This window comes from Hydrogenophaga sp. NFH-34, assembly GCF_021401345.1.
GTDB classification, from domain to species: domain Bacteria; phylum Pseudomonadota; class Gammaproteobacteria; order Burkholderiales; family Burkholderiaceae_C; genus Hydrogenophaga; species Hydrogenophaga electricum.
Window position 1 is genome coordinate 1 of record NZ_JACBGE010000033.1, and the last position, 46200, is coordinate 46200.

The window sequence follows — 46200 nt, forward strand, 5'->3', positions numbered from 1 at the left end:
CACCATCGACCCCGGCGACGGCACCCATTGGCGCGTCGGCTTCGCCCTGCTGCGCCACGTCGTGGACGTCTGAATACCTCCCGTCCTCCTCGTCAAGAGGGTGCTGAGGCGACGCTTACGAACTGGTCGAGTCGGCGTAGGCTGATACGCCAAGACCTGGCTGTGCGATGGGGTTTGACATCCAGTATCCACCAGCAGATTTAACAAGAATAATGAAATGAAAGTCATCGTCCCCGTCAAACGTGTGGTCGACTACAACGTCAAGGTGCGCGTCAAGAGCGACGGCACGGGCGTGGACATTGCCAACGTCAAGATGAGCATGAACCCGTTCGACGAGATTGCCGTCGAAGAGGCCGTGCGCCTGAAGGAGAAGGGCGCTGCGACCGAGGTGATCGCCGTCTCCTGCGGCGTGGCCCAGTGCCAGGAAACCCTGCGCACGGCCATGGCCATCGGCGCCGACCGTGCCATCCTGGTCGAGACCGACGTCGAGCTGCAGCCCCTGGCCGTGGCCAAGCTGCTCAAGGCGCTGGTGGACAAGGAAGAGCCCGGCCTGGTGATCCTGGGCAAGCAGGCCATTGACGACGACGCCAACCAGACCGGCCAGATGCTCGCGGCCCTGGCCGATCTGCCGCAGGCCGCCCTGCATATCAGTCAATGAGTTCCAGACGCGCAAGACTGGGGCAGACCGCGCATGAGAACTGTCGTTCTTGGGAACTGAGGTTGAGAGTTCACACGCGCTTCCAGAAGCTACGCCCAAGTCTCACGGAGCTTGCACGCATTCCGAAAAATTCAAACCTCAGTGACACGTTTTCGGGAAAGTTCAGAACTCAGTGAGAATCGAGTTCAGAACTCCTCTCTGAGCACGGCGCTAACTGCTTGATTTTTCGCCACTTCGTGTTCAGGACTCAGCGACTCACGACAGCTTCAAGATCTCGTTGGCCTTGCGCAGTTCGCGCACCTCGCGTTCCAGTTCCTTGACGCGTTGTGCCTCGGCTGTGCTGGGGCCTTCGCGCAGGCCTGTGTCGCGTTCATGCTGACGTACCCAGTTCAACAGCGTCTGCGGCGTGCTGCCGATCTTGCCGGCGATTGACACCACCGCCGCCCATTGCGATTCGTACTCGCCTCGATGCTCGAACACCATGCGCACCGCGCGCTCGCGCACCTCGGGCGAAAACTTCACTGACTTCCTCATGGCTCCATCCTCTCAAAGATTGGAGCCTCCTCAAAATCCGGGGCGGTTCACACATGGATGATTCTTTTTTTTGGGCCGGGCTTCAGCCGGCCAGCAGGTCTGTCAGGGCGGCGATGTCGGGCGCACACGCTGTGCGCGCAGACGCTTCCAGGGCGCGGTAGTGGCGGACGACGTCGAGGCCGGAGGGGGTCAGGCCGGTGCCGCCGCCGCGGGCGCCGCCTTTGGCCGTATAGACCGCCGGCGCTTTCAACGCGGCGTTCATCTCGCTCACCAACTGCCAGGCCCGGGCATAGGACATGCCCAACTGGCGCGCTGCCGCGGCGATGCTGCCCGACTCGGCGATGCATTCCAGCAACCGGACCTTGCCCGGCCCGATGGCGACGCCGTCGTCGCGGTAGACGCGGACACGAAACTCGACACGGGCTTTCATGGGGCAGGACGGTGGGGCTGGAGGAGCGGATGCAGAGGCTGCCTGGGCAGACGGTGTCCCGGCATTATCGGCAAGCGGTGATGACGGTGCCCGCGGTGGGCGTGAGGGGCATGGATCTTTACTGGTGGGGGTATTTGTTGCCGATGTGGCAGGGACCGGCGGTACCCGCCACAATGGTCCGATGAACATCAACCCTTGGGACCGCAATTTTGCCGGTGACGTCTACAAGTACGGCACCCAACCGAACGCCTTTCTCGCGACCGATGCGCGCGACTGGCCCCCGTCGCTCGACGTGCTGGTGCCGGGCGACGGCGAAGGGCGCAACGGCGTGTGGCTGGCTGTCCAGGGGCACCGGGTGACGGCGATGGACGGTTCGGCCGTGGGGCTGGCAAAGGCCCGGGCGCTGGCCGAAATCCGCGCTGTGGCCTTGCAGACGGTGCTGGCGGACCTGGCCGACTGGGCGCCGCCGCCGGCCGCGTTCGACGCCCTGGTGCTCACCTTCGTGCACCTGCCGCCGGCCATCCGGGCCGGGGCGCACCGCCGGCTGGCTGCGGCCCTGCGCCCGGGCGGTCGGCTGGTGCTGGAGGCCTTTCATCCGCAGCAACTGGGGCACCGCAGCGGGGGCCCGCAGGACGGGGCCATGCTGTACACGCCCGCGCTGCTGCGCAGCGACTTTCACGGTCTGGTGGACGAGGTGTGGGCCTGGGACGGTGAGGTGTCGCTCGACGAAGGGCCGGGGCATCAAGGGCTGGCGCACGTTACGCGCTGGGTGGGGCGTGCGCGCGGCGCGTGAACGCACACGCCATTGCACAATCGCGGCATGTCCGCCGCCGCCACATTCCTTCCCGCCGACGATCCCCTGCGCGAACAGCTGCACAACGAGGTGCATGCCCGCCCACCGGCGCGCATCCGCCTGCCCGTGCTCGTGACCTATGTGGCCGTGGCCAATGCCGGGGTCACGCGCGAACAGGAGTGTGAGCACCTGCGCCGTCTGCCGGGCCAGGCGGCGCTCGCCGTGTCGGCGCTGGAGGGCAGCTTCCTGCGGCTGCGCCTGCCGGGCTACACGCTCAAGTGGGAGCGGCACACCGAATTCACGCGCTACTCGATCGTGCAGCCCTTGCCCGAGGGCGCGGGGCTGGGCGGGCCGACGCCCGATCTGGTCACCCCCCTGGTGACACCGCCGGACTGGCTGGCCGGCATTCCGGGGCGCACCTTCGCCGCGGTGCAACTGGTGATGGTCGAAGGCCCCATCGACCCACCGGCCGATGCGCTGGCGCTGGCCCGCACCTGGCTGGGCGAGCACACGGTGGTGGCCTCGCTCATGGGCAACCAGCGGCATTCGCTGGTGGTCACCGACTTCTGGCTGCGCCCCTGTGGGTTCGAGCGCATGCTGGTCATCGCGCCACCGGGCACGTCGGAAACCCGGGCCGGCCGCATCTCGTCGCGCCTGCTGGAACTGGAGACCTACCGCGTGATGGCGCTGCGGGGGCTGCCGGTGGCCAAACAGCTGGGGCCGCTGCTGGCGGATGCGGAGCAGCGGCTGGCCAGCATCACCGCCCAGCTCGAAAGCAAGGGCACGTCCGACCAGCAACTGCTGGACACCCTGGTGGCGCTGGCGGCCGGTGTCGAACGCGCCACGGCCGAACACTCGTACCGTTTTTCGGCGACCCGTGCCTACGACACCCTGGTGGGCCAGCGCATCGCCGAACTGCGCGAGCAACCCATCCCCGGCACGCAGACCCTGGGCGAATTCATGCAACGCCGCCTGTCACCGGCCATGGCCACCGTGGCCGCGACGGGCCAGCGCCTGGCGTCGCTGTCGGAGCGCGTGACGCGCACCAGCGCGCTGTTGCGCACGCGGGTGGACATCGCCACCGAAGAACAGAACCAGCAACTGCTGGCCAAGCTCACCAAGGGGCAGGAGCTGCAACTGCGCCTGCAGAGCACGGTGGAAGGCCTGTCGATCGCGGCGATCTCCTACTACGTGGTCAGCCTGATCCTGTATGTGGGCAAGGCCGGCAAGGAAGCGGGCCTGCCCGTCAAGCCCGAACTGCTGGCCGGCGCGATGATCCCGCTGGTGCTGTGGGCGGTGTGGCGCACGACCAAGAAGATTCACGAGAAGCTGCACGCGGGGCATTGAGCGTATGCCCCCACGCTCCGCCGCTGCGCGGGTCGCTGCCCCAAACTCCGTCATGCCCGCGCAGGCGGGCATCCAGCAAGGTCATGGCGGCCCGGCGGCTGGCCCGGCTGCCCCCACGCTCTACCGCTGACGTGGGTGCCAAACCCCGTCATGCCCGCGCAGGCGGGCATCCCGCTGTCCGTCCCGCGGGGTCAGTCCGCGGTCGGGTCCAGCGCCTTGAGCTTGCGGTACAGCGAGCGTTCGCTGATGCCCAGCCGCGCGGCAAGTTCGGCGCGGCTGCCGGTGTGTTGCGCCACCAGGGTGCGCAGGGCTTCGCGTTCGAGTCCACGCAGGCTCTGGGGGGCGGCGGGCTCGGCCGCTGCCACGGGGGCGGGGATGAGGGCGACCGGTGCGGTGCTGCGCCGGCCGGTGGCGATGGCGGCCTGCACGTCGGTGGCGCGGATCTGTTCGCCGTCGGCCAGCAGGGCGGCGCGCTCCAGCAGGTTGCGCAGCTCGCGCACGTTGCCCGGGAAGGGCTGCTCGGCCAGCACGGCCAGGGCTTCGGGTGACAGCCGCAGGCGGCGGGGGGCGGCCACGCGCTCCAGCAGCGCGGGGGCCAGCAGCGCCAGGTCGCCTTCGCGCTCGCGCAGCGGCGGCAGCGCGATGGGAAAGGTCGAAAGCCGGTAATACAGGTCTTCGCGGAACGCGCCTTCGGCCAGCAGGCGGTGCAGGTCGCGGTGGGTGGCGGAGATCACGCGGATGTCGGCGTGGCGCAGCTCGGTGCTGCCCACGCGGCGGTAGGTGCCGGTCTCCAGCAGGCGCAGCAGTTTGACCTGCATCGCCAGCGGGATGTCGCCCACTTCGTCGAGAAACAGCGTGCCGCCGCTGGCCGCTTCCACCAGGCCGGCGCGGCTGGTGCTGGCGCCGGTGAAGGCGCCGCGCTCGTGGCCGAAGAGTTCGGACTCGAACAGGTTCTCCGGCAGGCTGGAGCAGTCCACCGCCACCAGCGGCTTGCCCGCGCGCGGGCTGGCTTCGTGGATGGCGCGCGCCACCAGTTCCTTGCCGGTGCCGGATTCCCCGAGCAGCAGCACCGTGGCGCGCGAGGGCGCGACCCGCGCCACCAGCCCGAGCATGCGCTGGAAGGCCGGCGAGCGGCCGATCAGGCCTTGCGCGCCGGGCTGGCTCTGGGCCACGCGCAGCGGTTCCATGCGCTCGACGTAGAAAGCCGGTTCGCCGTCGGCCCCGGGCAGGGGCGAGAGCTCGATGTTCACGTAGGTCTCGCCCTGGGGCGTGTGGTGCAGGTGCAGCACGCGCTCGCGCTGGCCCGACTGGCGCGAGCGCGCCAGCGGGCAGGATTCGCCGGCCTGGTCGCAGGGCACGGCGAAGTGGTGCGACACCTCGTAGCAGGTGCGCCCGACCACGCTGCGGTCGGGGCTGAACTGGCGCCGGTAGGCGGCGTTGGCCGCCAGGATGCGGTACTGCGCGTCGAACAGGATGTGGGGCTCGGCCAGGCCTTCGAGGAAGGCGGTGAGTTCGGGCAGGGGTTTCACGGGGACTCCGGCGCGCCAGGTGGGGGGGCGATGTCTGCCATTTTCTGCCAAATCTGGCAGATCGGGGCGGGGTTTCACGGCGGCCCGGCCCCGATCAACGCGGGCAAGTGCTTGTGCCCGTGGGACTTTTGGCGGGTCTGTGCCGGTGGCATGGTTCTTGGAAACGGAGAGGCTGGCAGGTTCCCGGGCCGGGGCCGCGTTTTTTTCCAGGAGACCCCCGTGTTGCGCATGCTTCATGACCCTCGCAGCGGCGAAACCAGCTACCTGCTGGCGGACATGGAATCCGCCGAAGCGGTGCTGATCGATCCGCGCGGCGGCGATCTGCCCGTGCTGACCGCCTTGCTCGACGACGCGCGCCTGCGGCTGCGCTGGGTGCTGCGCACGCACCAGCACGACGACCAGCGGCCGGGCGAATGGGCCGCGCTGTCCCGGCTGGGCGCACCGCTGGTTCAGGGCGAACCCCGCGACGGCGCGCACGTGGCGCGCGACGACGAGCGCCTGGTGTTCGGTCACGAATGCGTGCGGGTGCTGGCCACGCCGGGCCACACCGCCCATTGCCTGAGCTTTCAGTGGCGTGACCGGGTGTTCTGCGGCGGCCTGCTGGTGGTGGGGGCCTGCCCGTACCAGCCGGTGCCGGCCGACGTGGGCGCCCTGTGGGACAGCGCCACCCGGCGCGTGTTCACGTTGCCCGACGAAACCCTGCTCTACGCCGGGTACGACGCGCGCGGGCAGACGGTCAGCACGGTCATGGCGCAGCGCCGCTGGCACCCGCTGCTCGGGGGCTGCACGCGCGACGACTTCCTGGCCCGCGTGGCCACCCCTTCGCTGGAGACCGCATGACCACGCCGACGCAGATCACCGTCATCGGTGCGGGCTTCGGGGCGTTGTCGACGGTGCGGGCCTTGCGGGCGCGCGAGCGCGAGGCGCAGATCACGCTGATCGCGCCGCGAGCCGAACTGCATTACCTGCCCGGCATCATCTGGATCCCCTCCGGCCTGCGCACGCGCGAGCAGCTCACCGTGCCGCTGGCCCCTTTCTTCGCCCGCATGCGGGTGACCCATGTGGTGGCCGACGTGACCGGCCTGGGGGCGGACGGCCGCGTGGTGCACACCACGGCGGGCGACGTGGCCAACGACGCGCTGGTCATCGCCAGCGGCGGGCGTTTCCTCAAGAAGCTGCCCGGCATCGAACACGCCATCACGCCCTGCGAAGGCATTGCTGCGGCCGAGCAGATTCGCGACCGGCTGCGCGCCCTCGAAGGCGGCACCATCGCGGTCGGTTTTGCGGGCAACCCGAACGAACCCAGTGCGGTGCGTGGCGGGCCGATGTTCGAGTTCCTGTTCGGGATCGACCAGCAGTTGCGGCGCGAAGGCCGGCGTGAGCGTTTCGAGCTGGTGTTCTTCAACCCCTCGAAAGAGCCGGGCAACCGGCTGGGCCCGAAGGCGGTGCAGCACCTGCTGGCCGAGATGGCTCGCCGCGGCATCCGCGCCCACCTGGGCCACAAGCTGCAGCGCTTCGAGGCCGACAAGGTGGTCACCGAAGGCGGCGAATTCCCGGCCGACCTGATCCTGTTCATGCCCGGCATGACGGGCAACGCCTGGTTCGACCAGACCGCATTGACCCGTTCACCCGGCGGCCTGCTGCAGGCCGATGCGCAGTGCCGCGTGGTCGGCAGTGAACAGGTGTACGTGGTCGGTGATTCGGGCAGTTTTCCCGGGCCCGACTGGATGCCCAAGCAGGCGCACATGGCCGACCTGCAGGCCGAGGCGGCGGCGCAGAACCTGCTGAACGGCTTGCAGGGCCTGCCGCAGGCCGCGACGTTCCCGGTCGAGCTGGTCTGCATCATCGACGCCATCGATCACGGCACGCTGGTGTACCGCACCCCCCGGCGGCAGCTGCTCCTGCCTTCATCGCGCCTGTTCCACTGGGCCAAGCGCTGGTTCGAACAACAGTACCTGAGACGCTACCGATGACACCTTCTCTCGCGCTCACCCCTTACGAGGCGCTCGGCGGCGCCGACGCCCTGCACCGACTGGTGGACCGCTTCTACGACCTGATGGATGCGCTGCCCGAGGCCTATGCCGCGCGCCGCCTCCATCCGGACAGCCTGGCGGGCGCCAACCAGAGCCTGTTCGAGTACCTCTCGGGCTGGTTCGGCGGGCCGAACCTCTACATCGAAAAGCACGGCCACCCCCGCTTGCGCATGCGGCACCTGCCCTATGCCATCGGCCCGGCCGAACAGGCCGCCTGGATGCTGTGCATGCGCACCGCGCTGGCCGAGGAGGTGGCCGATGCCCCGTTGCGCGCGGGCCTGCTGCAGGCGCTGACGCAGATGGCCGAACACATGGTCAATACCGGTGATCGCGGGGGCTGCGGCCACGGCCAGGCTGCCCACGCCGGGGGCGCGTGTGATGCCTGAGATGGTGGCGCCGGATCACCTGCCCCTGGTGCGCGACGAGCTCGACGTGCTTGCCAGCCTGGTGCCGCTGGACGGTCAGCGTCTGATCGAACTGGGTTGCGGCGCGGCGCGCCTGGCCCGGAAACTGGTGCAGCGCCATGCCGGCAGCGAGGTGATGGCGCTGGAGGTCGACCGCACGCAGCACGCGCAGAACATCGCCCAGCCGCAGGAGCGGCTGGTGTTTCTGGCGGCCGGCGCGCAGGCCGTGCCGGCGCCGGACGCTGCCTTCGACGGCGCGCTGATGCTCAAGTCGCTGCACCACGTGCCCGTGCCCGAAATGGACCAGGCCCTGGCCGAAGTGGCCCGCGTGCTGCGGCCCGGCGGCTGGCTGTACGTGTCGGAGCCGATCTATGGCGGGGCGCTGAACACCCTCGTCCGTCTCTACAACGACGAAGGGATGGTGCGCCGGGCGGCGCAGGCCGCACTGGACCGGGCGCTGGCTTCGGGCACACACTGGGTGGCCCAGACCGAGCGCCGCTTTGCCCAGCCCGTGCATTACGCCGACTGGGACGACTTCGCGCGGCGCATGCTGTACCCCAGTTTTGCCGATCACGGCATCACCGAAGCGCTGGCCGATCGGGTGCGGGCTGCGTTCGCACCGCATGGTGGCCCGCAGGGCGCATCGTTCGTGCGGCCGATGCACGTGCGGCTGCTGCGCCGCCGGGGCTGATGCCCCGGGACGGCGGGTTTCAGGCGCTCAGCGCCGCCACCGCCTGGTGGTGGGTGAGGAACACGCCGCCGCTCAGGTGCGCCAGGAAGTCGCTGCGTTCGAGCCGGTCCATCACCGGGCCCTTGACCTCGCTCAGGTGCAGCAGCACGCCCGCATCGCTCAGGCGCTGCTGGATGGTGCGCAGGCTTTCCAGCGCGCTGGCGTCGATGTCGTTGACCGCATTGCACAGCAGGATCAGGTGGCGCAGGTCCGGGTGGCTGGCCACCTCGGCCGCGATGCGGTCTTCCAGGAAGCGCGCGTTGGCGAAGAACAGGCTGCCGTCGACCCGCAGGCTCAGGATGCGCGGGTGCGTGGTCACGGCGTGGCGACGCACGTTGCGGTAATGCTCGGTGCCCGGCACGTTGCCCACCTCGGCGATGTGCGGGCGGCTGCTGTGCCAGATGTGCAGCGCCAGCGAAGCCACCACGCCCGCCGTCAGGCCGCTGACCAGATCGACCAGCAAGGTGGTGCCGAAGGTGAGCGCCTGCGCAGCGAAGTCGGCGCGCGAAAAGCGCCAGGTGCGCCCGAAGCTGGCGAAGTCCATCAGGCTGCCCAGCGCCAGCAGGATGGTGGCGGCCAGCACCGCCAGCGGCAGGTGGCGCAGCCAGGGCGTGAGGAACAGCGCGGCCAGCCCCAGCAGCACGGCGGTCAGCAGCGCGGCCACCGGGGTGCGGGCGCCGCTTTCGGCCACCACCACGGTGCGCGAAAAGCTGGCGCCCACGGCAAAGGCGCCGCTCAGGCCCGAAGCCAGGTTGGCGCCGCCCATGGCGCGCATCTCGGCGTCGGTGTCCACGCGCTCGCGCCGCTTGGCGGCCATGCCCTGGGCCATGGAAATCTGCTCGACGAAGGTCAGCACCGCGATCAGCAGGGCCGGCAGCAGCAGCAGGCGCAGCATCTCGGGCGTGGTGTCGGTGAAGGCCATCAGGGTCAGGGCGGGCAGGCCTTGCGGGATCTCGCCGACCACCGCCAGCCCGCGCGCTTCCCAGCCGGTGTTCGCGGTGATGGCGATGGCGCCGATCATGATCAGCAGTGGCGCCGCCTTGCTCACGAGGTCGGCCGCGCCGGCCGGTGTGCCCAGGCGCCGCAGGCCGGGTTGGAGCCAGCGCCTGGCGGCCCACAGCGTGGCGACGGCGCCCAGGCCCACGGCCAGCGTCAGGCTGTGCACCTGGGTGTGGTGCTGCCACAGGCTGCGCAGGAAGGCGCCCAGGTTCTGGCTGGCCAGCGGCATGCCCAGCACGTGGGGCAACTGGCTCATGGCGATCAGCAGGCCCGCCGCCGTGACGAAACCCGAGAGCACCGGGTGGCTGAGGAAACCCGCCACGAAGCCCATGCGCAGCGCACCCATGACCAGCAGCATCGCGCCGACCATGACCGCCAGCAGCGCACTGGCGGCGATGAAGGCCGGGCTGCCGGTGGCGGCCACCGCCCCCACGGCGGCCAGCGACATGACGGAACGCAGCGCCGCCGGGCCGGCGGCCACGACGGGGCTGGTGCCCATGAGGGCGTACACCACCAGCGGCAGCATGCTGGCGTACAGGCCCGTGACCGCCGGCATACCCGCCAGCAGGGCGTAGGCCAGTGCCTGCGGGATCAGCAGCAGGGTGACGACGGCGGCCGAGGTCAGGTCGGCCGTGAAGGTCGCCTGCGTGCAATCCCGGCCCCAGCGCAGCACCGGGAACCAGTCGGCCCAGCGGGCCGCAAGCCGGGCGGTGGCCGGGGCGTCAGTCGGGGGCATTGGCAGCTTCGGTGTGAATCACGCCGCCGCCCAGGCAGACCTCGCCGTCGTACAGCACCGCGCTCTGGCCCGGCGTCACCGCCCATTGCGGTTCGGCAAAACGCAGCGTGAAACCGGTGTCGTCGAGCGCGAGCGCGCAGGGGGCGTCGCTCTGGCGGTAGCGGGTCTTGGCCGCAATCCGGGTGGCGGTGGGGGCTGTGCCCGCGGCCCAGCTCACATCCTCGGCGCGCAGGCTGGGCGCCAGCAGCCAGGGGTGGTCGTGGCCCTGCACCACCCACAGGGTGTTCTTGGCGAGGTCCTTGCGCGCCACGAACCAGGGTTCGTGCTCGGCGCCGCCTTTCTGGGCGCCCTGGGCCTTGACACCGCCGATGCCCAGGCCCTGGCGTTGGCCCAGGGTGTAGAAGGACAGGCCCACGTGCTCGCCGATGGTGCGGCCGCTCGGGTCCTTGATCGGCCCCGGTTCCTGGCTGATGTAGCGGTTGAGGAAATCGCGGAACGGGCGTTCGCCGATGAAGCAGATGCCGGTGCTGTCCTTCTTCTTCGCGTTCGGCAGGCCGATCTCGGCGGCGATGCGGCGCACCTCGGTCTTGGGCAGCTCGCCCACCGGGAACATCGTTTTGGCCAGTTGCGCCTGGTTCAGGCGGTGCAGAAAGTAGCTCTGGTCTTTCAGTGGGTCCAGGCCCTTGAGCAGCTCGTAGCGCACGCGGGCGTCATCTGTCATGTGCTGCCCGACGGGCTCGCCCGTGTCTGCTGCGACGCAGCGGACACGGGCGTAATGCCCGGTGGCGATCTTCTCGGCGCCCAGGCGCATGGCGTGGTCCAGGAAGGCCTTGAACTTGATCTCGGCGTTGCACAGGATGTCGGGGTTGGGCGTGCGCCCGGCCTGGTATTCGCGCAGGAACTCGGCGAAAACCCGGTCCTTGTATTCGGCCGCGAAGTTGACGTGTTCGATGTCGATCCCGATCACGTCGGCCACGCTGGCCGCGTCCAGCCAGTCCTGCCGGCTGGAGCAGTATTCGCTGTCGTCGTCATCTTCCCAGTTCTTCATGAAGATGCCGATGACCTCGTGGCCCTGCTGTTTCAGCAGGTACGCGCTCACGGCGGAGTCCACCCCGCCGCTCAGGCCCACCACCACACGTTGCTTGCTCGTCATGGTGTGCGATTATCCCGCCCATCCGATGGCACGATCAGGCGAAGGGACACCAGCGACACCATGGAACTGCGGCAACTGCGTTACTTCGTGCGCATCGTCGAACTCGGCGCCATGAGCCGGGCGGCGCACGATCTGGACATGGTCCAGTCGGCCCTGAGCCAGCAGATCACGCGGCTGGAAGGGGAGCTGGCCACGCGCCTGCTGCACCGCACGCCGCAGGGCGTTTCCCCGACGGCGGCCGGCGCGGCCTTCTTCCGCGAGGCCAAACTGACGCTGCGCCATGCCGAGCAGGCGGTGCGGGCCGCCCAGGCCGCGCGCCTGTCGGGCAGTGTCACCGTGGGGCTGGCGCCCACCACGTCGGCCGTGCTGGGGCTGCCGCTCATCCAGGCCATGCGCGAGCGCTACCCCGACGTGCGCCTGCACATGGTCGAGGCCATGTCGGGCCACATCAGCGCCCTGCTCAATGCCCGCGAGCTGGACATGGCCGTGCTGTTCGACTCGCGGCTGCAGCAGGCGCGGCAGGCCGGTGGCAGCCGGCGCTGGGAAATCCAGCCGCTGCTGGAGGAAGACCTGTTTCTGATGCGCAGCGCGGCCACCCCCCGGCTGCCGGCCGAAATGACCATGGCCGATCTGGCCGACGAACCGTTGATTCTGCCCACCGGCCCGCACGGCCTGCGAAGCACGCTGGACGCGGCGTTTGCCGGTATGGGTCTGGCGCCCCGTGTGGTGCTGGAGGTCGATTCCCTGGCCATGGTGATGGCCGCGGTGGACGCCGGCCTGGCGTCTTCGGTGCAGCCCTGGGCCGCGCTCGGCCGCTACCCCGACGCCGGGCAGCGCTTTCAGTGGGCGCGCCTGACCGACGTGCCCGCGCGCCGGGTGAACCTGCTGTGCAGCCTGTCGGACGACGAACTTTCGCCAGCCGCGCTGGCGGCGCGTGTGGTGCTGGCCGATTGCGTGCGCACCCTGGTGACCAGCGGGCGCTGGTCGGGCGTCACGCCGCTGGACGGCGCCGGGGTCACCGGCCCGCGCCGGGCGGGGCATCGGAAATCGTGATACCCCCATGACCTGACCCCGCTGCACGGCGCGGGGCCGTCTTCCTACATTCGCTCATCCGCCGGGCCTGCGCGCCCGGCGCCCCACGAGTGAAGAGCGAAAAGCGAGGAGACGCATGTCGATGGACCCCGATGTCCTGGTCATCGGTGGCGGCAACGCGGCGCTGTGCGCGGCCCTGATGGCGCGCGAAGCCGGTGCCACCGTGCTGCTGCTGGAGGCCGCGCCGCGCGCCTGGCGCGGCGGCAATTCCGCCCACACCCGCAACCTGCGCTGCATGCATGACGCGCCGCAGGACGTGCTGGTCGAGGCCTACCCCGAAGAAGAGTTCTGGCAAGACCTGCTCAAGGTCACCGGCGGCTTGACCGACGAGGCGCTGGCGCGGCTGGTGATCCGCCATTCGTCGTCGTGCCGGCCCTGGATGCGCCGCCATGGCGTGCATTTCCAGCCACCGCTGTCGGGTGCGCTGCACGTGGCGCGCACCAACGCCTTTTTCATGGGCGGTGGTAAGGCGCTGGTCAACGCCTACTTCCGCAGCGCCGAGGCGCTGGGCGTGCAGGTGCGTTACGAAACGCCGGTCGAGCGGCTGGAGATCGCAGACGGCCGCTTTGTCGCTGCGCACCTCAAAGGCGGTGAACGCATCGCCGCGAAAACCTGCGTGCTCGCGGCCGGCGGCTTTGAATCGAACCGCGACTGGCTGCGCGAGGCCTGGGGCCAGAACGAACGCGGCGAATGGCCGTCGGACAACTTCCTCATCCGCGGCACCGCCTTCAACCAGGGCGTGTTGCTGCGCCACCTGCTGGAAGACCACGGCGCCGAGCGGATCGGCGACCCGACGCAGGCGCACATGGTGGCCATCGACGCGCGTGCGCCGCTCTACGACGGCGGCATCTGCACGCGCATCGACTGCGTGTCGCTGGGCGTGGTGGTCAACCGCGACGGTGAGCGCTTCTACGACGAAGGCGAAGATTTCTGGCCCAAGCGCTACGCGATCTGGGGGCGCCTGGTGGCGCAGCAGCCCGGGCAGATCGGCTATTCGATCATCGACGCCAAGGCCATCGGCCGCTTCATGCCGCCCGTGTTCCCGGGCGTCAAGGCCGACACCCTGCCCGAACTGGCGCACAAACTCGGCCTGCCCGTGGACAGCTTCATGCGCACGCTGGACAGCTACAACGCCGCCTGCCGGGTGGGCACCTTCGACCACACCGCGCTCGACGATTGCCACACCGAAGGCCTGGCACCCGCCAAGACGCACTGGGCGCGCCCCATCGACACCGCGCCGTTCTACGGCTACGCGCTCAAGCCCGGCGTCACCTTCACCTACCTGGGCCTCAAGACCGGCGATACCGCCGCCGTGCGCTTCGGCGGCGCGGCCAGCCCCAACCTGTTCGTGGCCGGCGAAATGATGGCCGGCAACGTGCTGGGCAAGGGCTACACCGCCGGCGTCGGCATGAGCATCGGCACGGCCTTTGGCCGCATCGCCGGCGCCAACGCCGCCCGCGCGGCCCGGCAGCAGCCGGCCCAGCCCCTGGCGACGCTGATCGCCACCGAACAAGGAGCCCTGCATGCCGCCGCTTGACGCCCTGGTGCGCGACGCCCACGCCCTGGCCATGGGCGACGCCGTGCCCGTTTCCGACGCCGAAGCCGAGGTGGCGCGCCAGTTGCAGATCTGCAATGCCTGCCGTTACTGCGAAGGCTTTTGCGCCGTGTTTCCCGCGATGACGCGCCGGCTCGAATTCCCCAAAGCCGACGTGCATTTCCTGGCCAACCTGTGCCACAACTGCGGCGCCTGCCTGCACGCCTGCCAGTACGCGCCGCCGCACGAATTCGCGGTCAACATCCCGCAGGCCATGGCCCGCGTGCGCGGCCAGACCTACCACGACTACGCCTGGCCGCCCGCGCTGGGCAAGCTCTACCAGCGCAACGGGCTCACGCTCTCGCTCGCGCTGGCGGGCGGGCTGGCGCTGTTCCTGGTGCTGGCGGTGGCCCTGAAGGGCGGGCTGTGGCAGGTGCCCGGCGCCGACTTCTACGCCATCTTTCCGCACAACCTGCTGGTGGGCCTGTTTGCGCCGGTGTTTCTGTTCGCCGTGCTGGCCCTGGCGCTGGGCGTGCGCCGCTTCTGGCGCGACGTGACGCCCGCCACCAGCGGCGCGCCCGTGAGCCCGCCGGCCGCAGCCGAAGCCACGCACGACGTGCTGCGCCTGAAGTACCTCGATGGCGGGCACGGCGAGGGTTGCCACAACGACGACGACGCCTACACGCTGGCGCGCCGCCGCTGCCACCACCTGACGTTCTACGGCTTTCTGCTGTGCTTCGCCGCCACCAGCGTGGCCACGCTGTACCACTACCTGCTGGGGCAACCCGCGCCCTACGACCTGCCCAGCCTGCCCAAGCTGCTGGGCGCCGTGGGGGGCGTGAGCCTGGCGCTGGGCACCGCAGGCCTGTGGCGCCTGAACCTGCGCCGCCACCCGCTGCAGGGCGACGCTGCCCAAAAGCCCATGGACCGTGGCTTCATCGCGCTGCTGTTCCTCACCGCCACCAGCGGCCTGGCGCTGTGGCTGGCCCGTGGCACGCCGGCCATGGCGCTGGTGCTGTGCCTGCACCTGGGCGCGGTGATGGCGCTGTTCGCCACGCTGCCCTACGGCAAGTTCGCCCACGGCATTTTCCGCACCGCGGCGCTGCTGCGCCACGCGGTGGAAAAGCGCCAGCCCTCGCCCATCGGGCTGGGCGCCGACTGACGCGTCCCGCTTCCCTTTCCGTTCCACCCACCCATCCACCCCTGCGAGGAGACCACGATGAAAAAACGCACCTTGATATCCACGGCCGTGCTGGCCGGCGCCGCCCTGTTGCTGGGCGCCCCGGCCCAGGCCCAGGACTTTCCGCCCAAGAAGCCGGTGACCCTGGTGGTCGGCTTCGCGGCCGGTGGCGCCGCCGACGCCGCCGCACGCATGATCGCCAAAAAGCTGGGCGAGAACATCGGCCAGTCCGTGGTGGTGGACAACAAGGGCGGCGCGGGTGGCAACATCGCGCACCAGCTTGTGGCCAAGGCCACACCCGACGGCAGCGTGCTGCTGTTCGGCTCGGTCGGCCCGTTGACCATCGCGCCGCACCTGATGAAGGTCGGCTACGACCCGTTCAAGGATCTGGCGCCGATCTCGGGCGGGGTCTACTTCCCCAACGTGCTGGTGGTGCACCCGGGCACCGGCGCCAAGACCCTGGCCGAATTCGTGCAGTTGTCGAAGAAAAAGCCGGGCAGCGTCGACTTCGCCTCCACCGGCGCGGGTTCGGCCTCGCACCTGGCGGGCGAGCTGTTCAACCAGCGTGCCGGCATCGACATGGTTCACGTGCCCTACAAGGGCGGTGCACCGGCCATGCAGGATCTGCTGGGCGGGCGCATCGCGTCGTACTTCGCCGCGCCGCCCACGGCGCTGCCGCAGATCGAAGCCGGCAAGCTGATCCCGCTGGCCACCACCGGCCTCACGCGGCCGGCCTACATGCCCAATATCCCGACGGTGGCCGAAGCGGGCTACCCCGGCTTCGAGGCCCTGAACTGGTATGCCTTCGTGGCACCGGGCAAGACGCCCGAACCCCTGCTGGAGCGCTGGAACCAGGAAATCGTGAAAGCGCTCAACGACCCCGAGGTCAAGGACGCCCTGGTCAAGCACGGCCTGACACCGCAGCCGACCACCCGCGCCGAATTTGCCGCCTTCATGAAGAAGGAGTCCGCGCAGTGGGCCGCGATCATCAAGGAGCGCAAGCTCAGCGCCAACTGAGTGGCGCCCACGCCGCCGGGGCCGCTGCGCCGCTGAACAGCGCGTCGGCCCCGAACCCGGTCAACCGATTCACCAGACCCCTGCGGGCGCCCGCAGGCGCTCGACCGTTTGTCCGCCGACCAGGTGCGTGTCGAAGATCTCGGTCACGTCTTCCAGCGTCACGTTGCGGTAGAGCACCGATTCCGGGTAGACCAGCACGTTGGCGCCCTGGTCGCAGGGGCCGATGCAGCCCGAATAAGTGATGGCCAGACCGTCGTAGGCCTGGCGCTTCTGCTGCTCGGCCCAGAAGGCCTGCAGCACCGCGGTGTTGCCCTTGGCAGCGCACGATCCGCGTGGGTGCTGAGGCGGGCGGTTCTGCGTGCAGACGAAGACGTGGCGGGTGGGGCGGGACATGGGTTTTCCTCGGATTCATGGAGGCGCCAACAGGCAGCCGGAGAGGGCGCAGCCATCGCGAAATGCCGCGGAGCCGGCTTGGCCGGGCCGCTGGCGTTGCCCCTTGAGGGGGATGCGGCGACACGCAGTGAGCAAGCGACGGGGTGGTCAACCAAATTTAAACAGGATGCCGTGGCCGCCGCGCGGATATTCCCAGGCCACGTTGGTGTGCTCGGTGCAGATCACCCGGCAGCTGCCGCACTCCAGGCAGCCGTCGGTGATCAGGGTCACCGTGCCGTTGCCCTCGGCCTTGTAGCAGGCGGCCGGGCAGATGTAGGTGCAGGCCTGCGACTGGCATTCGTTGGCGCAGATCTCGGGCTGCTTGATCTGGATGTGGGGCCGACCGTGGTCGACCTTGTAGCGGTTCTGGAAGAGTTTTTCTTCCACGTTGACAACGGTGCTCATCGCGAAGCCCTCCAGATTTTGAATGCGTCGCCGACCAGGCCGGTCAGGCTGCGCTTGCTGCGGAAACTGCCCAGGATTTCCTTTTCCTTGGAATGCTTGTCCACGCCGTCGACGGTGAAGAAGGTCTTGGCGGCGCGGTTGACCAGTTCGGGGTAGGCGGTGAAGAACTGCGGGCTGCTGTGCAGCACCTCGGGCAGCTTGCGGTACTTCTTCAGGTCCTTCATGACGAAGGACTCGTCCATCTTGTCCTTGTAGGCCTTGAGCGTCTTCAGGCTGGGCTCCTGGCCCGCGGCCTTCATGGCGATGACGGTTTCACCGGCCAGCCGGCCGCTGGTCATGGCCAGGTTGCTGCCTTCGCGGTGCACCGCGTTGACGAAGCCGCCCGAGTCGCCCACGATCAGCCAGCCCGCGCCGTGGATGCGCGGCACGGCGTTGAAGCCGCCTTCGGGGATCAGGTGGGCGCAGTACTCCTTCATCTCGCCGCCTTCGATCAGGGGCGCGATGCTGGGGTGCTTCTTGAGCTTTTCCAGCAGCTCGTAGGGCTTGGTGCGCAGCGGGTTGGCCTTGAAGTCGCTGAGCATGCAGCCCACGCCGATGGTCAGCGACTCCTTGTTGGTGTAGAGGAAGCCGGTGCCCACCATGCCCTCGGTCACCTTGCCCATCAGCTCGATGACCACGCCCTCGTCTTCCTTGATGTTGAAGCGCTGCTGGATCACCTCTTCGGGCAGGAACAGGATTTCCTTGACCGCCAGGGCCACGTTGCCTGCGTCCAGCTCGCCGTGGAAGCCGGCCTTGCGCGCCAGCGTGCTGTTGACGCCGTCGGCCAGCACCACCACGTCGGCATACACCTCACCGCCCAGGCGGTCGCAGCGCACGCCGATGACCTGTTCACCGTCCAGCAGCAGCTCTTCCACGGTGGTCTCGCAGATCAGCAGGGCGCCGGCCTCGCGCACTTTGGAAGAGAACCACTTGTCGAACTGCGCCCGGATGATGGTGTAGCGGTTGTAGGGCGGCTTGTTGTAGTCGTCGCTGCGGTAGTGGGTGCCGACGAAGCTCTCGTCGTCCATCATCCACATGCGCTGCTCGATGATGTGGCGCTCCAGTGGCGCGTCCTCGCGGAAGTCCGGGATGATCTGTTCCAGCGCGTTGCTGTAGAGGATGGCGCCCTGCACGTTCTTGCTGCCAGGGTATTCGCCGCGCTCGATCTGCAGGACCTTCAGGCCGGCCTTGGCCATGGTGTAGGCCGCGGCGTTGCCCGACGGCCCCGCCCCGACCACGATCGCATCGAACTTTTCGTTAGACATCACAGATCTCCTTGAGGTCGGGTTACGCGACTTTTCTAATGCGCTTGTCGAGGTGGGAACGGAAGGCCGCGGTCAGCACCGGCAGCACCTGCATCGCGTTGCCGACGATGCCGTGGTGGGCGAAGTCGAAGATGGGCGCGTTCGGGTCGGTGTTGATGGCCACGATCACGTCCGACGCTTCCATGCCCACCCGGTGCTGGATGGCGCCGCTCACGCCGGCGGCGATGTAGAGCTTGGGCCGCACGGTCTTGCCGGTCTGGCCGACCTGGCGTTCGGCTTCGAGCCAGCCGGCCTGCGTCACGGCGCGGGTGGCACCCACCTCGGCACCCAGCACGCGGGCCAGGTCCCACACCAGCTTGCAGTTGTCGGCGTTCTTCAGGCCCTTGCCGGCGGTGACGATGATGTCGGCGTAGGCCAGGTTGATGTTGTTGCTGGTGGCGTCGGGAATGAAGCCCAGCAGCTTGGTGACGATGTCGGTCTCCACCATGCCCAGCTCCATCGTGATGATGTCGCCGCTGCGGCTTTCGTCGCGCGCCGGCATGGCGGCGGTGCGCGGGCGCATGGTGGCCATCTGCGGCCGGTAGGCCAGGGTCATGATGGTGCACAGCAGGCTGCCGCCGAAGGTCGGGCGGGTGGCGGCCAGCGCGCGGCCGTCGATGTTCAGCTCGGTGCAGTCGGCCGTCAGGCCGGTGCCCAGGGTGGTGGCCACCGAGCCGGCCAGGTCGCGGCCCATGGTGGTGGCGCCCAGCAGCAGGATCTCGGGCTGGTGCTTGTTGACCAGGTCGGTCAGGCCCTTGGTGAAGGGCTCGTTGCGGTAGCCCTGCAGCACCGGGTCGCGCATGAGGTAGCAGTGGTCGGCGCCGTAGACGTAGGCTTCCTTGGCGTAGTCCTCCAGCTTGTCGGCCGGGCCGCCCAGCAGCACGCCGCTGACCTCCACGCCCAGCTTGTCGGCCAGCTTGCGGGCTTCGCCCATCAGCTCCCAGCTCACGCTGTGCACCTGGCCGCGGTCGTGTTCGATGAACACCCACACGCCCTTGTAGACCTTCAGGTGTTCGGGCAGTTCGGTGCTGCGGCCACTGCGGCCGGCGGTCTTGGCGGCGCCTGCGGCGGCAGCGGCAGCCATGGCGGGTTTGGCGGCGTCACTCATGGTGGTGGGCTCCTCAGGCGGACAGGCGCTCGACGGTCTCGTGTTCGAGCGTCGGGTGGGTGGTGAAAATCTTCTGCAGCAGGTTCAGGCAGACGTCGTTGACGTTGGTGCCGTCGCCGACTTCCTGCATCTCGGCGCGCACGCTGCGCGCCTTGGGCGCGAACACCTTGCTGACGATGGTCGGGCTGCCTTTGAGGCCGATCTTGGTGATGTCCTCGATGCCGGCGTCGTCCTTGTTCCACTTGCGCACCTGGCAGCGACCGGCGCGCAGCATGTCGTCCATGGTGGCAAAGCGCATCTCGTTCGTGCCTTCGAGCATGGTGATCAGGCTGGGCAGCGTGGTCTGCAGGCGCTGCACGCCGCCTTCGGCGCGGCGTTCCACCGTCAGGGTCTGGCCGTCCAGGTCCACCTCGTTGATCTTGCTCACGTAGGTCAGCAGGTTCCAGCCCAGGCGCTTGGCGATGCCGGGGCCAACCTGGGCGGTGTCACCGTCGATGGTCTGCTTGCCGGTGAAGACCAGGTCCACCGCCTGCTCCGCGTGGATCTTGCGGATGGCCGAGGTCAGCGCATAGCTGGTGGCCAGGGTGTCGGCGCCGGCGAAGGCGCGGTCGGTCACCAGGATGGCGTCGGTGGCACCGAAGCTGATGCACTTGCGCAAGGCGTCCTCGGCCTGCGGCGGGCCCATGCAGAGCATGGTCACGCGGCCGCCGAACTGGTCCTTCAGGCGCAGGGCCTCTTCCAGCGCGAACAGGTCATAGGGGTTGACGATGGCCGGCACGCCCTGGCGCATGATGGTGTTGGTCACCGGGTGGACGCGGATCTGCGCCGAGTCCGGGACCTGCTTGATGCAGACGACGATGTGCATGGAGAACTCCTTTCAGGCCACGGCGCGTTGCGGCAGGGACGCCTTGAGGTTGTCGATCGAAACGTGCTGGCGGCCGCCCACGTCCTGGAACACCTTGAACACCTTTTCCTGGGCCGGCGTGGAGCGCACGAAGTCGCCGTAGGCCTGGGCCAGCAGGTTGCGGTAGGTGGTGAAGACCTGCAGCTCGTCGTCGGCCGACAGGTTCGGCGCCTGCTGGCGCAGGTACTGGAAGAAGCGTTTGAGGATGTGCAGGCGGCTGACGTTGACCACGGTCTGGTCGAACGGCACGCCGAAAAAGTTCAGGAAGTCTTCGGCGGAAGACAAGGCCTTGAGCTGGTCGAGAAACTGCTCCATGGGGCTACTCCTCGTGGGGGATGGGTGGGCGGAGACGGTCAAAGGCGGGTTCGGCGCAGGCGTCGTCGCACGGGCCGCAGGCGCTGGCGGATGGGGTGTGGCCGGCGGCGCGGGCCTGTTCGGTTTCGAGCTGGGCCACGCGGTCCAGCAGGCAGGCGATGGCCTTGCCCACTGGGTCGGGGATGAGGTGGTGGTCGAGATCGAAGCCGTGGCGGATGCGGCGGCGCGAGGCCACCACCCGGCCCGGAATGCCGACCACCGTGGCGCCGGCCGGCACCGCTTCGATCACCACCGAATTGGCGGCCACGCGCGCCCGGTCGCCCACGCTGATGGGGCCGAGGATCTTGGCGCCCGCGCCCACCACCACACCGCTGCCCAGCGTGGGGTGGCGCTTGCCGGGGTTCCAGGTGGTGCCGCCGAGCGTGACGCCGTGGTAGAGCGTCACGTCGTCGCCGATCTCGGCCGTCTCGCCGATCACCACGCCCGCGCCGTGGTCGATGAAGAAGCGTTCACCGATGCGGGCGCCGGGGTGGATGTCCACGTTCGTGAGCCAGCGCGCGCAGAACGACAGCCAGCGCGGCGCATAGCGCCAGCCCCGGCGCCACAGCGCGTGCGCCAGGCGGTGGCAGGCCACCGCCTGCACGCCCGGGTAGATGGTCCACACCTCCAGCCGGTTGCGTGCGGCCGGGTCGCGGGCCAGCACGCAGCGCACGTCTTCGCGCACCTGCTGCCACCACGCGCGCGGGTGCCCGGCGGCGGGGCCGACATCGGGGGCTGATGGCGACAGCGTGGTGTTCATGGGGTCGTGCTCCGGCTTCATGCGGACGCCCAGCGCGCGCGCGATTCCTGGAAGAAGCGCTGCAGCTCCTGCGGCGACGGTTCGCGCTTGGTGGCCATGGCGTGGTCGCGGATGCGCGCGAGCAGGCTGCCGGTGAGCGCTTCGTCGTCCAGCGCGATGCCCAGGCGCCCATAGGCCAGGCGCACGGCGTGCGAGCCCGAATGTTTGCCCAGCACGGTGCGGCGTTCGCGCCCCAGCTCGGCCGGGTCGAAGCTTTCGTAGGTGGTGGCGTGTTTGAGCAGGCCGTCGATGTGGATGCCCGATTCGTGCGTGAACACCGCTTCGCCCACGATGCTCTTGTTGGCGGCCACGGTGCGGCCCGAAGCGCGCTCGACCAGGCGCGAGATGCCCACCAGCGCCTGCGTGTTCACGCCGGTGTCGCCGTGCATCAGGTGGCGCACGCCCATCACCACCTCTTCCAGCGCGGCGTTGCCGGCGCGCTCGCCCAGACCGTTGACGGTGGTGTTGGCGTGCGTGGCGCCAGCGCGCAGGGCCGCGAGCGTGTTGGCCGTGGCGAGGCCGAGGTCGTTGTGGGCGTGGATCTCGATGTCCAGCTCGGTGTGCTCGCGCAGGCGGGCCAGGGCTTCGTAGGTGGTGAAGGGATCGAGCACGCCCAGGGTGTCGGCAAAACGCAGACGCTGCGCGCCGCAGGCCTGGGCGCGCGCGGCCACCAGGGCCAGAAAGGCGGGGTCGGCGCGCGAGGCGTCTTCCAGACCCAGCGACACGCGGCGCCCGCTCAGGGCCGCGCGCTCGATGACCCGCGTGACCTGGTCGATCACCCAGTCGCGCGGCTGGCGCAGCTTGTGGCGCAGGTGGATGTCCGACACCGGAATCGACAGGTGCACGATGTCGGCATCGCAGCGCAGGGCCGCGGCCAGGTCCGCTTCGGTCAGGCGGCCCCAGACCATGAGCGCGACCGGCAGGCGCAGCGCCGCAATGGCCTGGATGCAGCCGATCTCTTCATCGCCCATGGCGGGAATGCCGATTTCCATTTCCGGCACGCCGGCCTCGGCCAGCGCGTAGGCGATGGCGCACTTTTCGTCGACCGTGAACGCCACACCCGCGGTCTGCTCGCCGTCGCGCAGCGTGGTGTCGTTGATGGTGAGCGAGCGGTTCATGCACAGCGTCCTTTCCAGCCCTTCAGTGCAAAGCGCGTGCCATGTGCCGGTGGGCGTTCAAAGCCGCTTTTCGGGGCCTTCGGGCGCTGCTTTTGTCGTGTCTGCACGGCCCCGGTCCAACGGGGTGGCAGTGGGCTGTCGGGAATGTGGCCTTTCGGACAGGGGCCGAAACGGCTCAGAGCTCGCGCGCGTGGTTGCGTGTGTGGCGTGGCAGTTCCACCACCAGGTCCTGCGTGCCAAGGCGCACGCAGCAGGCCAGGCGCGACTGCGCGTCCAGGCCCCAGGCGTGGTCGAGCTGGTCGTTTTCGTCGTCGTCGATGGCGCTCACCGACGGACCCCCTTCGCGCAGGTGCACGTGGCAAGTGGCGCAGGCGGCCACCATGTCGCAGGCGTGTTCGATGGCCACACCCGCGCGCAGCAGGCCTTCACACAGCGAAGCGCCGCGCCGCAGCTCGAACGCCGTGCCCTCGGGGCACAGATCGGGGTGCGGCAGCACGCGCACGGTGGGCATCAGAGGCTCTCCAGCGTCCGGCCGGCCAGTGCCTGCTGGATCGACGCGTTCATGCGGCGCGCAGCGAATTCGCCCGTGGCCGACGACAGCTCGGCCGCCTGCACGCGCAGAGCCTGGGCGTCGTCTTCGGTTTCCAGCACTTCGGCCAGGCGGAACATCACATGCCGGATCGCGGCGAGTTCCGGCGCCGACAGCAGGCGGCTGTCGGTGGCCAGGGCCGCGTCGGTGGCGTCGAGCAGGCGGCGTGCATCCACCTGGGCCTCGCGCAGCGAGCGCAGGCGCATGTCGTCGGCGCTGGCGGTCACCGCGTCCCTGAGCATGGTGGCGATCTGGTCGTCGGCCAGGCCGTAGGTGGGCTTGACTTCCACATGCGCTTCCACGCCGCAGGTCAGCTCGCGCGCCGTCACCGCCAGCAGGCCGTCGGCGTCGATCTGGAAGGTCACGCGGATGCGCGCCGAACCGGCCACGGCCGGCGGAATGCCGCGCAGATCGAAACGCGCCAGCGACCGGCAGTCGGCCACCGACTCGCGCTCGCCCTGCACCACGTGCAGGCTCATTGCGGTCTGTCCGTCCTTGAAGGTGGTGAACTCCTGCGCCCGCGCCGTGGGGATGGTGGAGTTGCGCGGGATGATCTTTTCCACCAGACCGCCCATGGTTTCCAGGCCCAGCGACAGCGGGCACACGTCCAGCAGCAGCCAACCATCGCCCTGGCTGTTGCCGATGAGCACGTTGGCCTGCATGGCCGCGCCCAGCGCCACCACCTGGTCGGGGTCGATGTCGGTCAGCGGCTCCACGCCGAACAGTTCGCGCACCGCGTGGCGGGCCACCGGCATGCGGGTCGAGCCGCCCACCAGCACCACGCCCGTGATGTCGGCGGTGCTCAGCCGCGCATCGCGCAGGGCGCGCCGGGTGCTGCGCACGGTGCGCTCCACCAGCGGCGCGGTGAGCTGTGCGAACTGCTCGCGGCTCAGGATCGCCTGCAGCGTGGTGCCGCCTTCGGGCAGGACCACGCGCAGCGACGCGCTGTCGTGGCTGGAGAGGGTTTCCTTGGCGGTGCGGGCCGCCCCAAGCAGCGCACGCTGCGTGGTCGGCGCCAGCGCGGCCATGCCGGCGATGCCGTGTTCGCGGCACACCCATTCGGCCACCGCGCGATCGAAGTCGTCGCCGCCGAGCGCGGAATCGCCCCCCGTGGACAGCACCTCGAAGATGCCGCGCGACAGGTGCAGCACCGACACGTCGAAGGTGCCGCCGCCCAGGTCGTAGACCACAAAGGTGCCTTCGGCGGCCTGGTCCAGCCCGTAGGCAATGGCCGCGGCCGTGGGTTCGTTGAGCAGGCGCAGCACGTTCAGGCCGGCCAGCCGCGCCGCGTCCTTCGTGGCCTGGCGCTGCGCGTCGTCGAAGTAGGCCGGCACCGTGATCACCACGCCGGCCAGCGGTCCGCCCAGCGCGCCCTCGGCCCGTTCGCGCAGCGCCGACAGGATGTCGGCCGACACCTGCACGGGCGAACGCTCGCCCGCCGCCGTCTGCAGCCCCACCATGCCGACGCCGTCGGTGAAGTCGTAGGGCAGGCCCCGGGCTTCGGGCAGATCGCCCAGCGTGCGCCCCATGAAGCGCTTGACCGAAACAATGGTGTTGCGCGGGTCTTCGGCCTGCTGTGCCTGCGCTGCCTGGCCCACCACCGGCGCGCCCTCGGGGCGGTAGCGCACCACCGACGGCAGCAGCAGCGCGCCGCCCGCGTCGGGCAGGGCCCGCGCCTGCGCGCTCTGCACGGTGGCGATCAGCGAGTTGGTGGTGCCCAGGTCGATGCCCGCCGCCAGCCGGTGCTGGTGCGGTGCGGCCGATCGGCCCGGTTCAGCGATTTGCAGAAGCGCCATGGTCAGTGTGAACGATGGAGGTCGGGGGCGTGACGTGTCTGGGCCGAGAACACCGCGGAACCGGCTTTGCCGGGCCGCTGGTGTTGCCCCCTGGGGGGTGACGGGCGCAGCCCGGCGCGGGGGGAGTTTTGTTCACACCGCGAAGCTCTCGCCGCAGCCGCAGTTGGCCTTGGCGTTCGGGTTGTTGAACTTGAAGCCTTCGTTCAGGCCTTCGCGCACGAAGTCGAGTTCGGTGCCGTCGAGCATGCCCAGGCTGCGCGGGTCGACGATGACTTTCACGCCGTGGTTCTCGAAGCACTGGTCGTCGGGGTTCATCGCGTCGACGAACTCCAGCGCGTAGGCATAACCCGAGCAGCCGCTGGTCTTGACGGCCAGACGCAGGCCCAGGCCCGCGCCGCGCTTGATCAGCGACTTCTCCACGTGCCGCGCGGCGGCGGGGGTGAGGGACACGCTCATGGGGATTCCTTTCAGCAGCGGGCGTTGGGGTTGCAGGGTGCTGGATGCCCGCCTGCGCGGGCGCGACGGTGGGGCGGCTTTCCGCTCACACGGAAAACGAGCTGCCGCAGCCGCAGGTGGTCTGCGCGTTCGGGTTGTGGATGACGAAGCGCGAGCCTTCGAGCCCGTCTTCAAAATCCACGCGCGCGCCCATCAGGTACTGCTGGCTCATGGCGTCCACCACCAGCGACACGCCGCTGGTGATCACGATCGTGTCGTCCTCGGCCACCTGGTCGTCGAACGCGAAGCCGTAGGAAAAGCCCGAACAGCCGCCACCCGTGACATACAGGCGCAGCTTCAGCGCGGGGTTGCCTTCTTCTTCGATCAGTTCGGCCACCTTGGCGGCGGCCTCGGCGGTGAAGTCCAGCAGCGCGGGCAGGGGGGCCTGGGCGGGATCGCTGGCCAGGGAGGACAGGGCAGACATGGCACGGCTCCTTTGGATGGTGGGCGTGGGCGGGTTTCAGGAATGGCCGGGCTCGCAGGCCGGTTGTTCCACCAGTTCGCTGTCCGCAGCGGCGGTGGCGGTGGCACCCCCGTGGCGCGAGCGGTAGTCGGCCACGGCGGCCTTGATCGCGTCTTCGGCCAGGATCGAGCAGTGGATCTTCACGGGCGGCAGCGCCAGCTCTTCGGCAATGGCGGCGTTCTTGATCGCGAGCGCCTCGTCCAGCGTGCGGCCGCGCACCCACTCGGTCACCAGCGAACTCGACGCGATGGCCGAGCCGCAGCCGTAGGTCTTGAACTTCGCGTCCTCGATCACGCCCTGGGCGTTCACGCGGATCTGCAGCTTCATCACGTCGCCGCAGGCGGGCGCGCCGACCATGCCGGTACCGACGCTGTCGTCGTTGGCGTCGAACGCGCCGACATTGCGCGGGTTCTCGTAGTGGTCAACCACCTTGTCGCTGTAAGCCATGACTAACTCCTGAAGACGAAAGAGGGCGGGCGCAGCGCGCGTCTTGTCCGGCACGCGCCACGGAACCGGCTTTGCCGGGCCGTGGGCGCGGCCCCCCTTCAGGGGGAAGACGCGAAGCGGCGAAGAGGGTGTTCATGGTTCTAGTGCTCGGCCCACTGGATCGTGGACAGGTCGATGCCGGCCTGCACCAGGTCCCACAGCGGGCTCATGCCGCGCAGGCGGGTCACCACCTCGGTGACCTGCGCGATGGTCGAGTCGATCTCTTCGGCCGTGGTGAAGCGGCCGATGGAAAAACGCACCGAGCTGTGCGCCAGCTCGTCGCTGCGGCCCATGGCGCGCAGCACGTAGCTCGGCTCCAGGCTGGCCGAGGTGCAGGCCGAACCCGACGACACCGCCACCCCCTTGATGCCCATCAGCAGCGACTCGCCTTCCACGTAGTTGAAGCTCGCGTTCAGGTAGCCCGGGGCGCGCTGCTCGGCATCGCCGTTGAGCGCCACCGCCTCCAGTGGCGACAGGCCGGCCCACAGGCGCTCGCGCAGCGTGCGGATGCGCGCGTTGTCGCTGGCCATGTGTTCGCGCGCCAGCCAGAACGCCTCGCCCATGCCCACGATCTGGTGCGTGGCCAGCGTGCCCGAGCGCATGCCGCGTTCGTGCCCGCCGCCGTGCATCTGCGCTTCGATGCGCACGCGCGGTTTGCGGCGCACGTACAGCGCCCCGATGCCCTTGGGGCCGTAGATCTTGTGGGCCGAAAGCGAAAGCAGATCAACCGGCAACACGTCCAGATCGATCACCACCTTGCCGGCTGCCTGCGCCGCGTCCACGTGCAGCAGCACACCTTTCTCGCGGCAGATCGCGCCGATGGCGGCAATGTCCTGGATCACCCCGGTCTCGTTGTTCACGAACATCACCGAGGCCAGTACCGTGTCGGGGCGCAGCGATGCCTTGAACTGGTCCAGATCGAGCAGGCCGCTGGGCAGCACCGGCAACACCGTCACTTCAAAGCCCTGGCGCTCCAGCTCGCGCATGCTGTCGAGCACGGCCTTGTGCTCGGTGGCCACGGTCACCAGGTGTTTGCCCTTGCCCTGGCGGAAATGCGCCGCACCCTTGATGGCGAGGTTGTTCGACTCGGTGGCGCCGCTGGTCCAGACGATCTCGCGCGGGTCGGCGTTGATCAGGGCGCAGACCTGTTCGCGCGCCAGCTCCACCGCTTCTTCGGCCACCCAGCCGTAGGCGTGCGAACGGCTGGCCGGGTTGCCGAACTGTTCGGTCAGGTAGGGAATCATCTTGTTCGCCACGCGGCGGTCCACCGGTGTGGTGGCGGCGTAATCCAGGTAGATCGGCAGCGCGGGGCGAGAGGTTGCTGCGGCGGTGCGGCTGGGCGGCATGGCGGGCTCCTGGCAACGGCAATCGTGGGACGGGAACAAAGCGTTTGCGCACCACTTTGCAACTTCGGTGCCATGGGCCCGAGGCCCTGAAAACCCGCTTTTTCAACCGCCTGTCGCCCCCGTTTTGTGGGCTTTGTCTGACCTGCATCAAACCCCCGAGGCGTGGCCTGTCGGGTTTGTTGCAAACGGGCAGGCGCTGCGCTGGGCGGCACAGGGAAGCGCCGTTCTCGGCATGCTTTTTGCACCACGCTCACCGCAGTCGTTGCGTTGTGACCGAGTCACGATGCTGGTGCAGATGATCGACAAAAAAGCCTCTGCTCTCTTTCGTCGCCAGACAGGAAGCCGATGGGGTCCCACGATGAACATGCAAACACATCTGATCCGGCGCGAACTCGACGCGGTGTACGAGGTCGGTAGAACACTGGCCACCTCGCTCGATATCGACAAGACGTTTCGGGAAGCGCTCAACTACCTGTTGCACGCTTTCGATTGGCGCAGAGCCTTCGTGGTCATGGCCAACGCCGAGGGCAGGCTCCAGGGGCTGTGCTCGGTGGGGCTCACCCAGGCCGAGCAACAACGTCTTCACTTCGAATCGGGCGAGGGCATCGTCGGTCGGGTCTTCGCCAATGGCATCCCCGTGTCGGTGCCCGATGTCCGCAACGAACCGCTATTCCTAAACCGAACAGGGGGTGCCGACCAGAGTCCCGACACCCCGGTCGCCATGCTGGCCACCCCCATCCGCGGCGACCACCGCACGCTCGGTGTGCTGGTGATCGACTGCCTCAACCCCGAACAGCGCCGTGTGTTCGCCGAAGACCTGCGGCTGCTGCGCATGGTGGCCACGCTCATGGGCCAGGCGCTGCTGCTGCACCGCAGCGTCACCGCCGCGCACGAAAGCATCCAGGACGAAGCGCGCCGCATGCACAAGGCGCTCAAGCCCGGCCGCCGGCTCGACCAGGTGGTGGGCGTGTCGGCGCCCATGCTCAAGGTGTTCGACCAGATCCACCAGGTCGCGCCCTCGCGCACCACCGTGCTGCTGCGCGGCGAAAGCGGTACCGGCAAGGAGGTGATGGCGCGCGCCATCCACAGCCTGTCGCCGCGCGCGCAGGAACCCTTTGTGGGCGTCAACTGCGCGGCGCTGTCCGAATCGCTGCTGGAGAGCGAACTCTTCGGCCACGAAAGGGGCGCCTTCACCGGCGCGCAGGGCACGCGCAAAGGCCGTTTCGAAATGGCCCACGGCGGCACGCTGTTCCTCGACGAAATCGGCGACATTTCTGCCGCCTTCCAGGCCAAGCTGCTGCGCGTGCTGCAGGAACGCAGCTTCGAGCGCGTGGGCGGCGGCACGGCGGTCAAGGTCGACGTGCGGCTCATCCTCGCCACCAACCGCAACCTGGAGCGCATGGTGCAGGCCGGTGAATTCCGCGCCGACCTCTACTACCGCATCAACGTCGTCAGCATCCAGCTGCCGCCGCTGCGCGAACGGCGCGAAGACATTCCTGCCATGGCCCAGCACTTCCTGGACCGCTTCAACCGCGAAAACGGCCGCAGCACGAAGTTCAGCACCGAAGCCATGCGCGTGCTCACCAGCTGCTACTGGCCCGGCAACGTGCGCGAGCTGGAAAACTGCGTCGAACGCACCGCCACCATGGCCAGCAACGAGGTCATTTCCGACCTGGCCTTCCCCTGCCGCGACAACCGCTGCCTGACGCAGGTGCTGCACCACATCGACCGCGAAGACGCCGTGCGCCCCAGCCGCCTGGCCGAAATCCCCATCACCGAAGTGCCCATGGCGCCCCCGCCGCGCCAGCCTGCGCTGGCCGGCGACGGCGGCGGGTTGGGCGCGGGTGGCGCCGATTCACGGCCCGCCGATCTGGGCCACGACGTGCCCGGCGCAGCGTTTCCCGCCACGGCGGTGGCGGCCCCTTTGCGTGCCGACGACAAACCCGACGGCGAGCGCGACCGCCTGATCTGGGCCATGGAACGCTGCGGCTGGGTCCAGGCCAAGGCGGCGCGCCTGCTCAAGATCACGCCGCGGCAGATGGGGTATGCGCTGCAGAAACACGGCATTGAAGTGCGCAAGTTCTGAGGCTTAGACGCTTGCGGTGAATAGGGCGGATATTCGCCGCAAATAAAGCAGCGAATATGGCGCACAATCGCCGCATGTTCCCCGACAAGCCCCCACGCCGCCGCACCTACCTCTGGCAGCGCCCCGATTGGCCGCAGTGGCGGTTCGACGCGACTGCGCTGGCGCCCGCGCTGGCCCAGGTGCACCGCGCGCAAGGCCATCTGGCGGGCCGCATGGCCGAACTCGGGCTGGCCCAGCGCGACCAGGCCACGCTGCAGGCGCTGACGCAGGAAGTGGTGACCACCAGCGCCATCGAAGGCGAATCGCTCAACCTGGATACTGTGCGTTCCTCCATCGCCCGCCGATTGGGTGTGGACATCGGCGCGCTGGCACCCGCGGACCGCCATGTGGACGGCGTGGTCGACATGGTGCTCGACGCCACCCAGCACCATGCCCAGCCGCTCACCGCCGAGCGCCTGTTCGGCTGGCACGCGGCCCTGTTCCCCACCGGTTTCAGCGGGCACGTGCGCATCCAGGTCGGCCAGTGGCGCAACGACGCGGCTGGCCCCATGCAAGTGGTGTCCGGCCCTGTGGGCCGGGAGAAGGTGCACTACGAAGCCCCCCCCGCCGCCGCGCTGCCCGCACAAACCGCAGCCTTCCTGCGCTGGTTCAACGCGGCCCCGGCCGGCGACCCCCTCATCCACGCCGGGCTGGCCCACCTGTGGCTCGTCACCTTGCACCCGTTCGACGACGGCAACGGGCGCATCAGCCGCGCTGTGGGCGACATGGCGCTGGTTCGGGCTGAGGCATTGAGTGCCGCCGGACCGCCCCAAGGAGCGAAAGCCCCCTTGGGGGGCGGCGACCCTCGCGGCGGCGGAGCGTGGGGGCTTGATCCTGCGCAGCGCTTCTACAGCCTCAGCGCGCAGATCCAGCGCGAGCGAAAACAGTATTACGACCAGCTCGAAACCACCCAGCGCGGCACGCTGGACGTGACGCCTTGGCTGGCCTGGTTCCTGGCCTGCCTGCTGCGCGCCGTGCAGGGTGCCGACGGCCTGTTGGCCGGTGTGCTGGACAAGGCCCAGTTCTGGCAACGCTGGGCGGGCACGCCCATGAATGCGCGGCAGACGCTGGTGCTCAACCATGTGCTGGACCGCCCGCCGGGTGAGGCGGGCGGCAAGCTCACGAACGCGAAGTGGGCAGCGATTGCCCAGTGCTCGGCCGACACGGCATTGCGCGACATCAACGACCTGCTGGCGCGGGGCGTGTTGCGCAAGCTGGGGGGTGGGGGGCGTAGCACTGGGTATGTGTTGAACAAATGAACAGTGAGTAGGTGAACGAGCCTCGTGGACGACGCCGCCATCCATTTGGGAATCTGACAACGAGTGCGTAGGCTTCGAACAATGGAAGAAGGAAACATCGATTCATTGGCGGCGAAGGATCTCGCAATTGATGAAGTTCTCGACTTGAGGACTGGGGAGATCATTGCCGCACGACGCCTGATCGAACCAGACAAGGAAAAGGTCCTGCAACTCCGAATGGCACTCAGCCAAGGGATCTCCGCAAAGAGACCATTGATGGCTTGTCCACTGTGTGGTGTTCCTGTTCACCTGGTGTCGATGATGAAGGAACGGAAGTTCTATTTTCGCCACGAGATCGAAGACGGGCGATGCCCTGCAGAGACGAAGGGAACGCAGACCCCGAATCAGATTCTTGCGATGAAGTACGACGGAGCGCGCGAGTCGGAAGCTCACTACCGAATGAAGCACATCGTTGCTGATAGTTTGGCTGCAGACCCTGACTTTTCAGGCATCGAGATCGAAAAAATATGGCGTGGTTCGGAGTCGAAATCGCGCCGAAAACCCGATGTCCGAGCGATTTGGAAGAAGCGCCTGCCTGTGGCATTTGAAGTGCAACTTTCCACCACGTTTCTTCGAGTCATTGCAGAGCGACGGGAGTTCTACCTCAGGGAGGGAGGGCTACTTTTCTGGGTTTTCAAAGAATTCGATATGGGGAATGCTCGTCTTGCGATGGAGGATGTCTTCTACAACAACAACCGAAATGCATTCGTTGCATCCGAGGGAACGCTTGCCGCGTCTCAAGAGGCACGCAGCCTTGTCTTGGACTGTGTCTGGTCTGAGCCAGAACTTGAAGACGGCAAAGTGCTGTGGTCACCGCGATCTGGGCGATGTACGTTCTCCGGTCTGACTAAAGACCAAGAGAAGCAGAGAGTGTTTCACTTCGACGCTGACGCCGCGCGTGCGAAGTGCAAGAGTCAGCTTGTTGAGCAACCGCTGCGGGATGCGTTTCGCCACTTTTGGTTTTTCGAGGTTCACGATCACGCCGTGTGGCTTCGTCTCAGAGCTAAGCTTGCAGACCATGGTGTTCACCTGCCGTTCTATTTGAGCGAGGCAGATGCCCTACGTCCGCTTCTAGACACCTTGTACTCTGCAGAGGCAGGCAAGCCTGTTGCCGGCTGGGGTCAACCGAACATCGTTGTTCTCGCTCATCACGTGTTCACCAAGTACAAGGGCTTCTTGTGGGCATTCCGCATCATGCTGGCAGCACACGAACACGTGGATGTGATCCGGGCAAATGACCCAACAGGCAAATGGAGGTCAAAGGTCGACATATACAAGAAGGCGTGGACAACTGGGAGCACCGAATTCAAACCTGATCGCCGCTATGACCGTCTTGTGTGCTTTCTCTTCCCTGAGATTGCGGACAGGTTGTTACTTGATCCGTCATAGATGTTGAACACGCCTTTGTCGCAACCCCGACGCCACGCCGCCCCCATCCGCCCGTCCTTGTGCCCTTTCCTACACACGACAAAACCTTCAGATCATTGATTTGAAAAGACTTTTCCGGTGGCACGGAAATCGCTGAAGCCCTCCCGAGCGGCCATGGTCGGCCGCGGGAAGGGTCTTCATGTCGTCGACAAGCACCGCTGCGGGTTCCATGCCCGCCAAGACGTACCTGTCCATCGGTTCGATCAGGCCGCTGGGGGCGAAGCTCGATGTGCCCGAAGCCGGCGGGGGCTGCGGCACCTCGGGCGGTGAGGGCAAGGCCAGTTGTGGTTCGTCGGGCGGGCCCGACGACATGCCGGCCGAGATCTGGGAGAAGGTCAAGAACCATCCCTGCTATTCCGAAGAGGCCCACCACCACTACGCCCGCATGCACGTGGCCGTGGCGCCGGCCTGCAACATCCAGTGCAACTACTGCAACCGCAAGTACGACTGCTCCAATGAAAGCCGCCCCGGCGTCGTGAGCCAGAAGCTCACGCCGGAGCAGGCGGTCAAGAAGGTGGTCGCGGTCGCGAGCGAGATTCCGCAGATGACGGTGCTCGGCGTTGCCGGCCCGGGCGATTCGCTGGCCAACCCCAAGAAGACGTTTGAGACCTTCCGCCTGCTGCAGGAACAGGCGCCCGACATCAAGCTCTGCATCTCGACCAACGGCCTGGCGCTGCCGGACTACGTGGACGAGATCTGCCAGTACAACGTCGACCACGTGACCATCACCATCAACATGGTGGACCCGGCGGTGGGCGCCAAGATCTATCCGTGGATCTTCTGGGACCACCGTCGCATCACCGGCTACGAGGCCGCCAAGATCCTGCACGAACGCCAGATGCTCGGCCTGGAGATGCTGACCGCTCGCGGCGTGCTCACCAAGATCAATTCGGTGCTGATCCCCGGCATCAACGATCAGCACCTGATGGACGTCAACCGCGAGGTGAAGAAGCGCGGCGCCTTCCTGCACAACATCATGCCGCTCATCAGCGAGGCAGAGCACGGCACGGTGTTCGGCCTGACCGGTCAGCGCGGCCCGAGCGCGCAGGAACTCAAGGCCGTGCAGGACGCCTGCGCGGGCGGTGCGAACCTGATGCGCCACTGCCGCCAGTGCCGTGCCGACGCGGTGGGCCTGCTGGGCGAAGACCGGTCGGACGAGTTCACGCTCGACAAGATCGAAGAGATGGAGGTCGTGTACGACCTCGACAAGCGCCGCGCCTACCAGGACAAGGTCGAGGTCGAGCGCCAGGCACAACACGCCGCCAAGCAGGAAGCGCTGGCCGCGAGCGCGGCCCTGCCGGCGGACGCCGACATGAAGGTGCTGGTGGCGGTGGCCACCAAGGGCGGTGGCCGCGTGAACGAGCACTTCGGCCACGTCACCGAGTTCCAGATTTTTGAGGTCAGCGCGGCCGAGGCCCTGTTCGTCGGCCATCGCCGGGTGGACCAGTACTGCCAGGGCGGTTTCGGCGACGACGAACAACTGCCCAGCGTGGTCCGCGCCATCAACGACTGCCACGCGGTGCTGGTGGCCAAGATCGGCGCGTGCCCGCGCGACGAGCTGAGTGCGGCCGGCATCGAGCCGGTGGACCAGCACGTGGGCGAGTTCATCGAGAAGGCCGCGCTTGACTGGTTTGGCGACTATCGCGAGCGCGTGGCGCGCGGCGTGGTCATCCACCAGCCGCGCGGCGACGCGCAGATCCGCCAGGGGGCCTTCACCAGCATCGCCGAGGCGGCCTGATCGGCCGCCCTTGGCGGCCCTTTCCAGAACACATTTCGACAGCTTTCTTTGTCCCCCACGTCGCCCCACGACGAAGCCCCAGGAGAACCACCATGGCCCTCAAGATCATCGCCTCCACCTGCACCGGCTGCTCGGCCTGCGAGCCCGAATGCCCCAACGTCGCCATCCGCGAAAAGGGCGGCGTTTTCATCATCGACCCCAACAAATGCACCGAATGCGCCGACCAGTACGACGCGCCGCAATGCCAGGCCGTGTGCCCGGTGGACGGCTGCATCGTCAAGGTCTGACGGTTCCTGTTTGTGAAAGTGAATCCCATGTCTACCTCGTTCACCCTGACCCCGGCGGCGGAGAAGTTCATCGGCCGCATCGTGCGTTTTTCGGGCATTCCCGCTGCGGGCCTGCGGCTGCAGGTGTCGCCCGGTGGCTGCTCGGGCTACAGCGCGGAATTCAGCGCCGAGGCCGTGCCCCAGGACGGCGAACAGGTGTTCGTGGTGTCGGGGCTGAAGTTCTTCGTGGCGGCCGAAAGCCGCCTGCTGCTCGACGGCGTGACGATCGACTTCACCGAAACGCCGACCTCGTCGGGCCTGAGCTTCCTCAACCCGAAGCAGCAGGCCTGCGGCTGCAGCAGCGCCGAAGCGGCCCTGCCGCCGGGCGTGGCGAAGATCAAGCTGGGCGCCATCGGGCGCGGCCGGCCGGCGTCGCTGGTGTCCTGACCGGCCCACCCCGCCGCGTGGAGCGCTGACCGTGATCACCTCGGCCGACCGCGATTTCGACGCCGCTGCGCAGGCGTTCGCGGACCGTGTGCTGGGGCAGGCGTTGCCGGCCGAGGCGGCCGCGCTCATCACGCAGGCGGGCGAGCGGCGCGACCGGCCGGCCGAAGCGCTGGCGCTGCTGGAGCGCGCGCAGGCCCTGGCGCCGCAGCACCCGGTGCCGGTGATCGCGCTCTACCGCTTCCATTTCTATGGCCACGCGCTGGAGCAGGCGCGCCTGCAGGGCGAAAGCGCGCTGGCCCTGGCCCGCGCCGCGCTCGGCCCCGACTTCGGCGACGAACCGCCGGCCGACGACACGGTGCGCGGCGACGCGGCGGTGCGTTTCTACCTGTTCACGCTCAAGGCGCTGGCCTACCTGAACCTGCGCTTGGGCGAGCGGGACGAAGCCCGCCTGATGCTGGGCGAACTGCGCCGCCTCGACCCGCAGGACCACCTGGGCGGTGGCCTGCTCTCGCACGTGATGGCGCGGCACGAAGCGGGCGGCGGCACGTCGCCCTCGGCCGACAGCCCCTCGGGCTACCCGGTGCGCGGCTGGCACCCCCACTGGCGATGAACACCGCCACCACCTCCACCCCGGGCACCGCGCCGCCGCTGGCGGGTGCGCAGCGCCTGCACGCGCGGGCGCCGGCGGGCGACATCGCGGCGCGGCACTGGTCGGGCGGCCCGGTGGATTGCCGTGCCTGCCCGTACCAGGCCCTGCGCCGCCTGCCCGGTGCCCAGGGCTGCGAGCCCGGGCACGCCTGCATGCAGGACGCGTACGCGCGCCGCATCGACCGCTTTTTCCGCTGGCACCCCGAGTGCGCCGACGAACAGCTCGCGCACCCGTACTTCGAGGTGCGCGCCATCGCGGCGCGGCACGCCAGCGTGTTCCGCCTGCCGGTGCTGATGGACGACCCCGACGAGACCGTGCGCCTGCAGGTGGCCGCGCGCCTGTCGCCCGCGCAACTGGAACGCCTGATGCACGACCCGCACCGCGAAGTGCGCCTGCGCGTCGCGCAACGCATCGACCCCGCGCGGCTGGCGGCGCTGCGGCACGACCCGGACTACGGCGTGCGCGAACTGGTGGCGCGGCGCCTGCCGCTGGCGCTGCTGCCCACGCTGGCCGGCGACCCCGAACGGCGCGTGCGCGAATGGGTGGCCGAGCGCCTGGAAATGCCCGCGCTGCTGGCCCTGCTGGCCGACCCCGAACCCGAGGTGCGCCGCGTGGTGGCGCGCCGCCTGCCCGAGCCGCTGCTGTACCGCCTGGCCGGCGATGCCGACTGGCGCGTGCGCTGGGAAGTGGCGCAGCGCGCCGACGCCAGCGTGTTGGCTGCCCTGCGCGACGACCTCGACGCCGAGGTGGCGCGGGCCGCCACCGACCGCCTGGCGCGCCGCGCGCCGCTGCACCTGCAAGCCGTGGCCGCGCCGAGCGGCCACGCCCACCCGGGAGAACCGTCATGACCGACATCGTGCGCGACGACGACGTGATCGAGATCGCCTTCCCGCCGCGCTTCGCGTTCGGCGAACGGGTCGCCGCCCGCTCGGTGGTGCGCAACGACGGCACCTACACCGGCAAGGACATCGGCGACGTGCTGGTGCACAAGGGCGACGTGGGCTACGTGGTGAGCATCAACACCTTCCTGCAGCAGTACTACATCTACGCCGTCGACTTTGTGGAAACCGGGCACCGGGTGGGCATGCGGGCGCGCGAACTGTGCACGCTCGACCACCTGCCCGACGACGTGCTGGCCCAGCTGGGCGAACGCGCGGCCGCACTGGGCCGGCTGGGCCTGCCCCACCCCGAAGAAGAAGGAGCCCGACCATGAACGGCATCGAACCCCGCGCCGCCGCCTTCGCCTGGGGCCAGCGCGTGATCGCGCTGGACGACATCGTCAACGACGGCAGCCACCCCCAGCACCCGGCCGACGCGGTGCTGGCCGTTCGCGGCGCGCTGGGCGAGATCGTCAACGTGGGCCACGCCATGGAACTCAACGAGCCGGTCTACCTGGTGGAATTTGCGGGCGGCGTGATCGGCTGCTTTGAAGACGAGCTGGCACCGGCCCCGCTGGGGCTGCTGCCCGAGACGGAGGCGCAGCCGTGAACACCGGCCGCCCGCTCCCGCCCACCCCGGCGTGCGCCCAGCCCGCCGCGTCGGCCGAGGCGGTGCGCGCCGTGGCGGCGGCGCCGGTGGTCGACTTCGTGCTGCCGCACCTGCGCCGCGCGCTGCGCAGCCGCACGCGCTACCGCTACGTGCGGCCCCGCGTGCGGCGCGAGGGCGAGCACTTCCGCATCGAAGCGCCATGCTGCTCGCGCAACATCGACCCGGCCGGCGGCGTGATCGACATCGCGCTCATCACGCCGCTGCCCGATGGCGCGGGCTGGCAGATCCATGCGCGCGACCACGCGGGTGGCGGCTGGGTGCCGCAGGGCCAGAGCGCGCAGCTCGGCGACCTGATGCAACTGCTGTGCACCGATCCGCAACGGCGGTTCTGGCCATGAAGCCCCGCCGGTTTTCCAGGGGGTGGCGGTGATCTACCTCGACGCCAATGCCACCACGCCGCCGTCGGCCGCGGCGGTGCAGGCCGTGGCCGAGACGCTGCAGGCGGTGTGGGCCAACCCGTCGTCGCCCCACGGCCCGGGCCAGCAGGCCCGGCGGGTGCTGGGCCAGGCGCGGGCCAGCGTGGCGCAGGTGCTGGGCTGCCGCCCGCACGACGTGGTGTTCACCAGCGGTGCCACCGAAGCCAACCACCTCGCGCTGCGCGGCCTGCTGGCCGCCGCACCGGCCGGGCGCAGCCGCCTGCTGGTGAGCGCCGTGGAACACGCCGGCCTGCTGCGGCTGGTGCAGGCGCTGGCCGGGGAAGGCTGGCGGGTCGAGCACCTGCCGGTGCGGCCCGACGGCACGGCCGACCTGGCGGCGCTGGCGGCGGGCCTGGGCCCCGACGTGGCGCTGGTCTCTTTCATGGCCGCGAACAACGAAACCGGCGTGTGCATGCCGGTGGCCGAGATCGCGGCGCTGGCGCACGCGGCCGGTGCGTTGTTCCACACCGACGCCACCCAGTGCGTGGGCAAGCAGGCCTTCCAGTTCGCTGACAGCGGCGCCGACGCGGCCACGCTGTCGGCGCACAAGTTCCACGGGCCCAAGGGCGTGGGGGCTTTGCTGCTGCGCCCGGGCACACCGTTTCGCGCACCCGTGCCGGGTTCGCAGGAACGCGGGCGGCGCGGCGGCACCGAAAACCTGCCCGGCATCGCCGGCATGGCGGCGGCGCTGCAGGGCCTGGGCGATCTGGCGGCCGAAGCCGCGCGCCAGACCGCCCTGCGCGACGCCCTCGAAGCCGGCCTGTGCGCGGCGCTGCCCGCCACCCACATCTGGGCCCGCGGCGCGCAGCGCCTGCCCGGCACCAGCCTGCTGCGCGTGGGCGCGCTGTCGGCCGACGTGGTGCTCCACCGGCTGGAGCGCCTGGGTGTGGCCGCGGCGTCCGGCGCGGCCTGCGCCAGCAGCGGCAGCGAGCCGTCGCACGTGCTGCGCGCCATGGGCGTGCCGGCCGACGAAGCGCTGGGCGCGGTGCGCCTGTCGCTGGGCCGCACCACCACCGCCGACGAGGTGCGCGCCGTGCTCGCCGGCCTGCCGCCGCTGCTGCAACCCCTGCTCGCGCCCGAGGCGCTGAGCGCCTGACCCGTTTTTGACCGACCCACCAGGAGCCGACCGATGAAAGTGATGATTCGCCGCGACAACAAGGGAGCGCTCAGCGCCTACGTGCCGAAAAAAGACCTGGAGGAACCCATCGTCGCGATGGCCAACCCGGCGATGTGGGGCGGCCTGGTCACGCTGGGCAACGGCTGGCAGCTCGACCTGCCCGCCATGGCGGCCGACACGCCGCTGCCCATCACGGTCGAGGCGCGCAAGATCGCCGAAGCGGAGTGACGCCATGAGTCTCAGCACCGAACAACTGCAGGCGGCGCGCGAAGTGGTGGGCTGGGCGCCCAGCCTGCGCGACGCGGTCGCGATCTGGCGCTCGCGCTTTCCCCAGATCCGCGCCCTGACGGTGGACGCCAGCGACATGCGCAGCGAACAGCCCGCGCTGCAACTGGGGCACCGCAGCGTCTACCTGGCGGCGTCGGACGGGCACTGCTGGCACGTGACGCAGCGCCCCGAAGAGGCCACGGCGCTGATCCTCACGCAGCACTGAGCGGCACACCATGGGCTTCCGCCGTCGCCGCCATGTCAGCGCCATCGGTCCGTGCCATTGGTTCACTGGTGTGTCATGCCCATCCCTGCGGGCATCTGGTGGCTGTGCCGCGTGGCGCCTGGACCCCCGCGTTCGCGGGGGTGACGGGGTGGCGTCCGGCATTCGGGGCCGCGATGCCGTTGCCCAACTGCCGTCATGCCCGCGCAGGCGGGCATCCAGTGGTTGTGCCGCGTGGCGTCTGGACCCCCGCGTTCGCGGGGGTGACGGGGTGGCGTCCGGCATTCGGGACCGCGATGCCGTTGCCCAACTGCCGTCATGCCCGCGCAGGCGGGCATCCAGCACCCGTCGGCCCCGTTGAGTTCAATCACTTTCTGGAAAGAACCCCCATGAACATGGACACCATTGCCCTGTGCGAGCCCGACGGCGGCGCCGACGCGCAGCCGCTGCTGGAGGCCGTGCTGGCTTCGGGGCGCTGGAGCGACGGCCCGATGCGCGAATCGTTCGAGCAGGTGCTGGCCGCCTGGGTCGGGCGCAAGCACGCGGTGGCCGTGGGCAGCGGCACGCTGGGCACCTGGATCGCGCTGCGCGCCCTGGGCATCGGCCCGGGCGACGAGGTGATCTGCGCCTCGCACACCTGGCACCAGGTGGCGCAGGCGATCACGCTGGCCGGGGCCACGCCCGTGTTTGCCGACATCAACTACTGGAGCGGCTGCCTGTCGCCCGAGAAGGCGGCGCAGCGCATCACCCCGGCCACGCGCGCCATCCTGGCCGGCAACACCAACGGCCACCCGGCCGCCTGGAAGGCGCTGCGCGAACTGGCCGACGCGCACGGCCTGCGGCTGCTGGAAGACAGCACCGAAGCCCTGGGCTCGCGCTACCTGGGCCGGATGGTCGGCACCTTCGGCGACGTGTCGGTGCTCGACTTCTCCGCGCCTTCGGCGCTGTGCACCGGCGAAGGCGGCATGCTGCTGACCGACGACGACGCGCTGGCGGTGGAGCTGCGTTACCTGCGCCAGCGCCGCCTGGCCGACCGGTCTTCGGTGTCGGTGGGCGCGCGCGTGCCGCTGCAGGCGGGCATGAGCGAGCTGACGGCCGCGCTCGGCCTGGCGCAACTGGCCGGGCTGGACGAGCGGCTGGCGCAGCGCAAGCAGGTGGAGACCTGGTACCACCAGCAGATGCAGAGCTTTGAAGGCATCAAGCCACCGTACCTGGCCGAAGACGTGGACGAGGTGCACTGGATGCTGTACGTGGTGCACCTGGGCAAGCGCTTCACGCGCAGCGCGCGCACCCAGATGATCGACGACCTGCGCGCCTGCGGCATCGAATCCGCCGCCTACAGCCACCCGCTGCACCAGCAGTTTTTCTACATGAACGCCCACGACGGCACCGGCCGCCAGCGCGGCGCGCTGCCGGACACCGACCGCATTGGTGACCGCGCGCTGGCGCTGCCGCTGCACACGGGGCTGGACCCGGCGCAGATCCAGTACATCGTCAAGACGCTCAAGGACACCGCCACCAACGTCGGCGCCGGGGCGGCGATTTATCTTTGAAAGAAACACCATGTCCGACCTGATCGCCGACATCGCCCGCCAGCTCGACGCGGGCCGCGTCATTCCCTATCTGGGCCCCGGCATGCTCGCGCTGTGCGCGGGCGATCCGGTGCCGGCCACGCCGCAGGCCCTGGTGGCGCTGATGACCGCCAAGGTCAGCGTGCCGCACAAGATCCGCCAGCGGCTGACGCAGGCCGCGCAGTACATCGAAAACTTCAAGCACCGCAAGTCTGTGGTGCAGATCATGGACGGCGCCTTCGCCGCCGTGCCCGAACCGTCGCCGCTGCACCGGGCGCTGGCGGCGAGCGCCGCGCCGCTGTGGGTGGACACCTGGTACGACGACACGCTGCTGGCCGCGCTGCGGCAGGCGCGCCCCCAGGGCGGCTGGCGGCAGGTGCAGGGGGTGTCGCAATCCGAACATTTCGGCCAGTGGACCGCGAGCTATGACGCCGACGACCAGCCGACCGACGCGCCCCTGGCCGACGCCGTGCCGCTGCTGTACCGGCCGCTGGGCGGGCGCAGCCCGGCGGGCAACTACCTGGTGTCGGACAGCGACCACGTGGAGGTGCTGACGGAAATCGACATCCAGACGCCGATTCCGGCCGTGGTGCAGGAGCGCCGCAAGGGCCGGCATTTCCTGTTCCTGGGCTGCCGCTTCGACGACCAGCTCACGCGCAGCTTCGCGCGCCAGATCATGAAACGCTCCAGCGACACCCACTGGGCGGTGCTGCCCGATGCGCCCACGCGCATGGAGGCGCGCTTCCTGGAAGAGCAGGGCATCGCCCGCCTGCCCCTGTCGCTGGCGGCGTTTGCCGATGGGCTGACGCAGGCGCTGGCGCCGGCCTGACCCGCTCCGGCCCGGCGGTCCGGCCGCCGGGCTTTCCCTGGGCACTCTCTCTCAACATCACAACACCACAACCACCGCCATGAGCGACATCACCATCCCCACGATCGCCCTCACCGTGCAACCCGGAGACCGGGTGTTTGACGCCGAGAGCGGCCTCACGCTGCTGGAGGCCCTGCGCCGTGCCGGCGTGCTCACGCACGCCTGCGACGGTGGCGCGGGCTGCACCGACGCCTGCCATGTGTTCGTGACCGAAGGGCGCAAGAGCCTGTCGAAAACCACGCGCGAGGAAAACGAACGCCTGGACGCGATCGTCGGTGTCGGGGCGAAGTCGCGCCTGGCCTGCCGCGCCGTGCTGGGCGACCAGCCGGTCACGGTCGAGATGCCGAGCTTCGCCTGAGCGGCTTCCCGCCCGGCGCGCGCCGCCCGGCCACGCTCAGTGGCGCGAGAACAGGTCGCGCAGTTTGCACAGCGTGGTGGTCACGTCGAAGCGCGTGTCGGGCAGGGCTTCGCCGGTCAGCACCTTGTGCAGGGCGGTCTGCGGGTCGCTTTCGCCGGTGAGCAGCACCTCGGTGCCCCAGCCGGCCATGTGGCGCAGAAAGCCGTCGCCGGCGCTGCCCGCGATCATCAGCGCCACGCCGTGCAGCGGGTGCGGCCCGTCGTCGCGGAAATGGTGGGGCAACTGCGCCGTGTCCAGCATCACCGTCTCGGGCGGCGGCACGGGCTGGCCGGGGGTGCAGGTGTAGACCCGCCAGTGGCGGCACTGGCCGGCGTGGCCGGCGACGGTGGCCCCGTCGGGGCGGGTGGCGATGGCGATCTTCATGGCGGGTGCGGCGGCAAGTGGGCAGATACGGGGCGGCATGCCAGAACCGTGCCGCCGGGGCTCAATCGAGTGCGACGAGGAACACACTGGACGCCTTGAACACGGCCGTGACCGCCACGCCCTCGGCCAGGCCCAGGCGCTGCACGCTCTGGTCGGTGACCACGGCGGTCAGCACGTGCTGGTCGCCGGGCAGGCCGATGGCCACTTCGGCGTTGACCGGGCCGCGCTGCACGGCCACGACCTGGCCGCGAAACCGGTTGCGCGCCGAAACGCGGCAAGGGTCGTCGGCGATCAGCATGATCGACGAGGCCTTGACGAAGGCCATCACGTCCTGCCCCGGCGCGAGCCCCAGGCCTTCGGCCGATTCGCGGGTGACGATGGCCGTCAGCTCCAGGCCGGGCGCCAGGCCGATGCGCACCTTGACGTCGACCGGGCCTTCGGTCAGGGCGATCACCGGGCCGGCGAACTGGTTGCGGGCGCTGGTCTTCATGCTCATCCTTCGCAGGGTCTGGCGGAAATCGGCCGCGTCGGCCACGCCGGCGTGGTCCAGGTTGCGGGCCAGGCGGTCCAGCGTGCGCTGGGCCTCGGCTTCCAGCGCGCGGTAGAAGGCGATCAGCCGCCGCGCGAATGCCGTCAGCTCGGTGCCCCCGCCGTGGCGGCCGCCGGTGGTCCGCCGCACCAGCGGCTGCGGCGCCAGGTTGTTCATGTCGTCCACCGCTTCCCACGCCGTCTTGTAGGACATGGGCACCGCGCGGGCGGCCTGCAGGATCGAGCCGTGCCGCTCGATGGCTTCGAGCAGGTGGATGCGGCGCTCGCCAAGGAAGCTGCCCATCGACGTGTCGATGAGCAGGCGGCCGGTGAGTTTGGGGGCCGATGTGTTCATGCCGACCCTTCGCGCCGGCGTTGCGGTTGCCTTTGCGCAACGCCCCGGCGCACCATGGCGCCTGGTCCCCGGCAAAGGGGTGTGTTTTTCCGTCTTTCAACAGGAATCCAGCCATGAGCATCAGCGCCCGCAACGTGTTTCCCGGTACCGTCTCGGCCGTCGTCGAAGGCCCCATCCACGCCGAAGTGGAAATCACCATCAGCGGCGGCGACCGCCTGGTGGCCACCGTCACCACGGCCAGCGTGGCCGCACTGGGCCTCAAGGCCGGTGTGTCCGCGGTGGCGGTGATCAAGGCCCCGTCGGTGACGCTGGTGGCCGGCGAGTCGCCGTGGCGCTTCAGCGCCCGCAACCAGCTCAAGGGCACGGTGGCCGCCGTGGTCGGCGGTGCCGTCAACAGCCAGGTCAAGGTGGCCTTGCCCGGTGGGGCGGTGCTGTCTGCCGTGGTCACCAACGACGCGGTGGCCGACCTCGCCCTGGCCGCCGGGGTGCCGGTGGTCGCCATGTTCAAGGCGGGCCAGGTGGTGGTGGGCGTGCCGGCCTGACCGGGGCGGCCGCGTGGGCGGGAGCGGCCGGGTCATCGCGGCATCCCCGCCTGCACGCTCAGGTGGTGGTGCGCGCGGCCGGCGTCGTAGTCGTCGACGCGCGTGTGCAGCACCAGCCAGCGCTGGTCGGTGAGGCGCCAGGCCTCCAGCGTTTCGGCGTAGACCGGCGCGACGTAGTAGGACTCGTCATCGTCGCTGCGCAGTTCGGTGCGCACGTACCGGTAGGCGCGGTAGCAGGGCGCGTGCTGCGCGTCGTAGCCCTGGATGCGGTCGGCCGTGGTGTCGGGCGCCGGCAGCACGTCAAAACGCACCGGCGCCACCACCGCGTGGGCCATGTGGTCGGGCAGGTCTTGCGACCAAGGGATGTCGTGGCGCCAGCGCACCGGGCAGTCGGCTCGGGTCGGGCGCTGGGTGCGCAGTCGGGTGGCAATGGGCATCGGAACACTCCTGGAGGCCGGCCGGGCAGGGGCCCGGTCCACAGGGCTTGTCGGGTCCGGTCGTTATGGGGTTGTCGAAACAACGACAAACCCGACACGAACGGGACAAAGCCCACCACACGGCCCTTGGACGGGCCCTGCGTTATGGCCTGGGGCAAACAACGTGCCAGCGCTACCGCGCAGGCCGTCTGAGCCCTGATGCAGCAACCCGGCCAGCGCCTGGGCGCTTCAGCTGGATCGCGCCGCGCTGGTGCAAATCCTGCGGCGCAGGGCCTTCAACGTGCTCGCCGTCAACAACGACGACCACACCAAGAACTTCTCGTTCTTGCTGCGCGAGGGCGGGCGGTGGGAGCTGGCACCCGCCTACGAAATCACCCACGCCTACCGGCCCGACAGCGAATGGGTGTGCGAACACCAGATGCCGGTCAACGGCCGGTTCGACGGCACCACCCGTGCCGACGTGCGCGTGGTGGCCGAGCGCTTCGGACTGCTGGCCGAGCTGTCCAAGGAGCTGGACGCCGTGACGAGCGCGGTGCGCCGCTGGAGCGAATTCGCGCGCGAGGCCGGTGTGGCGCCGGAAGAGACCAATTGCGGGGCACATGGCTGAGCGCGGGTGCGTGTTCGGGGCGTAGGGCTGCAACGAAGCGAGTTGTCGGGCAGGGCGGCTGATCACCACAGGGAACTCAAGGGCGGGTCAAGGCTGGATGCTGACGTTCGCTTTGCTCCAAAGCAGTCGCTAGCATTGCGGGTTAGGGCACAAAGCGCAAAGACTGTTGCGGCTATGTTTGACCTGGTTCGCCATCTGCGCTTAACTCTTCCCACTTGCTGCTGGTTCAGGCTCATAGTCCTCGGTCTGCAACGTATCGGGATCAAGCATCAGATAGTTGGTCATCTCGTACTTCAACAACGGCCGGCCCATGAACGTTCGACCCCGACTTTCTTTGGTTGGCCAATACACCGAATATGGCATCGCGTTCATGTGTTTGTAGATTTTCAGCAACTGCGGGGCTCCACCAATGTGGTGACGTCTCGGGTCGCGACAGAAGTCTCGAAGTACTTCAAATGGCTCCATGTTAAAGCCCACTCCCTTGTCTAGACCGCGCGCCTTCGCCAACCTCAGAATCGCGGCCTTTGCGTCTTCCACGTCATCGCCAATAATTGCCACTCGATTCCGATGGAGTGTATTTGGGCGCTCAAACTCGAATCTCTTTCTAGCTGCGTTGAAGTAAAGAATCCAGATCTTGTACTCCGCATTTACCCAAGAGTATCCAGCGAATATAAAGAATGCTTCTGGTGCGTCCTTCTCAGTCTGACCAACGGGAAGATCATGAATCAGCGACTCCATCCCGCGTACTACTCGAAGGATGTGACCCTTAAGATCACAAAGATCCAAAGCTCTGGACGCCGCCTTCGGGTACATTGCAATCGCATTGCGTACCTGCTCCATTATTGGGTAGGCGAATTTCGTGCTACCAGCAAAGCTTATGGCGCAGTCACCACGGACGAGAGGAAAAATTTTCGGGGAGCAGTCCCAAGCGCATCCAAAGCGCAGTCGGCTATCCGATGCTATTACCAACTCTTCGGTCTTGTTGACTTTGCGAATCCAGGCGAGTGAGAGTGTCATTCTTATGGTCTGCAGTTGGCATTTAGCTAAAGCAAGGGTCTAGGTGTTGAGTTGCAATAGGTTGTTCCCGGAGAGCCGGGATGCTGGAGGCTTGTAGCCCAGTGCCGAGTGAGGCCTGCGGGCGTTGTAGTAGGCCAGGAAGGATGGCAGCCAAGCGGTGCGTTC

At 68.9% G+C, this 46200-nt stretch carries 52 protein-coding genes and 2 pseudogenes; 30 read left to right on the forward strand and 24 right to left on the reverse strand.

Annotated features, from left to right (window positions below):
* Positions 1 to 217 precede the first annotated feature (217 nt).
* Positions 218 to 637 (forward strand): annotated as a pseudogene (locus L0977_RS22985) (electron transfer flavoprotein subunit beta/FixA family protein); the annotation flags it as partial.
* A 279-nt stretch (positions 638 to 916) separates the two neighbouring features.
* Here the strand turns inward: L0977_RS22985 and L0977_RS22990 are convergent.
* Together L0977_RS22990 and L0977_RS22995 are read right to left on the reverse strand one after the other, a co-directional pair.
* A pseudogene (locus L0977_RS22990) lies at positions 917 to 1192 on the reverse strand (transposase); the annotation flags it as partial.
* An 82-nt stretch (positions 1193 to 1274) separates the two neighbouring features.
* Entirely contained in the window at positions 1275 to 1622 is a 348-nt protein-coding gene (locus tag L0977_RS22995; protein ID WP_234267257.1) for a winged helix-turn-helix domain-containing protein, read from the reverse strand.
* Between the two features lie 181 nt (positions 1623 to 1803).
* On the opposite strand from L0977_RS22995, the gene L0977_RS23000 reads away from it, so the two are divergent.
* Both L0977_RS23000 and L0977_RS23005 read left to right on the forward strand, forming a co-directional pair.
* Positions 1804 to 2415, forward strand: a complete 612-nt coding sequence (locus tag L0977_RS23000; RefSeq protein ID WP_234267258.1) for a class I SAM-dependent methyltransferase — start codon at positions 1804 to 1806, stop codon at positions 2413 to 2415.
* Positions 2416 to 2442: 27 nt separating this feature from the next.
* Complete coding sequence (locus tag L0977_RS23005; RefSeq protein WP_234267259.1) at positions 2443 to 3762, forward strand: DUF3422 family protein; 1320 nt, start codon at positions 2443 to 2445, stop codon at positions 3760 to 3762.
* 191 nt (positions 3763 to 3953) lie between these two features.
* Here L0977_RS23005 and L0977_RS23010 read toward each other — a convergent pair whose 3' ends face one another.
* Entirely contained in the window at positions 3954 to 5291 is a 1338-nt protein-coding gene (locus L0977_RS23010; protein WP_234267260.1) for a sigma-54 interaction domain-containing protein, read from the reverse strand.
* A 228-nt stretch (positions 5292 to 5519) separates the two neighbouring features.
* Here L0977_RS23010 and L0977_RS23015 point away from each other — a divergent pair, with 228 nt between their 5' ends.
* From L0977_RS23015 to L0977_RS23030, 4 genes are read left to right on the forward strand one after another with little or no spacing between them, the layout of a single operon-like run.
* Positions 5520 to 6131: a hypothetical protein gene (locus tag L0977_RS23015; RefSeq protein ID WP_234267261.1), complete on the forward strand. Its 612-nt coding sequence runs from the start codon at positions 5520 to 5522 to the stop codon at positions 6129 to 6131.
* Complete coding sequence (locus L0977_RS23020) at positions 6128 to 7264, forward strand: NAD(P)/FAD-dependent oxidoreductase (RefSeq protein WP_234267262.1); 1137 nt, start codon at positions 6128 to 6130, stop codon at positions 7262 to 7264. Before L0977_RS23015 ends, L0977_RS23020 begins: the two co-directional genes overlap by 4 nt.
* The gene (locus L0977_RS23025; protein WP_234267263.1) at positions 7261 to 7710 is read left to right on the forward strand and encodes a group II truncated hemoglobin; all 450 of its coding nucleotides are present in this window, start codon (positions 7261 to 7263) and stop codon (positions 7708 to 7710) included. The genes L0977_RS23020 and L0977_RS23025 overlap by 4 nt, the downstream gene beginning before the upstream one ends.
* Entirely contained in the window at positions 7703 to 8419 is a 717-nt protein-coding gene (locus L0977_RS23030) for a class I SAM-dependent methyltransferase (RefSeq protein WP_442786664.1), read from the forward strand. Before L0977_RS23025 ends, L0977_RS23030 begins: the two co-directional genes overlap by 8 nt.
* Positions 8420 to 8438: 19 nt before the next feature.
* Here the strand turns inward: L0977_RS23030 and L0977_RS23035 are convergent, their stop codons facing one another.
* Together L0977_RS23035 and mnmA are read right to left on the reverse strand one after the other, a co-directional pair.
* A complete protein-coding gene (locus L0977_RS23035; RefSeq protein WP_234267264.1) occupies positions 8439 to 10193 on the reverse strand; it encodes a SulP family inorganic anion transporter in 1755 nt (584 codons plus the stop codon).
* Positions 10180 to 11346 (reverse strand): tRNA 2-thiouridine(34) synthase MnmA, encoded by a 1167-nt coding sequence (gene mnmA / locus L0977_RS23040; protein WP_234267265.1) that lies wholly within the window; start codon positions 11344 to 11346, stop codon positions 10180 to 10182. Before mnmA ends, L0977_RS23035 begins: the two co-directional genes overlap by 14 nt.
* 60 nt (positions 11347 to 11406) lie before the next feature.
* Here mnmA and L0977_RS23045 point away from each other — a divergent pair, with 60 nt between their 5' ends.
* The 4 genes from L0977_RS23045 to L0977_RS23060 all read left to right on the forward strand — a co-directional run bounded on the left by L0977_RS23045 (position 11407) and on the right by L0977_RS23060 (position 16169).
* Positions 11407 to 12399, forward strand: a complete 993-nt coding sequence (locus L0977_RS23045; protein WP_234267266.1) for a LysR family transcriptional regulator — start codon at positions 11407 to 11409, stop codon at positions 12397 to 12399.
* Between the two features lie 121 nt (positions 12400 to 12520).
* Positions 12521 to 13975 carry an FAD-dependent tricarballylate dehydrogenase TcuA gene (tcuA, locus tag L0977_RS23050; RefSeq protein WP_234267307.1) on the forward strand — a complete coding sequence of 485 codons (1455 nt, stop codon included), beginning with the start codon at positions 12521 to 12523 and terminating at the stop codon, positions 13973 to 13975.
* Positions 13962 to 15134, forward strand: coding sequence for a tricarballylate utilization 4Fe-4S protein TcuB (gene tcuB, locus L0977_RS23055; protein WP_234267267.1), 1173 nt, complete (start codon positions 13962 to 13964; stop codon positions 15132 to 15134). Before tcuA ends, tcuB begins: the two co-directional genes overlap by 14 nt.
* A 57-nt stretch (positions 15135 to 15191) precedes the next feature.
* On the forward strand, positions 15192 to 16169 hold the full coding sequence (locus tag L0977_RS23060; protein WP_234267268.1) for a Bug family tripartite tricarboxylate transporter substrate binding protein: 978 nt from the start codon (positions 15192 to 15194) through the stop codon (positions 16167 to 16169).
* A 69-nt stretch (positions 16170 to 16238) separates the two neighbouring features.
* Here L0977_RS23060 and L0977_RS23065 read toward each other — a convergent pair whose 3' ends face one another.
* The 14 genes from L0977_RS23065 to L0977_RS23130 all read right to left on the reverse strand — a co-directional run bounded on the left by L0977_RS23065 (position 16239) and on the right by L0977_RS23130 (position 27807).
* On the reverse strand, positions 16239 to 16562 hold the full coding sequence (locus tag L0977_RS23065; RefSeq protein WP_234267269.1) for a (2Fe-2S) ferredoxin domain-containing protein: 324 nt from the start codon (positions 16560 to 16562) through the stop codon (positions 16239 to 16241).
* Between the two features lie 147 nt (positions 16563 to 16709).
* Positions 16710 to 17006, reverse strand: coding sequence for a ferredoxin family protein (locus tag L0977_RS23070; protein ID WP_234267270.1), 297 nt, complete (start codon positions 17004 to 17006; stop codon positions 16710 to 16712).
* Complete coding sequence (locus L0977_RS23075) at positions 17003 to 18310, reverse strand: FAD-dependent monooxygenase (protein WP_234267271.1); 1308 nt, start codon at positions 18308 to 18310, stop codon at positions 17003 to 17005. Before L0977_RS23075 ends, L0977_RS23070 begins: the two co-directional genes overlap by 4 nt.
* Before the next feature lie 22 nt (positions 18311 to 18332).
* Positions 18333 to 19457, reverse strand: a complete 1125-nt coding sequence (locus L0977_RS23080) for an electron transfer flavoprotein subunit alpha/FixB family protein (RefSeq protein WP_234267272.1) — start codon at positions 19455 to 19457, stop codon at positions 18333 to 18335.
* Between the two features lie 13 nt (positions 19458 to 19470).
* The gene (locus L0977_RS23085) at positions 19471 to 20322 is read right to left on the reverse strand and encodes an electron transfer flavoprotein subunit beta/FixA family protein (protein ID WP_234267274.1); all 852 of its coding nucleotides are present in this window, start codon (positions 20320 to 20322) and stop codon (positions 19471 to 19473) included.
* A 12-nt stretch (positions 20323 to 20334) separates the two neighbouring features.
* Positions 20335 to 20676, reverse strand: a complete 342-nt coding sequence (gene nifW, locus L0977_RS23090; RefSeq protein WP_234267275.1) for a nitrogenase stabilizing/protective protein NifW — start codon at positions 20674 to 20676, stop codon at positions 20335 to 20337.
* A 4-nt stretch (positions 20677 to 20680) separates the two neighbouring features.
* The gene (gene cysE / locus L0977_RS23095; RefSeq protein WP_234267276.1) at positions 20681 to 21475 is read right to left on the reverse strand and encodes a serine O-acetyltransferase; all 795 of its coding nucleotides are present in this window, start codon (positions 21473 to 21475) and stop codon (positions 20681 to 20683) included.
* Between the two features lie 17 nt (positions 21476 to 21492).
* Entirely contained in the window at positions 21493 to 22632 is a 1140-nt protein-coding gene (gene nifV, locus L0977_RS23100; protein ID WP_234267277.1) for a homocitrate synthase, read from the reverse strand.
* A gap of 175 nt (positions 22633 to 22807) precedes the next feature.
* Positions 22808 to 23143 (reverse strand): 2Fe-2S iron-sulfur cluster-binding protein, encoded by a 336-nt coding sequence (locus L0977_RS23105; RefSeq protein ID WP_234267278.1) that lies wholly within the window; start codon positions 23141 to 23143, stop codon positions 22808 to 22810.
* Complete coding sequence (hscA, locus tag L0977_RS23110) at positions 23143 to 25017, reverse strand: Fe-S protein assembly chaperone HscA (RefSeq protein WP_234267279.1); 1875 nt, start codon at positions 25015 to 25017, stop codon at positions 23143 to 23145. Before hscA ends, L0977_RS23105 begins: the two co-directional genes overlap by 1 nt.
* Before the next feature lie 132 nt (positions 25018 to 25149).
* A complete protein-coding gene (gene iscA / locus L0977_RS23115; protein WP_234267280.1) occupies positions 25150 to 25473 on the reverse strand; it encodes an iron-sulfur cluster assembly protein IscA in 324 nt (107 codons plus the stop codon).
* Positions 25474 to 25558: 85 nt separating this feature from the next.
* Positions 25559 to 25936 (reverse strand): iron-sulfur cluster insertion protein ErpA, encoded by a 378-nt coding sequence (erpA, locus tag L0977_RS23120; RefSeq protein ID WP_234267281.1) that lies wholly within the window; start codon positions 25934 to 25936, stop codon positions 25559 to 25561.
* 36 nt (positions 25937 to 25972) lie between these two features.
* Complete coding sequence (gene iscU / locus L0977_RS23125; protein ID WP_234267282.1) at positions 25973 to 26422, reverse strand: Fe-S cluster assembly scaffold IscU; 450 nt, start codon at positions 26420 to 26422, stop codon at positions 25973 to 25975.
* A gap of 140 nt (positions 26423 to 26562) precedes the next feature.
* A complete protein-coding gene (locus L0977_RS23130; protein ID WP_234267283.1) occupies positions 26563 to 27807 on the reverse strand; it encodes an IscS subfamily cysteine desulfurase in 1245 nt (414 codons plus the stop codon).
* 358 nt (positions 27808 to 28165) lie between these two features.
* Between L0977_RS23130 and nifA the strand changes: the two genes are divergently transcribed.
* The 17 genes from nifA (at position 28166) to L0977_RS23215 (ending at position 42126) form a co-directional block, all read left to right on the forward strand.
* On the forward strand, positions 28166 to 29893 hold the full coding sequence (gene nifA, locus L0977_RS23135) for a nif-specific transcriptional activator NifA (RefSeq protein WP_234267284.1): 1728 nt from the start codon (positions 28166 to 28168) through the stop codon (positions 29891 to 29893).
* A 74-nt stretch (positions 29894 to 29967) separates the two neighbouring features.
* Positions 29968 to 31191, forward strand: coding sequence for a Fic family protein (locus L0977_RS23140; protein ID WP_234267308.1), 1224 nt, complete (start codon positions 29968 to 29970; stop codon positions 31189 to 31191).
* A gap of 81 nt (positions 31192 to 31272) precedes the next feature.
* Positions 31273 to 32619 (forward strand): DUF6035 family protein, encoded by a 1347-nt coding sequence (locus tag L0977_RS23145; protein ID WP_234267286.1) that lies wholly within the window; start codon positions 31273 to 31275, stop codon positions 32617 to 32619.
* A gap of 208 nt (positions 32620 to 32827) precedes the next feature.
* Positions 32828 to 34396 carry a nitrogenase cofactor biosynthesis protein NifB gene (nifB, locus tag L0977_RS23150; RefSeq protein WP_234267287.1) on the forward strand — a complete coding sequence of 523 codons (1569 nt, stop codon included), beginning with the start codon at positions 32828 to 32830 and terminating at the stop codon, positions 34394 to 34396.
* A gap of 92 nt (positions 34397 to 34488) precedes the next feature.
* Complete coding sequence (locus L0977_RS23155) at positions 34489 to 34683, forward strand: 4Fe-4S binding protein (RefSeq protein WP_234267288.1); 195 nt, start codon at positions 34489 to 34491, stop codon at positions 34681 to 34683.
* A gap of 27 nt (positions 34684 to 34710) precedes the next feature.
* On the forward strand, positions 34711 to 35109 hold the full coding sequence (locus L0977_RS23160; protein WP_234267289.1) for a HesB/IscA family protein: 399 nt from the start codon (positions 34711 to 34713) through the stop codon (positions 35107 to 35109).
* 31 nt (positions 35110 to 35140) lie between these two features.
* Positions 35141 to 35719, forward strand: a complete 579-nt coding sequence (locus L0977_RS23165; protein ID WP_326491103.1) for a hypothetical protein — start codon at positions 35141 to 35143, stop codon at positions 35717 to 35719.
* Complete coding sequence (locus L0977_RS23170) at positions 35716 to 36606, forward strand: 4Fe4S-binding leucine-rich repeat protein (RefSeq protein WP_234267290.1); 891 nt, start codon at positions 35716 to 35718, stop codon at positions 36604 to 36606. Before L0977_RS23165 ends, L0977_RS23170 begins: the two co-directional genes overlap by 4 nt.
* Positions 36603 to 36971 (forward strand): nitrogen fixation protein NifZ, encoded by a 369-nt coding sequence (locus L0977_RS23175; protein ID WP_234267291.1) that lies wholly within the window; start codon positions 36603 to 36605, stop codon positions 36969 to 36971. The genes L0977_RS23170 and L0977_RS23175 overlap by 4 nt, the downstream gene beginning before the upstream one ends.
* Complete coding sequence (locus tag L0977_RS23180; RefSeq protein ID WP_234267292.1) at positions 36968 to 37246, forward strand: nitrogen fixation protein NifZ; 279 nt, start codon at positions 36968 to 36970, stop codon at positions 37244 to 37246. The genes L0977_RS23175 and L0977_RS23180 overlap by 4 nt, the downstream gene beginning before the upstream one ends.
* Complete coding sequence (locus tag L0977_RS23185) at positions 37243 to 37644, forward strand: DUF3024 domain-containing protein (RefSeq protein ID WP_234267293.1); 402 nt, start codon at positions 37243 to 37245, stop codon at positions 37642 to 37644. The genes L0977_RS23180 and L0977_RS23185 overlap by 4 nt, the downstream gene beginning before the upstream one ends.
* 28 nt (positions 37645 to 37672) lie before the next feature.
* Positions 37673 to 38818, forward strand: coding sequence for a cysteine desulfurase family protein (locus tag L0977_RS23190; RefSeq protein ID WP_234267294.1), 1146 nt, complete (start codon positions 37673 to 37675; stop codon positions 38816 to 38818).
* A gap of 33 nt (positions 38819 to 38851) precedes the next feature.
* The gene (gene nifT, locus L0977_RS23195; RefSeq protein WP_234267295.1) at positions 38852 to 39067 is read left to right on the forward strand and encodes a putative nitrogen fixation protein NifT; all 216 of its coding nucleotides are present in this window, start codon (positions 38852 to 38854) and stop codon (positions 39065 to 39067) included.
* Between the two features lie 4 nt (positions 39068 to 39071).
* Positions 39072 to 39332: a hypothetical protein gene (locus L0977_RS23200; protein WP_234267296.1), complete on the forward strand. Its 261-nt coding sequence runs from the start codon at positions 39072 to 39074 to the stop codon at positions 39330 to 39332.
* Positions 39333 to 39718: 386 nt separating this feature from the next.
* On the forward strand, positions 39719 to 40882 hold the full coding sequence (locus tag L0977_RS23205) for a DegT/DnrJ/EryC1/StrS family aminotransferase (protein WP_234267297.1): 1164 nt from the start codon (positions 39719 to 39721) through the stop codon (positions 40880 to 40882).
* 10 nt (positions 40883 to 40892) lie between these two features.
* Complete coding sequence (locus L0977_RS23210) at positions 40893 to 41729, forward strand: SIR2 family NAD-dependent protein deacylase (protein WP_234267298.1); 837 nt, start codon at positions 40893 to 40895, stop codon at positions 41727 to 41729.
* Positions 41730 to 41808: 79 nt separating this feature from the next.
* On the forward strand, positions 41809 to 42126 hold the full coding sequence (locus L0977_RS23215; protein ID WP_234267299.1) for a 2Fe-2S iron-sulfur cluster-binding protein: 318 nt from the start codon (positions 41809 to 41811) through the stop codon (positions 42124 to 42126).
* Positions 42127 to 42162: 36 nt separating this feature from the next.
* Here the strand turns inward: L0977_RS23215 and L0977_RS23220 are convergent, their stop codons facing one another.
* Positions 42163 to 42588: a NifB/NifX family molybdenum-iron cluster-binding protein gene (locus L0977_RS23220; protein WP_234267300.1), complete on the reverse strand. Its 426-nt coding sequence runs from the start codon at positions 42586 to 42588 to the stop codon at positions 42163 to 42165.
* Between the two features lie 22 nt (positions 42589 to 42610).
* Positions 42611 to 43432: a TOBE domain-containing protein gene (locus L0977_RS23225; protein WP_234267301.1), complete on the reverse strand. Its 822-nt coding sequence runs from the start codon at positions 43430 to 43432 to the stop codon at positions 42611 to 42613.
* 113 nt (positions 43433 to 43545) lie between these two features.
* Between L0977_RS23225 and L0977_RS23230 the strand changes: the two genes are divergently transcribed.
* On the forward strand, positions 43546 to 43974 hold the full coding sequence (locus L0977_RS23230; protein ID WP_234267302.1) for a TOBE domain-containing protein: 429 nt from the start codon (positions 43546 to 43548) through the stop codon (positions 43972 to 43974).
* A gap of 32 nt (positions 43975 to 44006) precedes the next feature.
* On the opposite strand, the gene L0977_RS23235 is transcribed toward L0977_RS23230, so the two are convergent.
* Positions 44007 to 44411 carry a hypothetical protein gene (locus L0977_RS23235; RefSeq protein WP_234267303.1) on the reverse strand — a complete coding sequence of 135 codons (405 nt, stop codon included), beginning with the start codon at positions 44409 to 44411 and terminating at the stop codon, positions 44007 to 44009.
* 232 nt (positions 44412 to 44643) lie between these two features.
* On the opposite strand from L0977_RS23235, the gene L0977_RS23240 reads away from it, so the two are divergent.
* Positions 44644 to 45018: a HipA domain-containing protein gene (locus L0977_RS23240; RefSeq protein ID WP_267966554.1), complete on the forward strand. Its 375-nt coding sequence runs from the start codon at positions 44644 to 44646 to the stop codon at positions 45016 to 45018.
* Between the two features lie 201 nt (positions 45019 to 45219).
* Here the strand turns inward: L0977_RS23240 and L0977_RS23245 are convergent, their stop codons facing one another.
* A complete protein-coding gene (locus tag L0977_RS23245; protein ID WP_234267305.1) occupies positions 45220 to 46035 on the reverse strand; it encodes a hypothetical protein in 816 nt (271 codons plus the stop codon).
* A 39-nt stretch (positions 46036 to 46074) separates the two neighbouring features.
* Positions 46075 to 46200 (reverse strand): integrase core domain-containing protein (locus L0977_RS23250; RefSeq protein ID WP_234267310.1); only part of this gene is annotated, 126 nt, incomplete at its 5' end.

Coding starts and splice junctions, on each gene's coding strand:
- L0977_RS23015 (WP_234267261.1), top strand. CDS start 5,520: ATGCTTCATGACCCTCGCAGCGGCGAAACCAGCTACCTGCTGGCGGAC.
- tcuA (WP_234267307.1), top strand. CDS start 12,521: ATGGACCCCGATGTCCTGGTCATCGGTGGCGGCAACGCGGCGCTGTGC.
- L0977_RS23170 (WP_234267290.1), top strand. CDS start 35,716: ATGAACACCGCCACCACCTCCACCCCGGGCACCGCGCCGCCGCTGGCG.
- L0977_RS23160 (WP_234267289.1), top strand. CDS start 34,711: ATGTCTACCTCGTTCACCCTGACCCCGGCGGCGGAGAAGTTCATCGGC.
- L0977_RS23130 (WP_234267283.1), bottom strand. CDS start 27,807: ATGCCGCCCAGCCGCACCGCCGCAGCAACCTCTCGCCCCGCGCTGCCG.
- L0977_RS23230 (WP_234267302.1), top strand. CDS start 43,546: ATGAGCATCAGCGCCCGCAACGTGTTTCCCGGTACCGTCTCGGCCGTC.
- L0977_RS23140 (WP_234267308.1), top strand. CDS start 29,968: ATGTTCCCCGACAAGCCCCCACGCCGCCGCACCTACCTCTGGCAGCGC.
- L0977_RS23155 (WP_234267288.1), top strand. CDS start 34,489: ATGGCCCTCAAGATCATCGCCTCCACCTGCACCGGCTGCTCGGCCTGC.
- L0977_RS23020 (WP_234267262.1), top strand. CDS start 6,128: ATGACCACGCCGACGCAGATCACCGTCATCGGTGCGGGCTTCGGGGCG.
- nifB (WP_234267287.1), top strand. CDS start 32,828: ATGCCCGCCAAGACGTACCTGTCCATCGGTTCGATCAGGCCGCTGGGG.
- nifV (WP_234267277.1), bottom strand. CDS start 22,632: ATGAACCGCTCGCTCACCATCAACGACACCACGCTGCGCGACGGCGAG.
- L0977_RS23180 (WP_234267292.1), top strand. CDS start 36,968: ATGAACGGCATCGAACCCCGCGCCGCCGCCTTCGCCTGGGGCCAGCGC.
- L0977_RS23035 (WP_234267264.1), bottom strand. CDS start 10,193: ATGCCCCCGACTGACGCCCCGGCCACCGCCCGGCTTGCGGCCCGCTGG.
- iscU (WP_234267282.1), bottom strand. CDS start 26,422: ATGGCTTACAGCGACAAGGTGGTTGACCACTACGAGAACCCGCGCAAT.
- L0977_RS23220 (WP_234267300.1), bottom strand. CDS start 42,588: ATGCCGCCCCGTATCTGCCCACTTGCCGCCGCACCCGCCATGAAGATC.
- L0977_RS23075 (WP_234267271.1), bottom strand. CDS start 18,310: ATGTCTAACGAAAAGTTCGATGCGATCGTGGTCGGGGCGGGGCCGTCG.
- L0977_RS23145 (WP_234267286.1), top strand. CDS start 31,273: ATGGAAGAAGGAAACATCGATTCATTGGCGGCGAAGGATCTCGCAATT.
- nifA (WP_234267284.1), top strand. CDS start 28,166: ATGAACATGCAAACACATCTGATCCGGCGCGAACTCGACGCGGTGTAC.
- L0977_RS23225 (WP_234267301.1), bottom strand. CDS start 43,432: ATGAACACATCGGCCCCCAAACTCACCGGCCGCCTGCTCATCGACACG.
- L0977_RS23065 (WP_234267269.1), bottom strand. CDS start 16,562: ATGTCCCGCCCCACCCGCCACGTCTTCGTCTGCACGCAGAACCGCCCG.
- L0977_RS23205 (WP_234267297.1), top strand. CDS start 39,719: ATGAACATGGACACCATTGCCCTGTGCGAGCCCGACGGCGGCGCCGAC.
- L0977_RS23000 (WP_234267258.1), top strand. CDS start 1,804: ATGAACATCAACCCTTGGGACCGCAATTTTGCCGGTGACGTCTACAAG.
- hscA (WP_234267279.1), bottom strand. CDS start 25,017: ATGGCGCTTCTGCAAATCGCTGAACCGGGCCGATCGGCCGCACCGCAC.
- erpA (WP_234267281.1), bottom strand. CDS start 25,936: ATGTCTGCCCTGTCCTCCCTGGCCAGCGATCCCGCCCAGGCCCCCCTG.
- L0977_RS23210 (WP_234267298.1), top strand. CDS start 40,893: ATGTCCGACCTGATCGCCGACATCGCCCGCCAGCTCGACGCGGGCCGC.
- L0977_RS23215 (WP_234267299.1), top strand. CDS start 41,809: ATGAGCGACATCACCATCCCCACGATCGCCCTCACCGTGCAACCCGGA.
- L0977_RS23175 (WP_234267291.1), top strand. CDS start 36,603: ATGACCGACATCGTGCGCGACGACGACGTGATCGAGATCGCCTTCCCG.
- L0977_RS23200 (WP_234267296.1), top strand. CDS start 39,072: ATGAGTCTCAGCACCGAACAACTGCAGGCGGCGCGCGAAGTGGTGGGC.
- cysE (WP_234267276.1), bottom strand. CDS start 21,475: ATGAACACCACGCTGTCGCCATCAGCCCCCGATGTCGGCCCCGCCGCC.
- L0977_RS23080 (WP_234267272.1), bottom strand. CDS start 19,457: ATGAGTGACGCCGCCAAACCCGCCATGGCTGCCGCTGCCGCCGCAGGC.
- iscA (WP_234267280.1), bottom strand. CDS start 25,473: ATGAGCGTGTCCCTCACCCCCGCCGCCGCGCGGCACGTGGAGAAGTCG.
- L0977_RS22995 (WP_234267257.1), bottom strand. CDS start 1,622: ATGAAAGCCCGTGTCGAGTTTCGTGTCCGCGTCTACCGCGACGACGGC.
- L0977_RS23060 (WP_234267268.1), top strand. CDS start 15,192: ATGAAAAAACGCACCTTGATATCCACGGCCGTGCTGGCCGGCGCCGCC.
- tcuB (WP_234267267.1), top strand. CDS start 13,962: ATGCCGCCGCTTGACGCCCTGGTGCGCGACGCCCACGCCCTGGCCATG.
- L0977_RS23245 (WP_234267305.1), bottom strand. CDS start 46,035: ATGACACTCTCACTCGCCTGGATTCGCAAAGTCAACAAGACCGAAGAG.
- nifT (WP_234267295.1), top strand. CDS start 38,852: ATGAAAGTGATGATTCGCCGCGACAACAAGGGAGCGCTCAGCGCCTAC.
- L0977_RS23030 (WP_442786664.1), top strand. CDS start 7,703: ATGCCTGAGATGGTGGCGCCGGATCACCTGCCCCTGGTGCGCGACGAG.
- L0977_RS23025 (WP_234267263.1), top strand. CDS start 7,261: ATGACACCTTCTCTCGCGCTCACCCCTTACGAGGCGCTCGGCGGCGCC.
- L0977_RS23070 (WP_234267270.1), bottom strand. CDS start 17,006: ATGAGCACCGTTGTCAACGTGGAAGAAAAACTCTTCCAGAACCGCTAC.
- nifW (WP_234267275.1), bottom strand. CDS start 20,676: ATGGAGCAGTTTCTCGACCAGCTCAAGGCCTTGTCTTCCGCCGAAGAC.
- L0977_RS23045 (WP_234267266.1), top strand. CDS start 11,407: ATGGAACTGCGGCAACTGCGTTACTTCGTGCGCATCGTCGAACTCGGC.
- L0977_RS23105 (WP_234267278.1), bottom strand. CDS start 23,143: ATGCCCACCGTGCGCGTGCTGCCGCACCCCGATCTGTGCCCCGAGGGC.
- L0977_RS23005 (WP_234267259.1), top strand. CDS start 2,443: ATGTCCGCCGCCGCCACATTCCTTCCCGCCGACGATCCCCTGCGCGAA.
- L0977_RS23085 (WP_234267274.1), bottom strand. CDS start 20,322: ATGCACATCGTCGTCTGCATCAAGCAGGTCCCGGACTCGGCGCAGATC.
- L0977_RS23235 (WP_234267303.1), bottom strand. CDS start 44,411: ATGCCCATTGCCACCCGACTGCGCACCCAGCGCCCGACCCGAGCCGAC.
- mnmA (WP_234267265.1), bottom strand. CDS start 11,346: ATGACGAGCAAGCAACGTGTGGTGGTGGGCCTGAGCGGCGGGGTGGAC.